Origin of the sequence: Pseudoalteromonas sp. PPB1 (genome assembly GCF_015356275.1) — a bacterium.
Classification (GTDB): Bacteria; Pseudomonadota; Gammaproteobacteria; order Enterobacterales; family Alteromonadaceae; genus Pseudoalteromonas; species Pseudoalteromonas rubra_D.
Genome location: NZ_JACEQV010000009.1, coordinates 1 through 57671, shown reverse-complemented (window position 1 = coordinate 57671; position 57671 = coordinate 1). Strand labels below are relative to the sequence as shown.

Genomic DNA, 57671 nt, shown 5'->3' with positions numbered 1-57671 from the left:
TGCTTTGACTAGGTTGCACCGGTGCTTCTTCCAAAATGGCGTGGGCATTGGTGCCGCCAATACCGAATGAGCTGACTGCAGCCCGCCTTGGCAACAAAGGCGTTTCCCACAGGCGTGTGCTGTCAACAATGTAGAATGGTGAGCTGGCCAGGTCGAGGTGTGGATTCGGTTCGTTGTAGTGCAAGGTGCCGGGTAGCAGCTTGTGGTGCAGTGACAAGCTGGTTTTCACCAGTCCGGTAAGCCCTGCCAGGGTGTCTGTGTGGCCCAGATTCGATTTTACGGCACCCAGCCCACAGTATTGTTTTTCCTCGCTATGCTGCTGATAAACCTGTTGCAGCGCAGCAAATTCAATGGGGTCACCCAGTGCAGTGCCAGTGCCATGGGCTTCGACATAACTGATACTTGCCGGTGAGACATCGGCGCTTTGTAGTGCCTGGGTGATCACCTGCATCTGGCCTTCCGTGCCCGGGGCAAAGAAGCCGGCCTTGTTTTTGCCATCGTTGTTCACTTTTACCGCCTTAATCAGGCTGTAGATGTGGTCCCTATCCTGGGTTGCTTGATCGGCCCGTTTGAGCACCACCACAGAGACGCCATTGCCACCTATCATGCCATCGGCTTGGGCATCAAAGACCTTACAGCGCGCATCGGGGGCAAAGTTGAGGCCTTTTTCTATTTTGTATCCTGTGGTGCGCTGCGGGAATAAGCAGGCTGCGCCGACAATGGCGTAGTCAATGTCACCGGCTTTAAGCGCCGAACAGGCCAGTGCCAGTGCGCTCAGGGATGAGGAACAATTGGAATGCACAAACAGGCTCGGGCCGGTCAGACCGAGATGATAGGAAATACTGGTTGGTAGTGTACCTGGCTGATTCAGCGTCGATGCAACATAGTCTTCGGCGTTGAGGACAAATTCCCCGTTGCTGAACTTGTCATGCAGGTTAAGATCGGTCAGATCGCCGCCAGAGGCGGAAATATACACGCCGGTATTGGGGATCTGATCGTTGCGATAACCAGCATCTTCCACCGCTTTCCAGGCATGCAGCAATAGCTGTCGCTGTGCATAGCTCATGGTACGAGCTTGTTTTTCTGAGAGATTAAAAAAGCCGGGATCGAATGCATCCTGACCCTCTACCCAGGTATCGAGCCAGATCATAGCTGCGTCTGACTCGGCGCGTTGACTATGGCGAACAAAGTTTTTGCCTTCAATGAGGTTTTGCCAGAATGTCTGCGCGTCCTGAGAGTCCGGGTAATGACAGGATAAACCTATCATAGCAATGGCCTGATTGGCGGTTGTCGGCTTTGCAGGATGGACCGGCTCCGGCGCTCGTACAGGCGCTGCAATTGGAACGGTGACTTTGGTCGATAAATAATCGCGCTGGGCGTTAATGGTGCTGTACTGAAACACTTCCGTCAGCGGCAGATCGATATTGAACCTGGTGCTCAGTTTGGTGGCCAGTACATTGGCCAGCAGGGAATTGCCCCCGACCGTGAAAAAGGGCGCATCCAGCGCAACCTGATCCACTTCCAGCACATCACACCAGACGGCTGAGATCTCAGCCTGCAAATCTTGCCCTGATACGCCAGCTGTGGGGGCCGCTGCACTGAGGTTTACCTCCATGGCTGAGCGCCCGGCCTGTGCTGTGTGTGAGTTAAACGGCAACTGGCTGAGCAGCGCCCGTTTATCGACTTTGCCATTGTTGGTCAGAGGCAGCGCGGGCACTGAGACAAAGTACGCCGGCACCATGTACTCGGGCACAACCTTTAACAACTCGGCACGAATGGCTTCATCGGAAAGCGGCACCTGGGTAACCAGATAGCCACCAGCACCTCACCATGACGCTTGCTGGCAGCCAGCACACAGGCATCGTCAATAGCCGGGTTGCTCAGCACGGCATGCTGTACTTCGCCCAGCTCAATACGGTGTCCGCGGATCTGAACCTGATCGTCGCAGCGGCCCAGATATTCATACTGGCCCTGCGCATTAAGGCGCGCCAGATCGCCGGTACGATAGAGGCGCTCCTTGCTTTGCCCGGCGAGCGGATTAGGGATAAAGCGCTCTGCGGTCAGCACAGCTCTTTGATGATAACCCCGACTGACGCCACAGCCTCCAACATACAATTCGCCGGGCTGACCCGCAGCGACAGGGTTGTGTTGTTCATCTAGCAAGTAAAGGCGGTAACCCGGCAGTGGCTGGCCTATGATGCTTTTCCCCGGGTTTTGTTCGACCAAGTCGCGGGTGATAAGCATCTCGGTGACATGCACTGTGGTTTCCGTGATGCCATACATGTTAACCAGTCTGGGTAGCGGCTGTGCTGCCTCAAACCAGGGGGTGAGTTTACTCAGCTCCAGCGCTTCACCGCCAAAGATCACGGTACGCAGAGAATGTGTCAGCGCCGGTTGCGCCAGCAAATGTGTCATCAGCGGATAAAACGCCGATGGTGTCTGATTTAAGATGCTTACCTGGTTATCGTAAATAAAGCGCGCGAACGCAGCACTGTCTTTTTTGCAGGCGTCATTCACTATCACCAGTTTGCCGCCATGGGCCAGTGCGCCCCAGATCTCCCACACAGAGAAATCAAACGCAAACGAGTGGAACAGACACCAGGTATCCTGGGCATTAAACCCAAACCCTGGCTGGGTGTTGCTAAGCAATGCAGTAATGTTGTGATGTTCAACCAGCACGCCTTTGGGCTGACCTGTAGAGCCCGAGGTATAAATAATATAGGCCAGCGCCTGAGGTGCCAGAGGTATCCCCGGGGCAGTGACGGGCGCCATAGCGCTGCTTTGCAGGCAGTCACTGAGGCGGTACGCCTGAGTGTGCGCGACAGGCGGCGTCAGATCGTCGCTTATCAGTATCAGTGCCGGATCGGCATCGGCCAGAATAAAGCGTGCTCTGTCTTCTGGTGAGTTAGGGTCTACCGGCACGTAGGCGCTACCGGTTTTCAGCACCGCCAGCATGGCAACTATCATCTCCACACCCGGGCGCAATACCAGGGCAATCCGGCTGCCGGGCCGCGCACCTCTGGCAATTAAAGTATGGGCCAGCTGGTTGGCCTGCTGCTCCAGTGCCTGATAACTCAGCGTGGCACCGGCAAACGAGACCGCCGTCTGGGTCGGGTGCTGCGCGGCCTGTAAGGTGAAGCTGTCAACTAAAGTAGCGGATTTTGCGCTCAGTGTTTGTGGCTGACGCTGGCCGCCAGGTGGCAAGTCACCGCGCAGCAGTACGTCTTCCAGCAGCTGCAGATAGTTATCTGCTAGGGTTTGTACGGTATGGCGCTCATAAGCGCGGGTCGCAAATTTAAAGGCCAGCTGATGGGTACCACCCAGCGGGGTGACCTCCAGGCTCAGGTCCAGTTCGGCATCTTGCTGGAATTCCTGCCACAGTGCGCCCAGTAGCGCCTGATTGTCTTCTATCCAGTCGGCCTGAATAAAATTATGACAGGCATAGCCAATCTGAAACAGCGGGTGAACACCCGGTATACGCGGGGCATTGACGGCACTGAGTAGCTCAGACAAGGGCAGGGCGCTGTGACTGATCACGGCGTCCAGTTGTGTCTGATTAGCCCGGGCCTGACCGACAAAATCTGTGCTGCTATTGCGGGTCAGTGGCAGAGGTAATTGATTGACAAACAGACCCAGCGACTGCGCCATACTGGCTTTGGGTCGTTGCATCACCGGCGTACCCAGTATCAGCTCACTGCGACCAGTGAGACGGCTCAGTAATGCCTGAAACACGGTTAAGAAAAACACTGAGGTGCTAAGCTTGTGACGGGTTAAAAACTGCTCGAGTTGCTGCTCTGTGCTGGCTGGCAAGCTGAGCGTCAGGCGCGCACTGTTTGGCTCGCCCGGGTTTACTTGCGCTGTACGTTTTCCGGGTAAGGTCAGCGGTGCGTGCGTAGGGTTCAGAGACTGCTGCCAGAATTGTTTAAGCGTGTCTGCACTTGGGCTGGCCAGTAGCTGTTGCTCCCAGTCAAGGTAGTCGAAAAAGCCCTGGTCTGGCGCTGTCGCTGGGATGCCTTCATGATAGGCCTGCCACAGCTGAGACAACAGTTGGGTGGCGGAGACCCCGTCAATGATCAGATGGTGCAGCACAATCACCATCACATGCCGTGACTGAGCGCCTGACGCCACTTGCCAGGCAGTTGCGCGCAGCAAAGGACCTGACAGATCAAAAGGCACCGCAATGGTCTGTTGTATTGCGTCAGTCAGGGCTGCCTTAGAGGTCGGTGCCAGAGACGTTTGCTCAATCTGGATTGTGTCTGGCTGGATCTGTTGCCAGGGGCGACCGTCAGTTTCGTTAATTCGCAGGCGCAGCGCAGGGTGGCGCTGACAGAGGCTGTCCAGTGCTTGCTGCATACGGGCAATGTCCAGGCTGGCAAGCTCGAATACCAGCGGGATGTTGTAGCTGCTCAGCGCCGGATTTTGCTTGTGCAGCAGCCACAGACCCTGCTGGGCTTTTGATAGTGGCAGTTGCCCTAATGGCGTTTGTTGGGTGTTCGGTTCCGCTTTTGTTACCTGCACAGTGGCGATACTGGGTTGCTGTTTAACAAGATATGCATGCAACTGGTTGAGGGTTTTCACCTCAAATAACAATGCTGGTGGCAGGGCGTCCAGGCCAAGTTGGGGATCGGCCTCAAGCTGCTGTACCACGGACATTAGCATAATGGAATCAAAGCCCATATCCCGGAAGTCGAGGTCGCTGTCGAGCTCTTCCACCGGCAGTTTACTGACTTGCGCCACCACGGTTTTAAGGTGGTCCATTAAAGCGCTATCACTCAGCGTGGTTGCGCCCTGTGGCGCGGTGCTCGGAGTTTGAGTCCTGGCTTGTGGGGTTATCCAGCGTGTGAGCTTGTCCGGGTTACCGTATAAAAAGCACTGCTGTGTATGCGGCTCGCTAAACAACTGGTAGAAGGCCTTCAGGCCCAGCTCATCAGGCATGGCGGCAAGGCCCTGTGAGCGCAGCAAACTTTGCTTAACAGCGTCCATTTGCATGCCACCTTGTGCCCACAGCGGCCAGTTTACGGACAGGCTCAAACCATGGCGCTGACCTTGTTCACCCCATTGCTGGCGCTTGATCATATAGGCATCCATGAAGGCATTAGCGGTGGCATAATCGGCCTGACCCGGGTTACCAAAGCACGCAGCAATGGATGAAAAGCAGATAAAGAAATCCAGCGGTAATGCTTTGCTGGCCTCATCCAGTGCCATCACTCCGGATACTTTGGGTGCCAGCACGCGCTGGACTGCCTGTGGAGTTTTGCTCGCGATCAGTTGATCGTCAATCACACCGGCGCTGTGCAAAATCCCGGTCAGGGCACCGTGCTGCGCTGCAATACGGTTAAGCAGCTCAGTGCACTGGGTTTGAGTGCTGATATCAGTTTGGTAATAATGAATTCGACTTGTATCTCCCAGGTCGCTGAGCGACTCAGGTGCGGTGCGACGGCCCGTGATAATAACCTGAGCATGGCGAGTATGGGCCAGGATCTCTTTGACGAAGCTCTGGCCGAGCTGGCCAAGGCCACCCGTGATTAGATACAGGCCATTTTCTTTCCATGGCATCAAAGTGGGCACATCGCTGTGTTGTGGCGTCAGTGTTTGTATCTCGCACTGACCCTGAGTAAAACGCAGCACTTTGTGCTGGGTATACTGGCTTACCTGCGCAAGTTGCGCTGCATATTGTGCAGGCGTATCGCTTTGTACCAGCTGGACATTCAGTAAGTGATGCTCCAGTGCGGCGGTTTTCAGCACCCCAGTCAGCGCCATCAGCAGAGGTTCACTCGCAGGCACGAGCAGCTGGATAAGCAAAGGCTCGGTGGTGCTGGCAAGCTGTTTGATGTGCGCTATCAGGGCGAGGGTTAGTGCCTCAATACGCTGTGCTGTGTCACCCGATGCATCTTGCAGCACAATGGCATCTGGCATGTCGTTGTGTGGTGCCACAGCGATGACCTGGCGTTTACCAGACCAGCTTGCCTGTGAAGTCACATCCAGTGGTTGCCATTGTGGGATGAGGTGCAACAGCGAATCTTCTGTGACCACTGTTGGGGCCGGTTTTGGATTCACTTGTGTGAGTTTGGGTGCCCCGCTGAGCCAGTATGGAGTGCTGGCAAACGGATACGTCGGCAGGCGCAGTAAGGTCGGCTGAGCTGAGTAAAATGCAGACCAGTCGAGTTCGGCACCGACCACCCACAAAGCGAGCAACTTGTTAAGCTCACCGGCTTGCGTCCAGCGGTTAAAATCGTCTTTATCCAGCGCCGCTAAAATGGCTTTGCCTTGTTTACTGTTGCCCTGTTTATAGGTGCCTGTTTGTTGATTAGCAAAGTCACTTAGTTGGGTGTGCACCTGTGTCAGTGAGTGGGCAACAAAAGCCATACGACAGTCCATGGCTTCGCGCGCGATTTGCAGCGTATAAGCCAGCGCCTCCAGTGCGCTGTCATCCAGTTGCGCCTGCGCGAGCCAGTCCGTTAGTTTGCGGGCTTTGTCACGCAGCACTTCGGGAGATTTGGCTGATAGTGCAATGATCACCGGCTGTGCACTGGCGACTTGCACAGTGGTTTCTGCCGGCTGATATTCTTCGAGGATCAGGTGGGCATTGGTACCACTGAAACCAAATGAGCTGACACCAGCGCGACGTGGCTGGCCATCCGGCACAGTCCAGGGTTGTGTATCCTGGGCGACATAAAACGGCGTATCCTGCCAGTCGATATGGCTGTTGCCCTGCTGATAATGCAGCGAAGCAGGAATAGTTTTGTGTTGCATGGCCAGCACGGTTTTGATCACACCGGCGACGCCTGCGGCGGTCAGGCAGTGGCCGATGTTGGTTTTGACCGAGCCCAGTGCACAGAACTGGCTGCGCTGGGTCGCTGTACGAAATGCCCGGGTCAGGGCCTGAAATTCAATGGGGTCACCGAGCTTAGTCCCGGTGCCATGGGCCTCAATCAGGCTAAGAGAGTCCGGGGCGATATCAAATTGCTCATATATACGGCTATGTAACTGCTGCTGAGAAACCGAACTGGGTGCCGTGATCCCGCTGGTGGTGCCGTCCTGGTTGGTGGCTGAAGCTAAAATAACCCCCAGAATATGATCGCCATCACGCTCGGCATCGCTCAGGCGTTTTAATATCATCACACCGACACCTTCGCCTGGCACAAAGCCATTGGCTCTGTCATCAAAGGTATAGCAAGTGCCGTCGGCACTGAGCATGCCCGCCTTGCCGGCATGTTGTGAAAACTGCGACGTGCATAAGGTGGCAACGCCCCCGGCCAATGCTGCGTCTATTTCGCCGTTTTTCAGCGCCTGACAGGCACTGTGCATGGCTACCAGTGACGACGAGCAGGCTGTGTCTATGGCCAGCGCTGGCCCTTTCAGGTTCAGATAATAAGAAACCCGTGCCGGGATCACTGAACCAGCATTGCCCCAGAACAATTGCGCGGGGGCATCCTGGGGTGCCAGCGAGGCGTAGTCGCCCTGCGCACAGCCCAGATAAACGCCGGTATTGCTGCCCGCAGCCCGGGTGATCATATTAGCGTCTTCCAGCGCCCGGTAGGCTTCTTGCAAAAACAGTCGCTGCTGCGGATCCATCACCTCAGCTTCTTGCGGTGTGATGGAGAAAAACGGCGCGTCAAAGCTGGCGATGTCATCCAGAAAGCTGGCGTAGCGACACCAATTTTGTGCCTCGGGTGACAAGTTGCTCAGGTCCCAACGTTGCTGCGCACGTACCGAGGTGCGTTTGTTGCTCAGCATTTCCCAGAACTCGTCGACATTGCTGGCATCACCAAACTGACCACTCATGCCCACGATGGCAATTTTGTCTGTGTTGTTATGACTGGCTTTGTGAGCCGGTTTTACTTCATCTGTAGCGGGTTGAATCGACTTTGGCGCAGCCTGTTGCACAGTCGCCATGGCTGGCTGCACTTTGTGCATCAGGGCCATTGCCTTGTCGCTGTGCTCAGCCACTATGTGCGCGCTCAGCGTCGCGATGGACGGAAAATCGAACAATAAGGTTGGCGGCAGGCTCAGGGTAAAGCGAGCGTTGATCTCATCGAGGATCTGAATGGCCAGGATCGAATCCACGCCGTAATCGGCAAATGAGTCATCCGGGTCTAATTCATCCGCTGTCATGCTCAGCGCCTGGCTGGCGATCCCCGAGAGGGTTTGGGCAACGAAGTCACTCAAGGTTGCGCTGTCTGCTGCAGGCTGCGAGTCGGTCTGTGTTTGTTCGGGCTGTTGCATCGCTGTATTGTGGTTTGAAATTTGTGTTTCTTGCTGAACCGGTTTTGGACGTTGCTGTACTAAACGACCATTACTTTGCGCGCACAGCACTTGCTGCGGCGATTGCGCGTCTGTGGCAGAGGCTGCAAGAGTAAAGCCATTGCTGCTTAATAACTGCTGCCAGCGCGGCTGCGACAATAAAGGGGAGCCTGGCAAGCGCAGCGTGGTGTCTTTGCTCAGCCACCAGCCTTCGAGCAGGCCAAAGGTCAGCTGAGTAAATAACGATGGCTGAGTGACTTCGTTGATCAACAGCAGGCCACCGCGCTTCAGGCAGGCCTTGGCGTTATTCAGTGTACTCAGCATGTCGGCGGTGGCGTGCAGTACATTGGTGGCAATCACCACGTCATAGCTGGCTAAGTCAATTTGTTGTTCCGAAAGTGGCTTGCTGACGTCAAAATAGGCGGTCTGTACAAAAGGATAGTCTGGCTGAAATTGTGCTTTGGCATGGCTGAAAAAGGCCTGCGATAAGTCGGTGTAAGCGTATTCAGTGACATTAAAATTGCGTAATTTGGGCAGCACTGTGCGCGTGGTGCCGCCGGTACCTGCGCCAATCTCCAGGATCCGCACGGGTTGTTCACCCAGGCTGCTCAGGTAGTGGATAAGCTGAGTAACCAGTGCCTGGTTGGCGTGCATGGCCACCGGGTTATCCCGGTATACTGATTCAACCAGAGCCAGTGAGCCGCCGGGAAACAGCACATCAGTGGCTTTACGCTGGCCGGATAAAATTTCGGGCAGTGCCGCCAGTGCGGCGTTGAGCAGTGCATAATCTTCCTGAGCCAGCACAGTCTGCTCGGCTGGAGGCCCCGGCAGAGTGAGCTCGTCGTCTTGTAGTAAACCGGCCTCGCTCAGGTAGCGTGCGGTTTCCTGCCACCATAATGCAAAATAGTCTGGCAAGTCTGATAGCGCCTCGGTGCGCTCAGCCGGATGTTGCCAGCCTGCACTAATCAGCGCCTGACACAGCGTATAAAGTATCTCGGTGTCAGCGGATTGAGTACCGAGCGCCAGCGCCGGCGTGGCCAGTTCAGGCTGGAATGCGTTATAGCGACATTCTGAAGAATAACTGCTGCGCACCAGCGCCGCTTGTGCTCGCTCTGGTGTCATTTTCACCACGCCCACCTGCGTCAGCGAAGAGGACATGAACTTTGCCAGCGCCGTCATGCCTGCTTGCGCGTCGATAGAGCCAATCCCGGCCTGGCGCATCTTACGCTGATAAAACGGGTCACTGACCCGGCCAACGTCGCCCCAGTAACCCCAGTTAACCACCTTAATGGGCAGTTCAGCACTGGCCGAGCGGGCCAGACTATCCAGATACTGACAGCCCGCAGCGTAATTACTTTGGCCAGGAGCAGGCGAGAAAGATTGCATTGAAGAGAACAGCAGTACAAAGTCGAGCGACTGATCTTTACACACGCTAAGCAGGGTTTCACCACTGGTCTGTTTGGCCTGATAAGCTCTCAGGAACTGAGCGTCGTCCATGTTGGCCAGGCTCTGATCTTCCAGGTGTAAGACGGAATGCACCACGCCATGGAGTTGCCCATAGTCTTGCTTAATGGTGTACATTACGTCTCTCATGGCCGCTTCATCGCAGGCATCGGCCTGAATATAATGCGGTGCAGGGCCTAATTCCCCCAGTCGGTTGATGGCCTGCTCAATGTCTTCATTCAGCGCGCGGCGACCAACCCAGACAATTTGTGCCTGATGCTGGCGGATCATCCATTCACTCCAGACCTGACCCAGACCCCCTGCGCCGCCCAGCACCAGGTAGACGCCATCCTGGCGATAGGCTGACTTACCTGAATCCAGGTAGGTGTGTTCGCAGGCGCTGAAGCGATGCCAAATATCGTCGCGGTGAGCATAGAAGCCCGCTGGCAAGCGCGTCGCCTGTTGCCAGTGGTTTGTCTCTTCTTTGCATTCAGCACTCAAATCGACAATGCGAACTTGCCAGCGCGGGTATTCCTGGGCCACGCTTTGCAGCAACCCAATCAGCCCGGCGCCGCGTGCATCGACGGTTTCGTCATGCACTTGCTGTGTCTGGAAGGTGAGCAAAGTGATGGCCAGCGGCTCTGTGCCTTGACCTTGTTCGATCAGGGTTTTGAGGTGAGTAAACAGTGTAAGTGGATCTGCGTACTCGTCTTTGGCGACCCACAACAGGTGATCAGCAGGTTGCGCCGAGTCCGTACACCAGGCTGGCTTAAGTGACGCAGGCCCCTGATAATCAAAGTTGCTTTGAGTCGTTTCAGCTGACGGTGGTGCTGTCAGGTGCTGCCAGCCAGGGAGTACCGTAAACAGCTGGGTCGCATCGGCATCGTGCGCCATTGAGCGGGTCGAAAAGCCACGCAGATGCACATACACCACACCTTGTTCATCGCACAGAACCACATCAAATCTCTGGCTGCTGGCATCTGCATGGGCATGTTGGGTCGCACAGACTATCAAGGTTTTATCAGACGGGAGTGGCGCGAGTAATTCAGCCTGCTCCAGTGCAAAGGGTAGTCCCGGCTGGGCTTTCTCTGCAAAGCCCAACAATGTATGCAGGGCACTGTCGAGTGCTCTGGCGCAAAGGCAAAATCCGGGGCGTTTATCGGGGCCAGTGTGCCTTGTGCCTTTTGACCCGCAACACATAATGTCGTCAGGCGCTGAAACGCCGGGCCATAGTTCACGCCTGCTGCGCTAAATTGTTGATATAACTCAGTGGTCGCGACTGTGTGGGAGTCAGACAGCGCGGTAATGTCTTGTGTTGTGACGCTGTGCTCAGTGACCTCTGCCTGACCGCTGGCATATGCCTGACGAACATCGTTTGCTTCACGCCATAACTCAAATGTCACCCGGTCACCGGTTTGTTTTAGCGACAAATAAACGGGGCTGCTCTGCGCGTCGATGGTCACAGGTCTGAGCCAGCTCACCTGGCTCAGTCGCAGTGACTGACTATCCGTTAGCTGGCCAGACAAGGTCATGGCCGCATGCACCATTTCAAGTGTACAGACACCGGGCAGCACGGCCTGCCCCTGTACCTGATGGTCACGTAAAAAGGGCTCATTTCCCGTAAAGTCACTGGCAAAGAGCAGCTCGCCCAGTGCCGGCAAACTGCGATGCAGCAGTGGGTGTAAATGTGAGGGCTGTGCTTCGTCTTCTGCAGCGAGCCAGTAAGGTTTATGCTCAAATGGATAGGCAGGCAAACTGATTCGTTGCGGGCAGAGGTCGCTATAGCTGGTTTGCCAGTCGATGACATCGCCCTGTACCCAGCCGGTTATGCGTGCATCGAGTGTATCGTGTGTGACTTCGACCTGCTCTGTAGTGGCGGCAACTTTGCTATAGTGCCAGTCGCCAGCCTCACCTGAAACAAACTTGCTCAGTTGCGCTTTGAGGGAGGCCAGCGAGTCCGCTGCAAATCCCATTCGATGTTTCATCGACTCCCGGCCCACTGTGAGCGTATAACTTAAATCCTGCAGCTCAACCGAGTTATCCGACTCAAGGTAGGCAAGCAAATCTGCGGCACGCTGCGTGAGGGCGGTTTGGGTCCTGGCCGACAGCACGATCGGCAGGGCGGTGTCTAACGCTGGGCGCTCTGGGTTGAGGCGTTTTGGTGATTCTAAGATCACATGGGCATTTACCCCGGCAAAGCCAAATGAAGATATCCCGGCAAGGCGCTGCTCGCCCGGCCAGGGCATACATTCGGTCGCTAACTTAAACGGCGATTTCTCCAGAGAGATTTTCGGATTCAGCGTCGCAAAGTTTTGCAGCGGCGGCACCTGTTCATGCTCAAAGGCCAGCAAGGTTTTGATCACTCCGGCAATACCTGCAGCCGACTCTAAATGGCCGATATTGGTTTTCACGGTGCTGAGATAGCAAGGTGCACCGGGCGTTTTTTGTTTACTGGCGCGAAAGGCGCGTTTCAAGCCCTGGATCTCTAGTGGGTCGCCCAGTACGGTGCCGGTGCCATGTAATTCGACAAAGCCAATCTGATCAGAGCCAAGCTGGGCATTGTCGATGGCCTGCTGGATCACCCGCGACTGCGAAAATGGGCTCGGTGAGGTCAGGGTATTGGTTTTACCTGAGTGTCCCACAGCGCTGCCTTTGATGATGCCATAGATGGTCGCATTTAGCTTTTTGGCAGTCTCGACCGGCAGTAACAGCACCATGCCCACGCCTTCACCACGAACATAGCCATCGGCCTCGGCATCCAGGGTTTTGCAGCGCCCCTGAGGCGACAGCACGCCCAGTTTACTAAAGCTGACATAGCGGTTTTTGGTGATCAGTAAGTTGACGCCACCAACCAGCGCCGCACTGATCTCGCCGGAGCGAAAGTCATTCATGGCTTTGTGAATGGCCACCAAAGACGAAGAGCAGGCAGTATCGACGGTTTCACTCGGCCCCTGGAAATTAAAATAGTGCGAGATGCGGTTGGCAAACACACCGGTCGACATACCGGTCAGAAAGTGCGGGTCGATATTACCGGTCGAAAACTCCTGATAGTCGGTATTGCTGCACCCCAGATAGACACCTGTAGCGGTATTTTTAAACTGCGATGGCCTGAGGCCCGCATCTTCAAAGCAGGCCCAGGCCAGCTCCATACTCAGGCGCTGCTGGGGATCCATACTCTGCGCTTCTTTGGGTGAGATAGCAAAAAAACCGGCATCAAACCCGGCGATATCGCCAATAAATCCCCCCCATTTGCTGATGCTCTTTTGTGCGTTTTTACCAGGCCTTGGGTCGTAGTATTTTTTCCAGTCCCAACGCTCAACGGGCACTTCGCTGATACTGCTGATTTTATGACTGAGGTTGTGCCAGAACTGATGTTTGTTATCGGCGCCCGGAAAACGCAGAGACAGGCCGACGATGGCAATATCCGGTGTCTTGTCTGGCTGAGTGGGAGTCTGCGGGTTGTGTTTGCTTGTCATGGTCTGTCTCGATAAACGTCTAGTCGGGCTGCGCGGACACTGTTGCTTGAGCGTCGCGCGGGTCTTTCTCAATCGAGCAGCCACCTTAATACCGTGGCTGCCACTGGGTTACTTCTCGTAAATGGTGTTGTTGATCACCAGCACATCAATGCCGGACATCAGGAACACCGCCAGCATGTCCTCAACAGAATGGACAATGGGCTTACCCATGATGTTAAAGCTGGTGTTTAGTAGCACCGGCACGCCAGTGATTTCACGGAAACTGTCGATTAGTTTGTAGTATGGCGCGTTCCATTCCTTTTTCACGCTTTGCAGGCGACCTGTGTTGTCGACATGCACTACGCCCGGGACTTTATCGCGCACCGCTTCTTTAAACACCAAAGTACGCTCCATGTATGGAGATTCCTGGTAATCCTCAAAGTACTCGTCGCCATATTCATGCAGGATAGACGGTGCAAAGGGGCGGAATTCTTCGCGGAACTTAACCCGGGCGTTCACGGTGTCTTTAATGTCCACCAGACATGGGTTGGCGAGGATTGAGCGGTTGCCCAAAGAGCGTGGACCAAACTCAGCACGACCTTGCGCCCAGCCGATGATCTTCCCCTGAGCCAGGAATTCTGCGGTTTTCTTATATACGTCTTCGCCGTAGTCGGTGGCCTTAAGGTGGCTGTAACGGTGCAGTTTATCCAGTGACTTTTGTTTCACTTCTGAGCCGGTGTAAGGGCTCTGAATTTGCGTAGAAGGCTGCCAGCTTGGGTTATCCTGCTGGTAGCACAACAAGGCGGCACCAATGGCATTGCCATCATCTGCCGGGGCGGATGGCACAAATATATTGTCAAATTTGGATTTCGCCAGCGCGGTGCCCATAAAGGAGGAGTTCAGTGCGCAGCCGCCGGAAATTGCGAGGTTTTTCGACGGAGCATGCTCGTAGATGGCATCGATCAGATCCATAAAGATTTCGCTGAATACCAGTTGTCCGGTGTAGGCAAAATCTTTGTAGGCTTCGATGGATTCGCCCGGCTCGCGCGCCATGGCTTTGATCTCTTTCATGATGGCATTAAGGTTTTTCGGTACCACGAAGTTGCCGTTTTTCACCTGCAAAGAGGCGCGCAGTAGATCATAAATCTTCTGATCTTTTTTACCATAAGGCGCCAGGCCCATCACCTTCCATTCTTCGCCCTTGAGTGGATCAAAGCCCAGGTTTTCACAAATAATGGTGTAAAACAGGCCCAGACTTTTGAACGAGCGCTTTACCTTGATGGGTGCAGGTGTGATCTTGCCATCTTTGTAGGTGAAGTAGTCGATGCTGCTTTTCTCACCCATGCCGTCTACCACCAGGCACGACGCTTCGCTGAATGGGCTGTTAAAACAGGCATTGGCGGCATGTGTGAGGTGGTGATCGAAATAGCGTACTTCAGTGGGCTTTTTATTGCGGTAGTTACCCACGATGAAGTTGCGGCATGAGGCTTCAAAAAAGCGTGACAAGGTGCGTCCCGCAGCTGCCTGTGAGGCTCTGGCAAAGTAGAACTGATCCTTGATATCGCGGGTGTTCACGTCGATATTAAACGAGAAAGTCTCGAGTATGCTCAGCACCACATTTTCAAGAATGTTGGTACTTTTCTCGCGGCCTTTGCTCCAGGTTTTTGCGATCACCAGCTCGGTGCAGTCACTGCAATAGGTTTTAAGCACTTCCTCGATGTAATAGGGGTTATCCGGCAGGCAGTACAGACCACGTTTGTAGCCCAGAAAACGCTCGGCGTCTTCGGCAAAAATCACGTCACCATGCTGATTGACAATCGCAATGGCAGGATCATGAAAGGAGGTGGCAAGGCCAATATAGTATTTCATCGTTTCAGTCCAAAAGTTGGGTCGTTATTCTGTGTCCGGCCTGTGCCGGGGCATAATCTTGTCTTTAGTTACAGCGGTGTGGCTTCGTCGAGTGCGATATAGCCCTGAACACCTTCGACATACACCGCGGGGCGGTGACCGAACAACAGCATAGCTGGGGTCCGTGTGCGCAAGGGCTCGCCAAGATGAGCGACTCTGATCTGAGTGCCAACACCATGGGACTGGTTCCAGCGTTCTATTTGTTGTGCTGTAGGGTCCGTCAATGTCGTGGTCTTAGCTGCATTAGATGCAGGCAAGCTGGTTGCTTGCTGCTTAATCTCAGCTACCAATTTGGTGAGGATTTTCTTTGGTCCCAGTTCGACAAAAGTCATGTCACCCTGAGCCAGCAGATAGGCAATGCTGTCAGTCCAGCGCACGGAACCGGTAAGCTGGGCGATTAGCTGCGATTGGATAGTGTGGTCCTGGTAGGGCCGTGCACTGACATTGGCAACCACCGGCACGCTGGGCGCTTTGAATTCAACCTCTGCCACGCAGCGTGCAAAGTCAGCCTGTACACCGGCCATGTAGCGAGAGTGAAATGCGCCGCTGGTGTTGAGCCGAATAAACCGTCCTCCGGCCTGCTCAATGGCCTGTTGTGCGCGACTGATGTCGTCATTTAGGCCTGACAGTACGCTTTGCTGTGGGCTGTTCAGGTTGGCAATGTCCAGTGTTTCCAGTTGATGTTCTGTCAGACAGGCTCTGATAGCGGCTTCGTCTAACGCCAGCACCGCGGCCATCGCGCCACCGTTTACCTGACTCATTAGGGCACCTCGTTGTTGTACCAGTCGCAGGGCATCTTCAAAAGACACTGCGCCGGCAGCAAATAGCGCTGTGTATTCGCCCAAACTGTGCCCGGCCATAAAATCTGCAGGGATCGGGTCGCGCTGCTGATGGGCCAAAAACGCCAGGGCACTCACCACATACAGGGCAGGCTGAGTGTACTCGGTCTGGTTCAGCTGGTTATGTGGGTCGTCAAGACATAAGGTTTTAATGCAGTAACCCAGCATCTCACTGGCTGTCTGGGTTTGCTCGGGAAACAACTCAAACCAGGCTTTACCCATGCCAACGTATTGTGCGCCTTGTCCGGGAAATAAATAACTTTTCATTTTTGCCTCGTCTGTATGGTTAATCGACGTGTTCAGGGGCCAGCCAGAGGCGGGTCTGGGTCGTGAGCAGGGCGGCGGTAGCCGTCATGAGCTGCTGGGCAATGTCGGCAACATAGCGCTGCTGCCAGGACTCAAGTGCTGTGCCTTTGACCCACTGATTAAATGCCCCCAGTGCAGGTCCGGTATGAACCTGAAAATTGACCCGCTCCTGCGTCTCTCCTGCAAATGCTAGCTTCATTGAGTGGGCAAAATACCAGCGAAATACACGCGCCATCTTGTATTTAGGTTCCTGCTCTGCGCGCGTTACTTCCGCACTGCGCCCTTGCTGATGTAAGTACTGACTGGTCTCTTGCCAGATTTGACTAAAGGTCTTTTTAAACACCTTGTTTTCAAGTTGACTACGCTGCGCTGCGGGGATGGCATCCAGAGAGGGATAGTGCTGATAAAGCTGATACAGCTTTTGTGCCCGGGCTGGAAAAAATACGCCTTTTTTCAGTACCTGTACTTTGGCACCCAGTTCAAACATATCTCCGGCAGGGGCATAGTCGGTGTCCTGAACATTAATGTCTTGCAACAGGGTTTTTACTGCCGCAGAGGTGTCGGCTTCGACCGTGCATTGGTTAATTGAACCGGTCAGGATAAAGTCCGCCCCCATCATAAACGCGGCTGCGGCGGAGGTCGGCGTACCAATGCCACCGGCCAGCCCAACCCGGGGCGCAGTGTTGAATTGATACTGCGCACTGAGTGTGTCGCGCAACTGTTGCATGGCAGGCAGCAGCACCGCTGGCATTCCTTGATCGGTATGACCGCCGGAGTCTGCCTCTACACACAGGTCGTCACACATGGCAATGTGTTTACTCAACTCGGCCTGCTCTAAAGTGATGTGTTTCTCTGCCAGCAATTGGGCAACGATATTGTCCGGGGCCGGGCTTAAAAACACACTGGCGACTTCGGGGCGTGACACTTTGGCCATCAGCTTATTGGCCGACACTATCTGGCCCTGCTCATTTCGCGTCAGACCACGCAGGCGATACAGTACCAATGCCGGGGTAATGCGAATAAAGGCTGCGGCTTCCAGACAACGAACCTGGCGTTTCAGACACAGTTCTACCAGGGCCAGTTCTTGCTCTGGGCGAGTCAGGTTGCAGACTAGGTTGAGACCAAAGCTCTGTTCCTCTGTGAGCGTGTTTTGTATTTCATTTAGCGCATGCTCAACGACATCAACAGACAAGCCACCTGAGCCAAAAAAGCTTAATAAGCCCGCTTGTGCCATGGCAATTACCAGTCTTGATGAGGCGATGCCCCGATACATACCGCCGCTGACATACGCATATTTAACGCCATAGTCAGCTCTGAACGAGGTGGCGCCCAGCTGCTGAGGGGTAATGGCTGGAAACGGGTCCGGGCTGGTGTCGCCTGAGAGTGTGTGTATCAAGAGTCAATGCCTAGTCATGATAATTACATCGAACCGTAATACATAATTATGAAAACATAATGGAGAAGCCGGAGAGGTTGGAGGAGTCTAAATTATCACCTAAGGAATAGGGTATTTATCATTGCCTATTTGTATTGAATAGTGAAACAAATGACATTAAAGTACATTTTCTTTATAAGTTAAGGATTTAACTATGAGCTCTTATCGGACTTTACTATCACTCGCTGTACTTAGCGGCAGCGCTTTTGCGGATCAGGCATCGACACAATTCGATGGCACCTACTTACTCAATATGGATAACCATCACAATGGTGTACTGGTCAATGAGCTGACCTTTGATTTTACGATGCAGGGATTTAGCAGACACTTTATCGCCGCGACAGAGAACAAAATTCTGTCTGGCTCCACTAGCTCGAATGGCACCAGTATTCGTTTTGAAGTGAGCGATCTAGTATCAGGTCAGAGTCAGTATTTTTCTGGCCACCGGGGTACATCAGGACATTATCAGGGCAGCTGGCACAGTGACGATGGCGGTGCGGGGGACTGGGGTATGGCGAATGCGGCTGATGAAGCATTCAGAACCTGCCAGCAAATTTTGGATGCCGGTGTCAGCACTGGTGATGGCGTGTATCAGATTGTCGATGATAACGACGAACCACTCTCAGTGTACTGTGATATGACCACCCACGGTGGCGGCTGGACATTGGTTGGAAGTTACCCAAATACGGAGCCGGGGGGCAAAGCCCGCATTTCAGATTACGGTACAGTCCCTGAAACTAATCCTCTTGCACCGACTAAGTTGTGGTTGTATCAGGGCGATTTAAGCCGTTTTGCGGATGCACGAGAGCAAATAGCTTGTCCAGTGGAAGCCGGTTGTAATAACAATAAAAATGCCTTTGCTGACAACCTGACAATGCAAGAGCTAGATCTGATCCGGTTTTCATGGGGCTTCCTTGACCGAGGTGATTACATGAAAGAGCTGAGAGAGATCCCAAGCTGTCGCACCGATTATGATGACGCCAGTACGGCTAAAGTCGGCTGTGTGAATCCAGACTATCTTGCCTGGGATGATGATGTGTATCGCAGCAGCTATCAGGTGGGCTGGCAGATTGACCTCTATGGTACGACGCATTGTTGGGTTGCCCGCGGCAGTTACAACTCGGATAAGTTGGGTTCAACCTCCTGTCTTTCGCGCGTTGAGCCGAATAAATCTACCTTTGCATTACTTTGGATGCGGTAGAAGCAAGTAAAGTGGGGTGAAGTAATTTGCCTCATTCTTACCGTTAGACATGACTTTATGGATAAACGAGCCTATTGGCTGCGCCGTCAGACTCTTTCTTTTTAAAGAGTCTGTTACCCTGCCGAGACTTCCGCAAGACGACAATCATCTCATCATCTGTCCCCCCCCCCCAGATTTGCACAGGCAGCAACAGCGCGTTATGAGCTTCATGGTTTGGGTTGTTAAAATTGGTGGTAAAATGTTAATTTATTGGTGTGTGGTGTGTGCTGTTAAATTTCAGCTCGGTAGTAACGCAGTGCTGCATTATCGGGAGCAGTGTATGGCTGCTGAAAAACATTTAATCACTTCAAGGACTAGATCATGACAGTATTATCACGTTTTTTCTTTTTGACAACTTTAGTATTCAGTCACGCGAGTCTGGCCAGTATTCATCTGGTGGAAAACGAATGTAGCGTGGCACTGAACACCCACAGTGGTGCACAGAGCGAGTATTTACTCAGTCAATCCGCTTTGGCCCCAGACCCCTCGTTACGATTTCTCGGTTTTGATGTTATAGAGAAGCAAGGGGAGCCGCATCTTAGGGCGCGTTTCGCGGCAAGCGATCTGGAGTTTGTGTTTTTTGATATCTACTCAGGTGAGCGCTCTTTACACTGTGGTGTTTTTTTCCCTGAGCGCGGTCAGAGCCAGCGACAAGCCTGGGCGGCAGACTTGCCCGTGCGTGAGGCACTGGCTCGGTTGCAAGATAGTAACCCCCTGAATATATGGGTAAATAGCGATCGACTGATTGGGGGGAAGTTGCAGAGGTTTTTAACCCAATTATCTTATAGTCGAACTGAACTGTTGAACTTATTGCAGCACAATGATGCAAACCACCTTCCTTATGAGCTGAAGATGCAGCACCCCAGCGATCTCAATCAGGTTTCAGCTGACAATGAGATTGTGTATTGCCTCAACTCTCGGTTTGGGGATTGTGACTACAGTCATGGCGATCACCCTGGCTATGGTGGACCCTGGGCGGATATTGAACATCTGATCTTGCCTATCAAGGGAGAGCTAATACTAGATGGTTATATCACCCGTTTGTTGTTTAAAGAGGACGTTGTACAAGACGGTTTGAATGTTACGGCAACCGACTTCGGTGTCTGGAACTGGGCAAATCCGGTTTACGAGCTGGGGTCGCTGCGTGAAAATGCCAAAGCTTTTTTGGCACCCTTTTTCACGCTAAGTTACCAAAGTGCGCCAGGTTCGGAGCAGATACAGACAAAAATTGCCTGGGACATTCCATTGCAGCATGGGGCATTTCTTAACCGTAATACCTATTACCGTGACGGTGAGACGTATTGGTTGATGAACTTTGCTTTTGAACACAGCCTTCTTGGTAGTCCCGAACAGGCAAAACAGCTTGGCTATGCTGAGCATGAATATCAGCGCCAAACTCAAGCCAGCTTTATTGCTTTGACGGGCCTTAACGAGGCAAAGCAGGGGGCGTTTAAACTGACACCACTGAGAGTTACTTTCCCTTAAACCCTTTAAAACTGCTGGGTCTGTGGATATTAGGCCCAGCTGAACATTGCAAATTAGCGATTAACGGTACATTTTTAGCAAGAAAAGCATCTGCTTTTGTCAGTAATTATTCAGCTTAAGGCAGCTATGTTGGCGTGATGAAATATCACTATTTATTGCTATTAATGATGCTTAAACCTGTGCTGGCGCACGCTAAAACCAGCACTTGCTATGGCACAACGGCACGGGGCTCGTTGAGCGGCGGGGTTGAACTGCCATACACCGGGAACAACTTCGAAGGTTACAGTCAGCTTGCACGCCTGGCAGGGCGCACCTATGTGCATTCAGAGGTGTATGAAATTGTGACAGCCTCTTATCAGGCGCTGGAAACTACACACCCAGATAAAGTCTATAAGTACGCAGAGACAGGCTTTGCCGAAGGGGGGCGGTTCAGGCCACACAAAACCCATCGCAATGGTTTATCAGTAGATTTTATGACGCCAGTCATTGATGAAGCTGGTCAGTCAGTGCATTTACCCACGCATCCGTTCAACAAGTTTGGTTATCTCATTGAGTTTGATGAGCATGATCAGTTTGACGGCCTGGAGATAGATTATGCAGCGATGGCGGCGCATATTGTTGCATTGCACAAACAGGCCAAGCGTCGTGGCCACGATCTGTGGCGCGTTATTTTTGATCCTAAACTACAGCCAAACTTGTTCAGTACACAATATGGGGAATATCTGAAAACCCATATTCAGTTTTCTAAAAAACCGTCCTGGGTTCGTCATGATGAACACTATCATGTTGATTTTGATATACCCTGCGAGCCCATGGCTGAAACCGGATAACGCGGTTTCAGTCATGGTGTTAATCGCAAATAAATTTAATCAGAAATCTATAAGCGGCATAAAGGTGGCGTAGGCCTGCACAAATGCGGCTGGATCAGATTGCTTTAACTGCATAATGTCGACCTCTGACATGATCTCAGGCTGGCCATCAAAGGCATCTGGAGTACCGAACAGTACATGGCTTGCCATCGCGGAAGCGGTAAAGTTGAGGCCCTGCAAATGCGCGATACAGCCGGTATCCGGTTGGCTCCAGATATCTTCAATAAAATTTTTCATGATCTCTGCGCCACAGGTGCTGGTACTGGCGTCATGGGTGTGGCTGACAAAAAGTACCCCATGATGGGTTTGAGGAAGCTCAACATAACGCTGATTAATGTTAGTAAAGGCGTCTTGGATCAGCGATATATAGGTATGTGGCGTTTGCGGGTCTAAATCACCATTGAGCGCGAGTGTGGGCATGTAATGGTGCATGGGTTGATACACATAGGGATCAGTGTAACGATTACCCCAAACCTGCTTGTCCAGGTGAATCCGGTAGTTCATAAAATCCGGGTAGCAGGCAATGGCGTCCTGGCAATAAGCCTGCTTGCGATGCAAATCGCGTTGCACATGATTAATTTCATTGTGTGTAATGAGCTTTGAGACCACCTGTGAAAAACCGAGCGGGTCTTTTGCCGGGAGTTGCATGATCTGCCTGCCCAGGCCTTTAAAGATAAAATTATGCAGGTTATTCAGTGCTATTACGTCGTTGCTGTTGCAACGATTAAGACGATGTAGTGTGGGTATGAGTATTTGTTCTACTGAGCGTGACAAGCCGAGGATCGAGAGCATTTGCAGTGTCTGGCGGTCAAAATCCAGTCCCGCGCAACTCTGGGCGGTAAAAATGTCATTAAGACGCGCTTTGAGCTGCGGCAGTGAGCTGAAATTTAATCGCGACTGGCACCTTGTATCAAGCTGGCAGTAGGCTAACAAATCGTCCAGTGTCGCGTTAAAGTTTTCATCCCAAAGGTCACTACCAAATTCGGCAGGTGGCAACACGGAGTCGAGAATAATGGCCTGAGCACCGGTTGGGGCAATTTGACTGAATCTTTGTGCCCACAGCGTGCCATAAGAGACACCATACACATAGCTGGGTTGCCAGTCTCGCACTTTACTTTTGCCGATCACATACTCCAGATCTCGCGCCGCTGCTGTGGTATTAAACTCAAACAGGTCATCGCCCCATTGCTGATGGAGATCATCAAAACAAGTTTGGGCATACTGAGCATAATCGCTGACAACCGGGTTACTGCAGGCCAGGTGAGTCGACCAGCCAACACCGCGATGTTCCAGTACGAATAAATCATAGTGTTCGGTAAAAGGCGCCAAGGTGGTGTTTAACTGTTGCACAAAAAAGCTCCCTGATCCTCCAGGACCTCCCTGTAACAGCCAAATTTGCCCTTTACTGTTTGCCGATTTTGCAGGGTATCTTGAGACCAGTACGGAGATTTTTTTGCCTTCGGGTGCCTGCCAGTTGAGAGGCACGTCGGCCAGCGTACAGGTGTTTTTGCCATCTGAGGATTGAAACTGCGCCGGGCATTCGCCCCAGTTAAAATCCAGGTAGCGGTTAAAGTCAGATTGGGTCAGCTCAGCGCCCTGACTGGTACTGGCCAGGGTGAGCATGGTGAGTGCGACAAATGAGGTTTTCATGCTATTCCTTTACCTTTTTGTTAACTTTTTGTGTTGAAGATTCACATTAGCGCATCTCTACTTTGTTGTGTATCGTTTTTACCTGAAAAAGGTTCATGTTGATATGTTAAGTAAATATACTGAGCGCCATCGTCACAATTGCATCCGCTGTTTAATAGGGTTACAAAGGAGTAGCATTTACTGGCTCATAAAATAAGGAAGTTAAATTGCTCTGTACAGAAATCACTGCTTCACAAGTCCCCCTGGCTTTGTTACTCGAGGCGGATCCTTCGGAGCATAACATTCGTCAGTATATGCAGGATGCCTGGTGCTATGTTGTCAAAGCACAAAGACAGATTGTTGCTGCCTGTGTGGTTGGGCCAAAAAACGCGTCGTGTGTTGAGATTTTTAATGTGTCTGTACTTCCTGCTTTCCAACAGCTGGGGATTGGCACTGAACTGCTGAAATATGTGCTGGCAGAGCTAGTTGAGAAACAGGTCATTCGGGCAGAGCTGAGCACGGGGACGTTTGGTTATCAGTTAACCTACTATCAGCGTTTGGGGTTTAGAGTAGGCAGTGTGGTTAAGGGCCATTTTGTGCGTCATTACGCCGAGCCTATCATTGAAGACGGCATTCAACATAAGGACGCGCTGAGACTCTATATCAATCTGGGCGACAGTGATGGGGCGTAAAAAACCCCATCAGCTTGGTTTTAATATACCCAGATGCTGTGAATTCTTGGGTGTCTGTTATTTTGACCTGAACAACCGCTAACCCAAAAACGAACCTTCTTTCCCGCAAATTTGGCAGCCAGTAAGGTGGCATGCATCGCATTGTAGTTAGGATGAGAAGGAACGATTGCATAGTACTCTGGGTTTGAGCAGCCGTCCGGGTTGCCAGTGATGCTGCTGCCGTGAACCATAGTCCAGCTGTTGTTTACATAGATTGTTTGAATCTGGCCAAGGCTGGTTTGCGCACCAGCATACACCTGACCAGAAAGAAGTAGCGTACATGCTGCTGTTATTAGCTTTTTCATTGTATTTCCTTTGTTATTAGCTTCGGGACGGACTTTAACATACACAGAAGTAAACGTGTATTGCTTTGTGCCTGCTTTTGGAGGTGGTGCTTTACGCTACCTAAAACATCAAGTTTTTGATATGTATATGGTTTTGTTTTGTTTTTTGTGTTTTTTGTTGATCTAATAGGCACGGATAAGTATAGTGCGCGGTGCACATAATAACGCGGTGCACATAATAACAAACAAGGAAATCTAATAATGAAAAATATAGTTTTAGTACTCGCACTTCTCATCTTATCTGTGACTGGTTTTAAAGCACAGGCAAATAGCTACGTAGATACCTACCCCAAAGTGACCAAAGTGTATGTTAACTCAGGCGGTTTGGCTTTGATCCGTATTGAATCTCATGATAACTGGCTTGAACTGGGTAAAGTGGGCGATGCGAAGACCGACGCATGGGTTGCGATTGCTTTGGCTGCCGCCCTGTCTGGGAAAAAAACATGGATCCGTTATTACCCAAGTACGTCCGGTTATCCCAGAGTGTCCATTCTGAGCGTTAGTGCCTAACTAAATAATGCACTGGCTGCCTAATATCTCCGGTTGCCAGTGCGTTGCCTTCCTTAAGCTTTGAAATTTTACGTCTTCTCCATGCAGGCCCAACTCGCAGCCTAATAACCATACTGCTATTTTCACAGCCTCACAGATGTGTCACCTGGACAAGTATGACGTAACCCTATAGTTGGTTTTTCTATCTGGTCTGACCATTTTATTTTCCTTTTTTAAATCATTTAACTTGTATAAAGTTTAGTCACTTTGCGCGGGCTTTTCTGTATTACTTTTAGCCGCAAAGCGCCGAATTTTGACAGTTGCGCTTGATTTTGATAACGTAGTGCACAAATTTGGTATGACCAATTTACCTTTAGGGTTGGGCTTACCGGATCTGTTTAAGTAAAGAGTGAGCTGGATCAGCGCCTTGCCTGTGTTTTGACAGGCAGTGCATGTACAGCTGGCTTGGGGGTTCACCAATAAACTCGGCGTTTAATCAATGTCTTTAAAGATAAAAGCAGCGAAACTATCAGATGTGATTCTGGAACAACTGGAAAACATGATCCTCGAAGGGTCATTGATGCCAGGTGAAAAGCTGCCGCCGGAGCGTGAGCTGGCCAAGCAATTTGAAGTGTCGCGACCTTCACTGCGTGAGGCAATTCAAAAGCTTGAAGCTAAAGGGCTGGTTACCCGACGTCAGGGTGGCGGCACTTATGTGAAAAATCAGCTTGAGGAAGGTCTGACTGATCCCTTATTTGAGTTGATCAGTAAACACCCCGAGTCACAGTTTGATTTGCTGGAGTTTCGTCATGCCCTGGAGGGCATCGCAGCTTATTATGCAGCCATGCGTGGTACGCAAACCGATCTCGATAAAGTGGAACAGAGCTTTGATGACATTGCCAGTGTTGGTGATGACCTGGTGCAAAAAGCCAGAGCCATCAACACTTTCCATTTTACCGTCGCAGAAGCATCACATAACGTGGTGTTGCTGCACCTGATGCGGGGTATGCAGTCTTTACTGGAACAAAATGTATTGCAGAACTTAACGGTGCTGGTGCAAAAGCCGGATGCCAGTGAACAGCTTGCTCACCATCGCGAAGTGTTAAAAAACGCGGTGATCGAAGGCAAGCCTGAGCAGGCACGACTGGCCAGTAACGCACACTTAGCCTTTATTGAGGAGGCGTTGCTGGAAGCTGGACGAGAGCGCTCGCGTATTGAGCGCAGCTTGCGTCGTACCAAAGCGCAGTAATATATAAAACAGAGCCGTAAGCTAACGCTATAGAATAAATTCGTATTTTAAACATAAGGAACACTCCATATGTCTGAAGTCAATAAATTTGACGTAGACGCGCTAGAAACCAAAGAGTGGTTGCAGGCGCTTGAGTCGGTTGTAAAAGAAGAAGGCGTAGAGCGCGCACAATACCTGCTTGAGCAGGTACTTGAGCAGGCGCGTCTGGATGGCGTTGATATGCCAACGGGCATTACGACCAACTATGTCAACACTATCCCGGCAGATCAGGAACCTGCCTATCCGGGGGATGTGAATCTTGAGCGTCGTATTCGCTCAATCATCCGCTGGAATGCGATCATGATCGTACTGCGCGCTTCCAAGAAAGATCTGGAGCTGGGCGGACATATGGCGTCGTATCAGTCGTCAGCAGCGTTTTATGAAATGTGTTTCAACCATTTCTTCCGCGCACCGAATGAAAAAGACGGCGGCGACCTGGTTTACTATCAGGGTCACATTTCACCAGGTATTTATGCCCGTGCATTCGTTGAAGGCCGTCTGACTGCAGAGCAGCTGGATAACTTCCGTCAGGAAGTAGACGGTAAAGGTCTGTCTTCTTACCCGCACCCTAAACTGATGCCTGAATTCTGGCAGTTCCCGACCGTATCTATGGGTCTGGGTCCAATCGCTTCTATCTATCAGGCGCGTTTCCTGAAATACCTTGACGGTCGTGGCCTGAAAGACACTGCCGAGCAGCGTGTTTACGCCTTTCTGGGCGACGGTGAAATGGATGAGCCGGAATCTCGTGGTGCGATTTCTTTTGCGGCCCGTGAGAAGCTGGATAACCTGTGTTATCTGATCAACTGTAACCTCCAGCGTTTGGATGGTCCGGTAATGGGTAATGGTAAGATCATCCAGGAACTGGAAGGTCTGTTCAAAGGTGCTGGCTGGAATGTGATTAAAGTCGTGTGGGGTTCAGGCTGGGATAAGCTTCTGGCGAAAGACACCACAGGTAAACTGTTGCAGCTGATGAATGAAACCATCGATGGCGACTACCAAACGTATAAAGCCAAAGATGGCGCGTATGTACGTGAGCACTTCTTCGGTCGTTACCCGGAGACTGCTGCACTGGTTGCTGACATGACAGACGAAGAGATCTTTGCGCTTAAGCGTGGTGGTCATGAGCCTTCTAAACTGTTTGCTGCATTTAAAGCGGCACAAGACACCAAAGGTCGTCCGACTGTGATCCTGGCTAAGACTGTAAAAGGTTACGGCATGGGTGAAGCGGCGGAAGGTAAAAACATCGCCCACCAGGTGAAGAAAATGGACATGACGCACGTTGAGCACCTGCGTTCACGTCTGGGCCTGGAAGATTTGGTATCTGACGAGCAAATCAAAGACCTGCCTTACCTGACACTGGAAGAAGGCTCTGCAGAGTATGAATACCTGCATGCCCGTCGTAAATCACTGCATGGTTACACGCCTCAGCGTCTGCCTAACTTCACAGAAGCACTAACGCTGCCAGAGCTGGATGCATTCAAGCCGCTGCTGGAAGAGCAAAAGCGTGATATCTCAACCACTATGGCCTATGTGCGTGCGTTGAACATCCTGCTGAAAGACAAAGGCGTAGGTAAAAACATCGTGCCTATCATTGCCGATGAAGCGCGTACTTTCGGTATGGAAGGCCTGTTCCGTCAGATTGGTATTTATAACCCACATGGTCAGAACTACACACCTCAGGATCGCGACATTGTTTCTTACTATAAAGAAGCGACGTCTGGTCAGGTACTGCAAGAAGGTATCAACGAGCTGGGTGCAATGTCTTCATGGGTGGCTGCGGCAACGTCTTACAGCACTAATGATCTGCCAATGATCCCGTTCTACATCTACTACTCTATGTTCGGATTCCAACGTGTTGGCGACATGGCGTGGATGGCGGGCGACCAGCAGGCACGTGGCTTCTTGCTAGGTGCAACAGCAGGTCGTACAACGCTCAACGGTGAAGGGTTGCAGCACGAAGATGGTCACTCGCACATTCAGGCGGGCACGATCCCGAACTGTATTTCTTACGACCCAACGTTCGCGTTTGAAGTAGCGGTTATTCTGCAAGACGGTATTCGTCGTATGTACGGCCCGGAGCAGGAAAATATCTTCTACTACCTGACACTGATGAACGAAAACTACCATCAGCCAGCGATGCCTGAAGGTGCAGAAGACGGTATCCGTAAAGGTATCTACAAGCTCGAAAGCTATACAGGCGATAAGGCCCAAGTACAGCTGATGGGCTCAGGCACTATCCTGAACGAAGTACGTAAAGCCGCGCAGATCCTGAGCGACGATTACGGCATTGCATCAGACGTATTCTCTGTGACTTCATTCAACGAGCTGGCACGTGACGGTCAGGACGCTGAGCGTTTCAACATGCTGAACCCGGATGCAGAGCAAAAAGTGCCTTACATCACAACGGTATTGAGCGGAGCGCCTGCAATTGCTGCCACTGACTATATGAAGAGCTATGCCGATCAGGTTCGTGCCTTCATGCCAAGCGTTTCTTACAAAGTGCTGGGCACTGACGGTTACGGTCGTTCAGACAGCCGTGAAAACCTGCGTCGTCACTTTGAAGTGAATGCAGGCTATGTCGTGGTTGCTGCACTGAGCGAGCTGGTTAAGCAAGGCAAAGTTGAAAAATCAGTAGTAACAGACGCTATCAAGAAATTTGATATCGACACAACCAAAACCAACCCACTTTACGCATAAGAGGCTAAGTGATGGCAATCGAAATTCATGTACCAGATATTGGCGCCGATGAGGTTGAAGTAACCGAGATTTTGGTCAGCGTTGGCGACACGGTAGAAGAAGAGCAGTCGCTGATCACCGTTGAAGGCGACAAAGCGTCAATGGAAGTGCCTGCTGCGCAAGCGGGTACGGTTAAAGAAATCAAAATCAGCGAAGGCGATAAAGTATCGACTGGCTCATTGATCATGGTTTTTGAAGCAGCTGGCGAAGCGCCTGCTGCTGAAGCGGCACCAGTAGCAGCTCCGGCTGCTGCTGCGCCTGCACCGGCAACTGCTGAAGTGAAAGAGGTTCACGTGCCAGACATTGGTGGCGACGAAGTTGAAGTCACTGAAATCCTGGTTGCGGTTGGCGACAGTGTTGAAGCTGAGCAATCTTTGATCACTGTTGAAGGCGACAAGGCGTCAATGGAAGTACCAGCGCCATTTGCTGGCACAGTCAAAGAAATCAAAGTTGAAATTGGCGGCAAAGTCGCAACGGGCAGTTTAGTCTTTGTATTTGAAACAGCGGGTGCAGCAGCCCCCGTTGCAGCTGAAACCGCACCAGCGGCAGCTCCTGTTGAAGCGACGCCTTCACTGCAGGAAGTACAGGTACCGGATATTGGTGGCGACGAAGTTGAAGTCACTGAAATCATGGTTGCTGTGGGCGACAGCGTTGAAGAAGAGCAGTCGCTGATCACCGTAGAGGGCGACAAAGCCTCAATGGAAGTGCCAGCGCCATTTGCCGGTACAGTCAAAGAAATCAAAGTGGCGGCTGGCGATAAAGTCTCAACCGGTTCATTGATCTTTGTTTTTGAAACGGTTTCGGCAACGGCACCAGCACCGGTAGCATCAGCGCCTGCTGCGCCTGCAGCAGCACCGGCTCCTGCGGCAAAAGCGGCACCTGCAGCAGCGCCTGCACCAAGTGCAGCGAAAGACGAGTTTGTGGCCAATGATGATTATGCGCATGCATCGCCTGTAGTACGTCGTCTGGCGCGCGAGTTTGGTGTTAACCTGGCACGCGTTAAAGGCACAGGTCGTAAGAACCGTGTTCTGAAAGAAGACGTTCAGAACTATGTGAAAGAACTGGTTCGTAAGGTTGAGTCTGGCGAGATCAGCAAAGGCGGTAACTCAGGTGGTGGTGAACTGGGTCTGATCCCTTGGCCAAAAGTCGACTTCAGTAAGTTTGGTGAAGTCGAAGAGAAGAAACTGTCTCGCATCCAGAAGATCTCTGGCGCTAACTTACACCGTAACTGGGTTCAGATCCCGCACGTGACTCAGTTCGATGAAGCTGATATCACCACGCTGGAAGCATTCCGTAAAGAACAGAATGTGTTGGCTGAGAAGAAGAAAATGGGCGTGAAGATCACCCCATTGGTATTCGTGATGAAAGCCGCAGCGAAAGCGTTGGAAGAGTTCCCAACCTTTAACTCATCACTTTCAGAAGACGGTGAAAGCCTGATCCTGAAGAAGTATGTGAACATCGGTGTGGCGGTAGATACGCCAAATGGCCTGGTTGTGCCTGTCTTTAAAGACGTCAACAAGAAAGGCATCATCGAGCTGTCTCGCGAGCTGATGGACGTATCTAAGAAGGCCCGCGAAGGTAAGCTGACTGCGGCTGACATGCAGGGTGGTTGCTTCACTATCTCGAGCCTGGGTGGTATCGGTGGTACGGCATTTACGCCAATCGTAAATGCGCCAGAAGTGGCTATCTTAGGGGTGTCTAAGTCTGAGATGAAGCCGAAGTGGAATGGTAAAGAGTTTGAGCCGCGCCTGATGGTGCCGCTGAGCTGTTCATACGACCACCGTGTTATTGACGGTGCGTTGGCAGCCCGCTTTACTGTGACCCTGGCCAATTACCTGAGCGACATTCGTCAGCTGGTAATGTAAGCCAAAGCAAAACCGCATGACTCAGGTTATGCGGTTTTGTCATATTTTTACTGTCCTGTCTGATATTTGGGCGGGACATCTGTGGGTGCGAATGATACACTTTCGCGCAACAAAAAACTCTCTCTGATTGTTGGTGGCAGCGCTTGCCGATGATCAGGCACAATTGGGTGCGGATACTCACTCGAGTAGAGTCCCGTTCGAATAATAGTTAAGGTAATAACATGAGCAACGAAATCAAAACTCAAGTTGTTGTACTAGGCGGTGGTCCTGGTGGTTACTCTGCAGCATTCCGTGCAGCAGACCTAGGTTTAGAAGTTACATTGATCGAATCTCGCGATACCCTGGGTGGTGTGTGCTTGAACGTAGGTTGTATTCCTTCAAAAGCACTTTTACACGTTGCTAAGGTAATCGACGACGCGGCTGAAATGGCTTCACACGGTGTGACTTTCGGTGCTCCTCAAATCGACCTGGACAAAATCCGTAGCTGGAAAGAGTCTGTAATTGGTCAGCTGACAGGCGGTCTGTCTGGCATGGCGAAAATGCGTAAAGTTAAAGTAGTTAGCGGCTACGGTAAATTCACCGGCTCTAACTCTATCGCGGTTGAAGGTGCAGACGGCACAACAACAGTAAACTTCGACAACGCCATCATCGCTGCGGGCTCTCAGCCTGTAAACCTGCCTTTCATCCCACAAGATGAGCGTATCATTGACTCAACTGGCGCGCTTGAGCTAAAAGACGTACCAGAAAAGCTACTTGTTCTGGGTGGTGGTATCATTGGTCTTGAAATGGGTACAGTGTACCGTGCACTGGGCTCGCAAATCGACGTAGTTGAATTTGCAGACCAGCTGGTACCTGCGGCTGACAAAGACGTTATCAAGATTTACCAGAAGTACGTGAAAGACAAGTTCAACGTGATGCTGTCTACTAAGGTTGTTGCGGTTGAAGCGAAAGAAGACGGAATCTACGTTTCTTTCGAAGGCAAGCAAGCACCAGAAGGCCAGGTACGCTATGACAAAGTATTGGTTGCGGTTGGTCGTACGCCTAACGGTAAGCTGCTTGACGCAGACAAAGCGGGCGTTGCGGTTGACGAGCGTGGCTTCATCAATACTGACAAGCAAATGAAGACTAACGTAAACCACATCTACGCGATTGGTGACATCGTAGGTCAGCCTATGCTTGCGCACAAAGCGGTTCACGAAGCACACGTTGCTGCTGAAGTGATCTCTGGTAAGAAACACTACTTCGATCCTAAGTGCATTCCTTCAATCGCCTACACAGACCCAGAAATCGCATGGGTTGGTGTGACTGAGAAAGAAGCGAAAGAGCAAGGTCTGAGCATCGAAACTGCGGTATTCCCGTGGGCTGCATCTGGTCGTGCGATTGCTTCTGCACGTACTGAAGGTCAGACTAAGATGATCTTCGACAAAGAGACTGGTCGCGTGATCGGTGGTGCTATGGTTGGTATCAACGCTGGTGAAATGCTGGGCGAGATCGGCCTGGCAGTTGAGATGGGTGCAGACGCAGAAGACGTGGCACTGACTATCCACGCTCACCCAACGCTGAACGAGTCAATCGGCCTGGCGGCTGAGATCTTTGAAGGTTCAATCACTGACCTGCCTAACAAAAAGGCAGTGAAGAAGAAGTAATCGCTACTTCTGAATGAACTGAAAAACCCGGCTTATATAAGCCGGGTTTTTTGTAACTAATTCACTGTACTGGTCAAATCCAAGCGAATACTTCTTTTTGTCATTTTCATGCTCGATTGGACTCATATCATTCAGCGAGCTGTGCAGCCTGCTCTTGTTCAATATGTTCCTTCCACGTGTAAAGAAAACGGGTACTGACGCCTTCTGCTTCTGCGGTTTGAGCTACTGCATAACCTTGTTCACTGACTAAGGTGGCTGCCACTTATTTAATTTCTTTAGGGTATGAATTGTATTGTCGTTTTTGCGTTGCCAAGGAGCGCGCGATGTTTGACATTATTGTCTCTTGTCAATGTGTCCGGATCTATTAGACCACTACAAGTGGCTACATTGAGAGCCTCCGAATATTCCAGCGCAATCAGCACATAAGGTTTTAAATACACCGTATTTCTCAATGACTGAACTCATCAATTGCAAGCATCTGGTGGTGGTTTCGATGGAAATTTATCACGACATCGAAATTTTTATCACTTATTTGTCTCAAATCAATACCTTTCTTTATATATTGACGCAGCATACCACTTGTATTTGCTCTACGCTTCTGGAAAGAGAAAAGATGCACAAAGTAAAGTTCAACTTCAAAAGTGGCCGAGATGAACGCGTTGGCTATAAGTTAACCTCTATTGTCTACTGTGATTGTATACATATATCCAGCGTACCCCATAAGACGCGAGGTGAACTATGATTGTCATTACCACACTTTCTTCTGGCTTTTAAGCTGCACTTTTGACAAGCAAAAAACGTGTTTTTCGTTCAAAATGTGGTGACTTATGCACCTGTTCAGCGAGATTTCTCTCCTGAAACTTACTTTTAGTAAAAATTTCATAATTTTTTTTGTTGCGATTTTTACGCTAATTGATTTCTTTGTATGGTTTTTGTTCGAATCAGTTTAGTTATTAACTCTGATTAGTATTGTTGCAATTAATGGTACGTTGGCGCGAGCTGTTTGAGGCTGCGCCAATATGAAAGCTGATATGACAATAAGGTGGTGTATTCGAACAAAATGCAAGGGAAACACTCATAGTGTTCTGTAATTTGATGAATTAAAACGTTATGAATAAATCTAAGTTTTTGAATTTTAAAACTATTTAATTATGATTTTGCGTGCTCTCCCTCTTGACCCTGACCCTGTACAGAGCAAACATGCTCTTTCCTGTCATTTATTTTCGTCTGTATTGCTAGCAATGTACTTTTATCCCCTAGGCTCTCAATCGTGAGTCTAAAACCTTCGAAAATCATACATAGCCACCGGAAAACGATAGTAAGTGTAAAGGTCTGTTTTCAGTCATGCTGGCCTGGTGCGTGAATGTACATTGGTATTTATTCGCTTGAGTCGCTTTGTTATCACACAAATGCATTCTGCCATTTTGTGAAATGCAGTCGTGCAGGTACACGTATAGTGCAGAAAACCCGGCGTGCCAGCATTGTTAGTAAGAGCTGTATGATGACGCGAACTATCAATACAGCAGCCCCAAGCGCCTTCGGAAGGATTTCTGAAAATACTTAAGCTGACTTTCCTTTTGATTGCGGATCCGTAATTGTCACGGATGCTTATTTCAGGCTTCTGTGGTTTTAAACTTATGTGCGCTAGGGTTTGCGCTATATCGATTGGGTTTAAGATGCAGCTCACCTAAGAGCTGAGTCTAGTAAAGAGTCTTATTAGATATGTTTGATGTCATACATTCAATCCTTCTTTTTGGCCCCGCTACAAGGTCAGACAGTCTTACTGTCAGTGTTGATTGCAAGACTATCTGGCTCAGCAGGGCAAAGCAAACCACAAAACACGCTATAACGCGCCTACTTCATGTTTAAAACAGCCTCTGAATAAGATGTATAGATGCATACGCCAGAAAGTACCAAGGCAGATGTATCATTTGTCGACAGCCCATTGATGGTGAGGTTTTCTAATCTGCTCTTTCATATTAAGACGACGACTTAATAGTTATCAAAATAAGTCATTATCCCTTTATTTGCAATTGAGTAAGGGAGGCAATATGCAATTTTATTTTTTTGATAAAATGTTAATTTTCACCCGTTGTTTTATCTTAATTGTTTCTTTTGGTGTTGCGTGATGTTTTTATTGTTGCTGAGCCTCCCCATTTGGGTAATTGAATTTCAACATTTAATACTGCATGATGAATTTGCTGAATTTTTAGTTTGATGCATGATGAACCTTATGGTTTTGAGTGTTTAAAGTGAAATGCAAGGCTGCAATTAGGAACTTACTTAATAAAAAAGGATTTATTGGCTTATTCACTGTCACTTCTTTTCTATTTTTTAAGGTTCGCTATCACATCTTTAAATGAGTGAGCTTTACTTGTCTTTTTAAGTCATTTTTTTAATGACTTTTCTTGGTTTTTGTAAAGTCTTATAAAAATTATAACTTATATGCTTGCTAGGTTTATAAGGTGATTTTCTTAGTTTTAGTGTCATTTTTGTGATTGTTTTTTGTGGTTTTTTCAGCGTTTTAAGCAGGATTAAAAACAAATAATAAAAATTCCATATATTCGAGACTGAAGTTTTTCTTGCCTTTATGGAATGAGTAATATCATACTTTAGAGTGAGCAATAGAATGACCTCCACGTTTAAGCCACATAAAACACTGGTTCAATTAACGCAGCAATATGCTGTAGAGCGGAATACAGACCTTGCCTATACATTGCTGAAATATTATTCAAGATCTGAAAACAGAGATGAAACATCAATTTCCTTTGCAGAGCTTGATCAGCAAGCTCGATGTATTGCGGTATATTTACAGAAGCATACGAGTAAAGGCGATCGAGTCGTATTGCTTTATCGAGCGGGATTGGAGTTTGTTAGTGCATTTTTAGGCTGTCTATATGCTGGGGTGGTAGCAGTTCCTTCAAGTGTGCCTAAATCAGGATTTGGACATGAGCGCTTAAATCGTATATTAGATGATTCTGGCGCTTCGGTTATTTTAACCGTAAAAACGATCTCTCAGAATTTATCAGCCCATGCTATCGACGTTGAAAAAAACACGCTATTAAATTTTGAAGATGTAGATTTTTCTATTGAAAAGCAGTGGGTTGAACCTGAATTAGATGAAAATGATTTAGCTTTTATCCAATATAGTTCAGGTTCTACAGGGACTCCCAAAGGTGTAATGGTAAGTCACAAGAACTTGATGCACCACTCTAATATTCTTGATAGCGAATTTCAGCTAAACAGTTTTGTCAGTTGGATCCCGAACTTCCATGATATGGGTCTCATTTTTGGTATCTTAAAATCTTTATTTGGTGGCTATCATGGAATTCTTATGTCACCAGATTCTTTTGTGCAAAAACCACTTCGCTGGTTGCAAGCGATCAGTGATTTTAAAGCTGAGGGCACAATTGCTCCTAATTTTGCATATGATCTTTGTGTAAGAAACATATCTGACGAAGAGTTAGATTCTCTTGATTTATCTCACCTTCGCTATGCAGGTAATGCTGCCGAGCCTGTTAGAGCATCCACGATCCGAGAATTTAGTGAGAAATTTGCGAGTTGCCAATTCAATAGTGTGGCATTTCAACCTGCTTACGGACTTGCTGAAGCGACATTAATGGTTACATGTAGCGAAATGTCAAAGCCGACGATTGCCCATTATTTCGATATTGATGCTTTGAAAGATAATCGTGCTGTAATTTGCGAATCACAAAATGAAAACTCGAGAGCGATAGCATCTTCCGGCAAAGTAATTGGTGATTATAAAGTTAAAATTGTTGACGCTGACACCCATAAACAAAAGCCAGACTTAGAGGTTGGGGAAATTTGGGTCGGTGGTGAAAGCGTTGCACAAGGATATTGGAATAATGAAGAGCAGAGTCACGAGATTTTCTCAGCAAGCATTGCCAATGAAGATAGCCCACTTGAATATTTGAGAACGGGTGATCTAGGCTTTCTTTATCAAGGAGAGCTTTTTGTTTGTGGTCGATTAAAAGATGTTATTTTGATCCGAGGCGGTAATTTCCACGCTTGTGACATTGAAGACACAGTAGAATGTGCTCATGAATACATTTCTAAAAATAATACAGCTGCATTTTCGATAGATGTAGAAGATGAAGAGCGCTTAGTTGTTGTATCTAAGCTTGAAAAGAAGAAAGGGACATATTCAGAATCTGAATATGAAGCCATTGTTAATGCAATACGCGATCGTATTGTTGCTGAGCATGAAATTCTACCATACAGCATTTCATTGATGCACAGAGGTATACCTAAAACGACAAGTGGAAAAATTCAGCGTAGTATTTGCCGAGAAAAATTCCTCACCAACCAATTCAAAGTCATACATGCTTGGCAAGCTAATACTATACATAACAGCGTTGAACAAGCTGTTGATCAATCTTCTAATGCTGAGTCTGCTGAAGAAACGATTAGTAACATGGAAGCGTGGCTGATTGAACAGATAGCAATGCTAAGTGGCAAGAAGGTCGAAGAAATAAGTCACAGTCAGTCCTTTTCTGAATGTGCGTTAAATACTGAGGAAGTAAAAAAATTAATTCGCAGTATTGAAGTAACTTATGCATACACTCCCCCTCCTACATTACTCAGCGAAAAGCTAACGATTAGAGAACTTTCTGCAAAAATTGAGAAAATGAGTGGAGGTGACTCTGCTGTTCAAGGTCTTGCCGCTGAAAACCTTGAATTCTCATTGGATAAAATTAACCAATACAATCAAAACGAGCCGATTGCAATCATAGGTATGAGCTGTCGCTTCCCTGATGCTAATACGCCAGCAGAGTATTGGGAAAATTTATGTAATGGTCTTGAGTCAGTTGCTACTGTCCCGTTGGAGCGTTGGGATGTTGAAGCGTTATATCATGAAAACCCACTCGCAGTAGGCAAGCTGGCAACAAAAAGAGGCGGGTTCTTAAAAGGCATTGACCAACTTGATCGAAACTTCTTCAACCTCTCGGTGAGAGAAGCTAAACGCATGGACCCTGCGCATAGGTTGATGATGGAGCTTGGTTGGGAAACTTTTGAAGACGCTGGCATTGTACCTGAAAGCATTGCCGAATCTAAAACAGGTGTCTTTGTTGGTATCTCAGGTAGTGACTATGCACATATGCAGTTCAGCGAACAAAATTCAGTTGATGCTTATGCTGGTTTAGGTAGTGCTTTGACAAATGCCGCAAGTAGGATTTCACATTTCATGGACTTACGCGGTCCAGCATTGGCAATAGATACGGCATGTTCATCATCGTTAAGTGCAGTACACATGGCATGTAATAGCATGCGCCTTGGTGAATGTGAGATGGCATTGGCTGGCGGGGTGAATATTTTATTGTCACCAATCGTTACTATGTCGTTGTCAAAGGCGGGCATGATGGCGCTAGATGGTCGCTGTAAAGCCTTTGATAGTAGTGCTAATGGGTATGTTCGTTCCGAAGGTGCTGGATTAGTTTTATTAAAACCCCTATCTAAAGCAAAAGCTGATAATGATCCGATCTATGCGGTAATTAAAGGCACTGCATCCAACCAGGATGGTAAAAGTAGTGGTATTTCTGCTCCTAATGGCGAGGCACAACAACGAGTCGTCTTGAGTGCATGTGAAGATGCTGGAATTGCACCTGGTCAGTTAAACTATGTTGAAGCACACGGTACAGGCACTGCATTGGGCGACCCCATAGAGGTCAATGCCTTAGGTGAAGTTTTGAAGATTGGTGCAGTTGAAGGCACTGAATGTGCAATTGGCTCAGTAAAAACAAATATAGGCCACGCTGAATCAGCTGCGGGGATCGCAAGCTTGATAAAAACAGCGCTCATCTTGAAGAATCGGGTAATTCCTGCAAGCCTGAATTTCAACAACCCAAACCCGTTAATCCCGTTCGATGAATTACGTGTAAATGTTCAAACTGAGATTGGGGAATTACCTGAGTATGCGAGACCTGCTCTTGCTGGGGTTAATAGCTTCGGTGTCGGTGGTACAAATGTTCACCTGGTATTAGAAGAAAATAATTATACAAGTCATGAACTACCTCATGCAGAGCTAGATACCACTGACGACCACAAGCGTATTCATGTTTTACCTTTAAGTGGTAACAGTTTGGCTTCTTTGAAAGCAAATGCTCAAGCAATGGCTGATTATTTGCTGGACAGTTCCGCTGAGAACTCATTGGATGACGTTTACCATACGCTCACTGAAAATCGTACTCACTTTGAGCATAGGCTTGCAGTGGTTGGGTTTGATAAGAACGAGATTGCAGAGGCTTTAGAGTCTTATAGTAGCGTAAACCATCATGCTGACATTGTTTATGGGTACATGAATAAAGAAAGTTCTGCTTCTAAATTGGCCTATGTTTTTTCTGGTCAAGGCTCACAGTGGTGGGCGATGGGTAGAACATTATTCAATAAAGAGCCTGCTTATCGTAGCTTTATTGAACAGTGCGATAAAGAGCTGTCAAAGCATACATCCTGGTCACTGATTGAAGTATTAATGGCTGATGAGTCAGATTCTAAGCTAAATGATACTGAATATGCTCAACCGGCAATATTTGCTGTGCAAGTGGCGTTAGCAAAGTTATTTGAGTCATACGGAATTACGCCAGATGCCGTTGTAGGTCATAGTGTGGGTGAGATAGCGGCAGCATACGTTTCTGAGTCCCTTAGCTTTGAAGACGCTTGCTTCTTGATTGCCAATCGTGCGCGCATTATGCAAAAAGCAACTGGTCACGGTCGTATGGTGAGCGTGGAGGCTTCAGTTGCAGAGATTGAAAAAGCCTTGCTGCCTTATGAAAATCGGGTATCTATTGCTGCTGTCAATGCGCCAGGCACTGTTGTTATTTCAGGTGATACAGAAGGCGTAGATAATTTAATTGATATGCTGCAAAGCGATGGGATTACAGTGATCCCGTTACCGGTTAACTACGCATTCCATAGCCCTCAGATGGAACCACTCAAAAAAGAACTCGTTGATCAGCTAGCTAATATTAAGCCTCGTCAGGGGAAAGTGCCAATGGTGTCTACGGTCACTGGTGATTGGGTTAGTGAGGGCATGCTGCTGGATGCAAATTATTGGGGAGATAATTTACGTGACAAGGTTTCCTTTTCAGCTGCAATAGAAACCCTTGCCAAAGCAGACTTTGATCTGTTTATGGAAGTTGGAGCTCACCCGGTAGTGAGTGGTGCCACAACTCGTACACTCAAAAATGTCGATCAAGAAGGTACTGTTCTTAATACATTAAATAAAGAAAACGACGATCAAAAATCTATCTATTTGACACTGTCAGCACTATACACCAAGCGTAAGTTCAATAACTGGTCTGTCTTAAATAGTAAAGGGAAGTTCTTAAGAACGATACCTAATTATCAATGGGATAGAAAAGCATATTGGATAGACGGGCCATTTCAAAAAGGCCTATTCCAAGCAAGTTATCACCCATTACTTACGAACAAGATGCCTGTTGCGAGCCCAACATGGGAAGTGTTACTTGATGAGCAAGTTGTCCCATTTGTAAAAGGCCCACAAGTCAACGGTCAAAGCAAATTATCAAGTGGTATCTTACTCGAAATTGCTCTAGCAGCCGCATACGAAGAGGCTGGCAAAGTGAAAATGAGTGGGTTAAGTGGAATTAATTTCCATAGTCTAGCTTCATTGGAAGTTGGTGAAAGCACTCACGCATACCAAGTATCAATACTGGAAGATGAAAAAGGCTTGAAAAAGGCGTTGTTTTCCTATCAATCTGAAGCAAGTGAGGGCAAATCGGAAAACTGGATCAGTTCAATTTCTGCTGATGTAACAAGTGCAGATAAGCGAAACGAGCAACCTGAGCCGCTTAATATACTGGCACTACAAGAGACTCCAGATGACTTACTTGATGGCAGTGTTTTCTATAACAAAATACAAGAAGTGGGCATTGAATATAGTTCGGCTTTGCAAGTTTTAGATACTATTTGGATTAAAAATCATAGTGCACTGGCAAAAATAGACACGTCAGCGTCAATAGATGATATGGAACAGTATTTATTCCATCCCTTAATATTTGAGGCTGTGGAGCAGACTGGTTTGACGTGCCTGGGAGGCAGAGCAAATCAATTTGAAATTTCATCTATTGGGGACATTAAGCTTTTCAAATCACTAGAGCATGCAGAGTATGTTTACTCAAAAATGCGTGAAAGTAAGCAAGATAAAGCTGTGACAGTTGATTCATGGATATTGAATGCAGCGGGTGAAGTGCTTGCTATTGCCGAAGGGATTGCTTTAAAACAAAACTCATTGGCGTCTGATAGCACTAGTAATATACCAACTGAGCCGAAGAATTGGCTTTTTGATGTCGAGTGGCAATTAAAAGAGCGTGAATCAACGTATCAGAGTAATGAGAAAGAGTCTGGTGCGTGGCTTGTTTTTGCTGATGAAGGCAGTACTGGGGATTTGGTTCGAAGCTGGATGCAGGATAATAATCAGCAAGTATGTATGGTTAAGTCTGGATCAGACTTCGGTGTGCAATCTGAAAATGAATTTACTATCCGCTCTTCTTCGACAGCAGATTTTGAAAAGGTAATCAATGATTTCTTTACAGCACCAAATAAAAACTGCAAGGGCATCATTCATCTATGGAGTTTAAATGCGGCTCCGAGTGAAGATACGAATATAGATACTATTACCGAAGATCTTACATGTGGCGTACTGAGCGTTGCATATGCAATTCAAGCTATTTCGAAAGTGGGTATTCCAGGTAGGCCTAGATTGTGGTTAGTAACCGCAGGTGCGCAAGCCGCTGGCGAACTGGAGCATTTGTCAGTCGCACAATCTCCGTTACTAGGATTTGCTAAAGGAATTGCAATTGAGCACCCTGAGTTCCGTTGCTGCCGTATTGATCTTAGTGAAAGTAGTTCACCGTTGGAGGTGTCACTGCTTTGTGAAGAGATTTACTCTGATAATGAAGAAGATCAAGTTGTGCTCAGGGGGGGAGACAGATACGTTGCGCGCTTAGAGCCTCACAAGCTAAGTCTTCAAGAAAGCAATAGCAATGCACAGGCGCTGCCATTTGATACCAAACAATCATTTAATGTGTTGGTTAGTCGACAAGAGGGCAGTGTTGTTACTCATTTATCTGAAAGCAAAAGGCGGACGCCAAGCGTTGGTGAAGTAGAAATTCGGGTAAATAAAGCAACTATACCTGCTTGGAAGGTATTGGATAACCTGAAATATACTTCTGAGCTTGAGTGTAACGGTGAACTTTGCTCTGGTGAAATTGTACACCTTGGTACTGGAGTAAAAGATTTCGCTGTAGGTGATAAGGTTGTTGCAGTAACAGATGGCAAGCTTGCATCGCATTCAAATGTTGATGTGTCTCGCTTAGCGCCTCTTCCTAACCATATCAATGATAAAGGGTTCTCTTCTTACAGACCTTTTGTACTTTCTATGTTTACTTTGAAAGAGTTAGTAAAACTTGAAAGTGGAGAAAGCGTTCTAATTCATGGTGCTGACTCTGTTTATGGTCATGCAGCAGTTCAAATAGCTAAGCACCTTGGTGCTGTTGTTTATGCGACTGCGAGTTCTAAAAAGATCGCTACGGTGAAAAGTCTAGGTGCAGATCATGTGTTTGATGCCACAAATCCAAGTGTATTTGAGGAAATCAAACATGGTACAGCTGGAGATGGCGTGCATGTTTTTGCGAACTGTGTGAGTGGATTTGATTTTGCTAAAGCGACTCAGGGAGTAAATAGCTTTGGTCGTTATATCGACTTGGCTGTTAATGAATCTGGTGTGGAAGCAAATTTAAATAACTTTAATCTCTCGGGTTATTCATCACTTTTCTCTTGTGATATACACCACCTGGAGAGAACTCATCCAGAAAAAGTCATTACAATTTTAAAAGACATTATTCAGTTACTCGCGGAAGAAAAATTAACGGCTAGTAATTCTTCGATAAGTGTAGAGCTCCCTGAGCTGGCTACTGGTTTGATGAAAGGGGCAGGGTCAAATATTACTGTTGAATTCCCAGTTGGAGATATAGCCCAAGATAAACAAGAAAACACCGCATTTAAAGCGGATGCTACTTACATAATAACCGGTGGACTTGGTGGATTAGGGCTAAGTATTGCTAAGTACATGGCCCAAAGAGGAGCGAAGAATATTGTATTACTTGGGCGGAGGCGTCCTAGTGAAACAGCAATGTCAGAAATTGCCTACATGGAAAATCTAGGAACTCGCTGTGAAGTGAGGGCAGTAGATGTCTCTAGCCAAGAGCAAGTAGCTGAATTATTGAAATTTATTCGTACAGATATGCCTCCATTGCGTGGGATTATGCATGCAGCTGGGATACTAGACAATGGTCTGCTTACTCAATTGGATGAAGCGCAGATCCGTAATGTCATGCCTGCGAAAATAGACGGTGCATGGCATCTGCACACGTTGACCGGTGAAGATGAGTTAGATTTTTTTGTGATGTTCTCATCGTTGGCTTCCGCTATTGGTTCAACTGGTCAATCAAATTATGCAGCGGCAAATGCATTTTTGGAATGTCTCGCTGCGCACAGAAACTATCAAGGAAAAGCCGCGCTAAGCATAGGGTGGGGGCCATGGGCTGAAGTTGGTATGGCTTCTGCGGCCCATAACCTTGAAAACCTTCTTGAGCATGGGATGGGTATGATCCCACTCATCGATGGTATGAACCTATTGGAGGATTTAATTTCAACACAGCAAAAAGGAATTATTGCTACGCTGCCTATGAATTGGTCATTATGGGGTAAATGTTTCCCTCATTTGGCAAGCTTACCTTACTTATCTGATTTAATGCCTGAGCAAGATGAAGGTGAAAGTGACAAGCATAATCGAGTCGTAGCTGGCCATCTTATAGAACTTGATAGTGAACGTCAGCTTGAGCTACTTCAAAAGACAATACACCGAGTTGTCTGTCAAACGATGATGATCAACCCTGAAACACTGGATATGAATATCTCTTTAACTGCTATAGGTCTCGACTCAATTGTAGCTCTTGAGTTAAAGCATCGCCTTGAAGTTAGTATTGATGCTGTTGTTCAGACGAATAACTTGCTTAAAGGATGCAGTATTAAAGAGTTATCGAAAGTAATCCGAGACCAAATTCTAAATCAGAGTTTTGATACTGATGAACAGGATAGTGGCGATGGTGCTGAAGGGATACTTGATAATATTGATGAACTTTCTGTTGATGAAGTGGAATCATTATTAGCTGAATTTGCTGATGCAGAAGCTGAAGCCTAATCCTAATAATAGTGAAGCTTATTTAATATATTAATAATGAGATTAATAAAATGAAAGTTCTACCATTTTTAATCAAGTTTTCACCGGGGTTACTTATATTCTCGGTTATTGCTGGCATAGTAAGTGGTACGGCAAGCACGTTAGTTATTGCGGTAATCAATGACACTATTTCGGAAATTTCTAACCCTCTAACACTATTCGTGTGGTTGTTTTTGGGAGGAACTTCTGTAGCGTTGCTAGCCGGGTTAGTGTCTCGCTTACTTTTACTAAAGCTGTCAGTAAAGGCGGTTAAAAAATGGAGACTAGAGCTGTGTAAACAGCTCTTAGCTTCTCCTTACAGTGAATTGGAAAAACATGGTTCATCGAAGTTAATGGCAACATTGACTGAGGATATTCATACGGTTGCCGAGGCACTAACCGAGTTCCCTGTACTGTGCACTAATCTCGCTGTCATTCTGGCTTGCTTCGGTTACTTATTTTGGCTTTCTTGGTCTCTGGCTCTTGCGTATCTTGCTGTATTTACTATCGGTGTAATTACTTATGAGGCTATTGCCAGAAAAACGAGACCATTGCTCCAAGATGGCCGGGTTAAGTGGGATGATCTAGTTGACCATTACAACTGTCTCATCAACGGTAACAAGGAATTAAAGTTACAGCGCAGCAGAAGAGATAATTTCTACGAGCAAGAGTTAACCACGACTGCTGATGAGATGATGAATGTAGCTTGGGGCTGGCATAAGGTGTTTGCGATTGCGGACTCTTATGGGCAGTTTATTTATTCAGCGCTCATAGGCTTAATTGTGTTTGTAGCGCCTTTAGTGACATTTTATGAAACAAGTGTTCTCACGGGGTTCGTATTAATGGCTCTTTATATGAGAGTGCCAATTACTACGAGTGTAGGCTCGATCCCCATGTTTCATCAGGCTGACGTGGCAATGGATAAAATAAATTCATTGAATTTGTCTTTATCTAGCCTCAAAGAGACAGATGTCAAATCAGCTGACAGTAAGCCCTATAAACCGACAGAGTTTAATAGCCTAGAGTTCAACGAAGTTGAATATAAATACCAAAAAGAAAATGACAGTGAAAAGGGATTTTCAATAGGTCCCCTATCATTGCGCATTGGTGCTGGAGAAGTCATTTTTGTAATCGGTGGAAATGGTTGTGGTAAAAGCAGTTTTGTTAAGCTTTTAACGGGACTTTACACTCCATCAAGTGGTGATGTTTTATTAAATAATAAGCCAATTGATAATAGTAATAGGGATGATTATCGTCAGAATATTTCTGCAATTTTCTCTGATTATTACTTATTTAAAAATCTTTACGGCCTGCTTAATAAGACCGGTGATAGTAAAGTGCAGGAGTATCTGATTAAGCTCGGCCTGACAGATAAAGTTTCTGTTGAAGATGGGAAGTTGTCCACTGTGGAATTGTCATCTGGTCAACGTAAGCGTCTGGCATTGCTCATCTCATTTATTGAAGATAGAAATATTTATGTCTTTGATGAGTGGGCGGCAGATCAAGATCCGGTATTTAAAGATATTTTCTACCATGACCTTCTCCCTGAACTAAAAGCAAAAGGGAAGACAGTGATTGTTATCAGTCATGACGATTACTACTTCAATGTTGCCGACCGAATTATCAGGTTTAATGACGGCCGTATTATTCAAGATGTAACCAATACGTCTCACTCTGTGCGAAGAAAGGCTTTTCAGTGGAATGAGTCGATAACTGATGAAGTGAACTAGTAATGGTGAATGACTTGATGAATGCGAGTACAAGTTACAAGTCCAAGTGGCTGAGAGTTTTTCAGCCAAGGCCGGACGCAAGCTGCCGTATTTTTTGTTTTCCTTATGCCGGCTCAGGGCCGGCTGTTTACAAAGATTGGGGCAACCTATTACCACCTGATATTGAGGTTGTAGCTATACACTACCCAGGCCGAGAATCTCGTTCAGATGAATTGTTATTAACTGATTTAATTGAACTTGTTGAACAGTTGCGAAAGCAAATTTTACCTTATCTTGATAAGCCATTTGTTTTTTTTGGCCACAGTATGGGTGCATATATTGCTTTCGAATTGACTAGGGCCCTGTGGAAGTGCGCGGGAGTTCGACCTGACTCTTTGTTTATCTCCGCTGCTGGTGCTCCTCATATACGAGAGCCTAATTGTATCAGTGACCTGAGTTATAAAGAGTTTCTAAGAGCGTTATTAAAGCTAAATGGCATACCTTCTGAGGTGCTAAAAAACCCTGAATTAATTACCTATGCACTTCCAATTTTACGTTCTGATATGCGTATTTGCGAGTCTTATACGTGTCAGACGATAGAACCATTGGAAGTTCCAATGACGGTTTTTGGTGGCACACAAGATAAGCGCATTTCTTTTGAACGCCTTGAGAAGTGGCAGCTTCATGCTGCGACCACTTACAAATTGGAAATGTATGACGGTGATCATTTTTTTATAAATACACAACGTCGAAAAATAATAGATGCAATTAATAAAGAATTGCTAGCTCTAATTTAAGAAGGTGTCATATGGATCATAATAATATTAATAATATGACGGCGCAGGAAAAGCGCGAAGCATTGGCAAAAATATTAAAGTCGAAAGTAGCTGCTAAATCAGTTTATCCACTATCAAGTGAACAGCTGTCTATGTGGTTTCAACAGAACCTGGATTTAACTAGCACTGCTTTTAATATTGCCTTGGCTTTTTGTCTTCATGGAAAGCTGAATAGACAAGCTGTTGTCAGCGCGGTCAATGAGATAGTGGCCAGGCATGATACCTTACGCTCAGTTATTTTAATGAAAAATGATCTTCCTGTTCAAAAGGTTCAGGATAAAAAAGATGTTGAAATCAAGATATCTAAGGCTGACTTTCGGGCTGAGGGTGATTGGCAGGAAAAGGTCTTAGCACTGAGTGCCAAACAGTCGCAACAACCATTTAATTTTGCCAAAGGCCCGCTTTACCGATTTGAGTTGGTTCAAATAGAAGAAGAGTTGAATGTCTTGCTTTTCACCGTTCACCATATCATTTTTGATGGTTGGTCCATTGGTGTCTTTCTTAAAGAGTTTTCAGATCTTTATGTTTCATATACGGAGGGAACTACTCCCAAGCTGGAGGTGCTACCAAAATCATTTGGTGACTTTGTGCGTCGTCAAAGAAAACGCTCTACGGATGCCGTTGTAGAAGAGCAGCTGAAATATTGGCAAAGCCGGTTGTCTGATATTGAACCGACATTAGAGCTACCGACTGATCATGCAAGGCCAAGCATCGTTTCGACACAAGGCGCTATCGTTGAGTTACCTATCGACAGAGAGTTGACCAGCAAATTAGACAGCCTCGGTAAACGGCACGAGGCTACATTTTTTATGACAATGCTCGCCACATTTTACGTATTGCTGGGTAAGCTGTCAGGGCAAAAAGATATTGTATTAGGTGTTGCTACAGCTAATCGAAATGAACAGGATTCTTGGGGATTACTGGGGCTTTTCTCTAATGTTCTACCGATGAGAGCTAGCTTTGGCGAAGACCCTAGCTTTTTGAGTTTCTTGAATAAAGTTAAGCATCACTGTTTATCTGATTATGATAAAGCTGATGTCGCGATAGCCTCGATAGTGGAAGCTGTCAACCCGGATAGAGATCCCAGTCGTAATATTCTCTTCCAGGCGGGTTTTGATTTTCAAAATACACCATGGCCGACAGGCAAGGTAACACAATATGTGACTTTGCTAAGTGGGGACAATGGTGCCTCTAAATTAGATTTAAACCTGAATGTCAGTAAGTTGGTTGATCGTTTAGTGGTTGCTTTTGAGTATAACTCGTCTTTGTTTTCACAGGACACAATGCAAAGCTTTGCCAGTTGTTATGAGCAATTATTGAAAAGTATTGTTGAAAACCCGAATAAGAAGCTATCTCAATTCGATATTATTTCTGATACTGGACGCGCTAAGGTGCTGGAAAGTGCGCGAGGAGAGTCTGCACTACCACGCTCACAAAACAGTGTATATGAACTTGTGTACGCCAGTATCAGTAGATTCCCAACTAAGACCGCAATCGTTAGTGGTGATGATAGCATCACTTATGCTCAGTTGGACCTGCGCATCAATCAACTTAGCCAACAATTGCAGGCTAATGGAGTGCGGCAACATGATCGAGTCGGCCTCTACTTTGAACGTTCTGTAGATTACATTGCAAGCTTGTTCGCAGTATGGAAATTGGGTGCATGTTATGTACCTTTAGACCCCAAATTACCTTTTACACGTATTGATTTTATTATTAAAGATGCGGGTATTTCACAAGTTCTGACAAATCATGAGCTTTCGCTAAAGTTGCAACAACAAGAGATGCCGTGTGCTTGGTTAGTGGCTGATGAGGGACAAGAGAGTGGGTTAAGTTCGCAAGAGCAAATTTTCAATACAAGACCAGAAGACTTAGCCTATATTATTTATACCTCAGGCACGACTGGCACCCCTAAAGGGGTAATGATCCCTCATAGCTGTCTGTGTCATTACGCCCACAATGCCACAGAGAAGTTTAGTCTTAACAGCGAAGACAAAGTTCTACAATTTTCTTCTATTAGCTTTGACACAAGCTGTGAAGAAATCTTTCCGAGTTTAATTAGCGGGGCAAGTTTATACCTTCGAAACGAAGAAATGATTGCAACAATGGATCGCTTTTTGGACGAAGTTGATAGGAATAAACTGACAGTAATTAACTTGCCAACGTCATTCTGGAACGAGTTGGTTGCCTATCTGAGCGATGAAAGTGTTGCTCGTAAATTACCAGCCGCAGTCAAGTTAGTCATTATTGGTGGCGAAGCTGCTCCCCTTCATTTGGTGAATAAGTGGTTAGAGATGTTTGGCAAATCTGTCCGGCTGCTAAATACCTATGGACCAACAGAGACCACGGTCAGTGCGACGACTGCCGAACTTTCGGAGTTAGCAGTTGCAGGACAAAGCCTGGACAGGGTTCCTATTGGGCTGCCGAATGCTGGTATGTATGTCTACATTTTAGATGAATCTAATCAAGTACTGCCTCATGGGCTGTACGGGGAGATTGTCATAGGGGGGCCAACTGTAGGTAAGGGCTACTGGAATAGAACCGAGCTTACCGCTGAAAAATTCATTGATAACCCCTTTAATAAAGACTGTTCGTTTAAGTTATATAAGACTGGTGACTATGGTCGCTATTTGAATAATGGGCAAATTGAATATCGTGGTCGAGTTGACAATCAAATTAAGTTTAGAGGTTATCGCATTGAAACCTCTGAAATTGAGGCTATTTTGCTTCAACACCCTGCGATTACTCATTGTGCAGTACTCTTGCTCGAGGGAGAGACGAGTCGATTGGTTGCCTATATTGCGCACAGGAGTAAAGAGGATAGTGAAAGCTTAAGAGCGTGGATGTCGGCACATTGTCCTGAATATATGATCCCTACTCAGTTTGTGTTTCTAGACAGTATGCCTCTCAATACGAGTAATAAGATTGATAGACAGAAGTTGATCCTTACCACTCCTGAAATGGGTCAAGAGTCAGAGCAACTAACACCACCCCGAAATTCACAAGAGTCAACATTATTGGGTATTTGGTGTGATGTATTAGGCCACAAGCAAATCGATATTAATGCAAACTTCTTTAAACTAGGCGGACATTCACTGCTTATCACAAAAATGTTGTCGCGTATAAAGCAGTTAATGTCAATACAATTACCTCTATCAAGTGTCTTTGTTGCCCCGACTGTAGCCCTATTGAGCGAATATATTACAGAGCATCGCCGCAAATCCGATAGTGATGAAGTTCAGCTACCTTTACAAAGAGTTGATAGGACCAAAGATGGCTATCAGTTGTCCTTTGCTCAAAGACGCCTTTGGTTCATTGATCAGTTAAATGGCAGCAGTTTACAGTATCAAATCCCCCAATTTATTAAAATTACTGGTGAATTTGATGAAGCGATTGCAGAAGTTGCATTTCAACGCATCATCGAACGTCATGAGTCTCTTCGTACCGTATACCAATTTGATGAAGAAACAAGGGAAGTTTATCAAAGCGTCCTAAAAGGAAGTGACTTCAAATTAACCAAAGTTAATTTACTCGATATGCCACAAGCGAACAGGCAGAAGGCGATTGATGAAGTCATAGCGCAAGACCTTAACAAGCCTTTTGCGCTTGATAGAGACCTTATGTTCAGGGCAACGGCTATTCGAACTGAAAAAGGTCAAGTTATCTTAGTTACCAATAGTCACCATATAGCTTCAGATGGCTGGTCTCTCGGGATAATCTATGCGGAATTTATTCAACAATATCAATCTGTCCTGGAAGGGAAAGTAGATGAAATACTACCTTTACCTATTCAATATATTGATTATGCTCATTGGCAAAACAAGTTACTGAGTGGCAAAGATACCAATAAGCAACTAGCGTATTGGCAAAATAAATTGAATAACATTCCAGTTGTTCATGAGCTGCCCCTGGACTATGAACGACCAGCACTGCAAACATTTAATGGTGATAGTGTAGAGTTTTTCATCAATAAAGCGACATTGGAACAACTCAAAAAGTTAGCAGTTGATAACCAAATGACACTATACATGGTGTTATATGCGGCTTTTTCAATTCTGATTTCTCGATATAGCAACAAGTCTGACGTTGTTATTGGCACACCTAATGCGAATAGAAGCCAAAAAGAGCTAGAAGCCATGGTTGGCCTCTTTGTAGACACTTTGGTTTTAAGAGTCGATTGTGACTCCAAGAAAAGTACGCAAGACTTTTTCCAAGAGGTAAAAAGTACAGTATTGGATGCTCATTTAAATAAAGATATTCCTTTTGAAATGATTGTTGAGCACTTAAATCCTGTAAGAAGTACCCAGTACTCCCCAGTTATTCAGATTATGTTTGGTTTGAATCTGGCTACAAATACTACTAGTAGTAATGAAGGTTTTTCATTTGAAAGGTATGAAGAAACGGATGTAAGTCATTCAACTGCGCAATTTGATCTTAGCCTTGACGCTAATGAAGTTCATGATGGGGTAAGTTTCAATTTTGAATACAATACGGATTTGTTTTCATGTGAAACAATAACAAGGATGAGCGAACACTATCAAAATATTTTGAATTGTTTGCTAGGTTCTGCTGAAAGTTTGCTAGATATTAAGATGTTAAGCGATACCGAAGAACAAAATTTGTCTAAGCGCTTGAAAGGCTCGCTGTTGACCACTGATAAAAATTCTAGTGTTTGTCAGTTATTCGAAAAAATTGCGATGGATAAACCTGATAGTAAAGCGGTTGTTTATCAGGGTGAAACAGTTTCTTATAAAGAAGTAAATGATAAGTCCAATCAGCTAGCTAGATATTTAATCTCGACCAATGAAACTGGTAACGAAGTATTGGTTGGAGTATGTTTAGAGCCCTCTATTGATTGGGTAATAACTGTGCTTGCGATTTTTAAAGCTGGTGGAGTTTATTTTCCGATTGAAGCAAACCAACCAGAGCAAAGAAAATCAAAGCTACTTCGTCGCGCAGCGCCTAATTTACTTGTCGTTCATGAAAAAACAGCTGATGACTTCACGAATAATGATACATGCCGAACTCTAAATTTAAATCTCATCGAAAAAGAGGTGGAAGCTGAGTCTGTCTCAAATCTTGAGAATAGTAAAAAGGATTTAGAACAACTGGCATATGTCATTTTTACTTCAGGAAGCACTGGCGAACCAAAAGGGGTAATGGTTGAGCATAAAGCACTTGCGATGCATATTACGGGGATGGTTGAACAGTACCAGATAACTAACAGTGATCGCATATTAAGTTTTTCCTCTATTGGGTTCGATCCTTCTTTGGAACAGCTGTTTATGGCGTTAGCAAGTGGTGCTTGCTGTCATATTTATGATAAATCGGGCATGGTTAAGAGTCAGATTGACCCTTTGAATTATATATTTGACGAAAGTATCACAGTTGCGGATCTGCCACCTGCACTATTGATGCAAACTCTGACCGAGGGTGAGTGGTCGAATATTATCAGACAGAGTCAACTAAGACTTATGTTTGTTGGCGGAGAGGCTGTACCAAAAGCTCTGGTAGAACAGTGGTATGCGCAGCAGTTTTCGTGTCTGCTTATTAATGCTTATGGGCCGACTGAGGGGGTGATCACGGCAATATCAGGTGCAATGTCTGATAGGGTTACACTTGGTGAGTTCGGTCCCAATCGCAATGGCTATATTTTTGATTCAGAGCTGCGCCCAGTGCCATTAGGGGTTGTCGGTGAGTTGTATATTGGTGGTGGGTGTTTAGCTCGTGGTTACTACCAAAATACCGAGTTAACATCGGCTAATTTTATTGATAATCCAAACAATACCCAAGTACAAGAGAGACTCTATCGCACCGGAGATTTGGTGAGACAAACTGCTGATGGAGCATTACATTACGTAGGGAGAGTTGACGATCAGGTGCAGCTCAATGGGATTCGAGTAGAGCTATCGGAAGTTGAGTACAATTTAACTCAACTGGAATGGATTACGTCAGCAGCCGTTATTTTGATGAGAACCGATAATGCGTCTACTGATGGAAAGGGCTTGATTGCTTACATTTGTTCCGAGGCATCGGATTTAAATTCTCATGAGCTCACTGAGCAAGTGAGAATGCAGCTCAAAGGCTCTATTCCTAATTATATGATACCTGCGATTGTCATCGCTGTTCCCTCCTTACCGATAAACTCCAATGGTAAAGTAGATAAAATGGCGCTGCCAGATCCTAGCGGCTTTAAGGTATCGATAAATGCAAACTTACCACTGAGTGACAGTGAACAGTCACTTGCTGAAATCTGGGCAAAGCTGCTAAATATTTCGGTTGAAGAAATTAAACAGGACTCTGATTTCTTCATGTTAGGGGGGCATTCATTATTATCATTAAGGTTAATAGGGGAAATCCGCTCAACCTTCAATGTGGAGATATCAATAATAGATATTTTTGAGTCATCATCATTGAAGGAGATGGCAGATAAAATTATAAATTCAGGGTGTAAACCTATTCGCTCTCAAATCACCCCAAGAGCTGAGGAGTATGAGCGTATTCCAACCTCTTTTTCTCAGCAACGCTTATGGTTTATTGATCGGTTTGAAGGTGGAAGCGCGCAATTTAACATGCCATCTGCATTTAAGCTAAAAGGGAGTTTTAATCATGAGGTTGCTGAAAAAGCTTTTCGTGAGTTAATCAATAGACATGAAATACTTCGGACAGTATATGTTGATAGTAACTATGGTGTTGAGCAAAAGGTAATTTCGAACCAGTGTTTTGAATTTTATCGGCAGGATCTTTCTTTTTTATCAGCCGAGAAGCAGCAAGAGTTAATCAAGTCTGCAATAGAAGATGATATTCAGTATGAGTTTAACCTTGCTGAAGACTTAATGATAAAAGTTACTATATTAACATGCTCAAGTGTTGATACCGTCATCTTGATCAATGTGCACCATATTGCAGCCGATGGTTGGTCTCTAGATCTTATTTTTAATGAGTTTGTCAGTAACTATAATGCTCTCTTGTCTAACGACTTTCATCAACTTCCACCTCTGGAAATTCAATATGCTGACTTTGCAATTTGGCAGCGTAGTTGGCTGGAAAGTGCAGAGTACTTTGAACAGCTGGATTATTGGAAGAAAGCGCTGATCGATTTACCTCCGGTACATTGTTTACCGCTTGATAGAGAGCGACCCGACAGCCAATCTTTTAATGGCGATAGTCATCGTTTTGTATTAGATGAAAAAATATCTAAGGATTTAATCGCGTTTGCTCAAAAGAATAATATAACCTTGTTTATGTTAGTTCATGGGCTATTGGCGATATTGCTTGCCAAGCATAGTGGGCAGAAAGATATTGTTATTGGCACGCCAGTTGCCAATCGTGCACAAAAAGAACTTGAACCAATGGTTGGTTGTTTCATTAATACATTGGTTTTACGTACGCAAATTGAGGAGCGGGCTAGCGTACGCGAATATTTTCAGAGTGTTAAGTCTGTAAACCTGAATGCGCTGAAGCACCAAGATATTTCATTTGAGCATTTGGTTGAACAAATAAACCCAGTGCGTGATGTGCGTTATTCACCCTTATTCCAAATTTTATTAAATTTAGAATCTAAAGTGCATAGTCACCAGGCGAGAATGACTGGGGTTGAAGTTGAGAACATCAATGATGCGAGTGTAAATGCAAAATATGATCTTAGTCTCAATGTGACACAAGAAGAGAAGCTTGTTTTCGATTTTGAATATAATACAGATTTGTTCGACCGGGACACGGTCATTAGGTTTGGGCTTCACCTTGATTCTCTGGCAAAAAGTGTCTTGAACTTCAGTGAGGGTAAGTTATCTGACTTAGTTATGCTGACATCAGCAGAGCAATATGATCTGATTAGCACACTCAACTCTGCAAAGAGCGAAATAGATACAAACCAATCAATTATTTCATTACTTTCCGCTCAGCTAGCGAAAACTCCTGACCATATAGCAGCAGAGTTTAATGACACAGTAGTGACTTACTCTGAGCTACATGAACGAGTTGAGCAAACCGCTATATTACTGCGAAGTAAAGGTGTACAAAAAGGTGATTTAGTTGGCTTATACATAGATCGTGGCATCAACATGCTAGTGGGATTGCTGGGGATTCTTAAAGCGGGCGCTGCCTATGTACCATTAGACCCTAAGTTTACCAAGAAACGCATAGAGTACATAATTCAAGATAGTGGGCTTCGGGTTACGTTGACCAGCTTATTAAGTGAAGATTATCAATGGTTAGCCGAAAGCAGTGAAGTTATACATATCGAAGATAGTATAAATTCAGAATATCAACCTAATGATATAAATCAAGCTAGAGCTGAGGAACCGTCTGCAAGTGATTTGGCTTACTTGATTTATACATCGGGCTCTACCGGAAAACCTAAAGCTGTAGCGATAGAGCATGGAAATGCTACTGCTATGATACATTGGGCTTCAAAATCTTATACTCAAGATGAATTGAAGTCGGTGCTGGCATCGACTGCGTTGAGCTTTGATTTATCTGTTTTCGAGCTACTGGTGCCTATATGTAATGGCGGCAGTGTTTGTATCGTATCCGATGCTCTGTCGTTAATTGACGCTCCATATGATCATATTACTCTTATAAACACCGTGCCGTCTGTTGGCAGAGCATTGTATGAACATAATGCGCTTCCGAAAAGTGTAAAAGTCATTAATTTGGCTGGTGAAGCGCTACCACCAGTATTGTTGCGAGATTTACTTGCACTTGAGGGGGAGAGGAGGGTGTGTAACCTGTATGGCCCCTCTGAAGCGACGACCTACTCAACTTGGGCTAGTTTTGATAAAGCAACAGAAAATACAGTCCCTGTCGGTAAGCCAATCAATGGCACTCAAGTTTATATTACGGACATTTTTGGTCAATTAGCTCCAAAAGGAAGCATTGGTGAATTATATATTAGCGGACTGGGTGTTGCCCGTGGATATTATAATCGACCAAATTTAACTCATCAGAGTTTTACTGTTGATCGATTTAATCGTAAGTATTCACAAGCAATGTATAAAACTGGTGATTTGGTTTGTTGGTCAAAAGATGGACAGTTGGAATTCAAAGGGAGAAATGATGACCAGATTAAGTTCAATGGTTTTAGGATTGAAGCTGGAGAAATAGTATTCCAGCTTGAAAAACATGCTCACGTTGTCTCTGCCGTGGTTGTTAAAAAGAACGTTTCTAAACTTGATGACAAGCAGCAGAGTTCCAATGTGCTCCTGGTTGCTTACATTCTCATTGCTGACCATGCGGCCGTTAGCAATGAACTTGTGATAGAAGAGTTGAGGACTCAGCTTAAAGATACCTTACCCTCTTACATGATTCCCAGTACGTTTGTTGTATTAGAAGAGCTTCCTCTTACGCTGAATGGAAAAGTAGATAAAGCAGCATTACCTGAACCTAATTTGACGCAATCAATAGATAAATTGATTGCGCCTTCTACGGTTACAGAAAAGTTTCTTGCTGACGCATGGAAAGCTGCATTAGGTGTTGATGCCATCGGCATTGACCAAGACTTTTTTGCACTCGGAGGGCATTCACTTCTAGCCGTGAATATGCTGTCTGAATTGGCAAATAAGTTACAGCTTGAAATTCCATTGAAGTCGTTTTTTGCTAAGCCGACCATCGAAGGGTTAAGTAGCGAATTGATTTTGTTATGTGGCGGTGCAGAAATAGCCGAAGCGCTAGTTGAAGCCTATCTACATATTGCAAATCTGTCTGATGCTGATGTGAATAGTTTAATTACTCATCATGGTGAGGAAGAGAACATATCACCGAACAGTGTTGTTAAATAGATATCATGTAGGGTAAGGAATACTATTATGGCTAACAGAACATCCGACGTTTCACCTTTATCACCTGAACATGAGCTGTTATTTACGAGAATTTTAGAAAGTAAAGGTATTTTTATAGGTGCAGGTACTCAGCTTCAATCTAGTCGGGGTACAAATAACTTAGCGCTGTCTTTTTCTCAACAGAGAATGTGGTTTATCGACCAGTTAAACCCTATGTCGAGTGCTTATAATATTTCTCAAGTTTTCTATATTAAAGGTGAGCTAGATATTGCTGCGTTGAACAAAAGTCTAAATTGCGTAGTTGAGCGACATCATATTTTAAGAACACATTATTCAGAATTTAATGGTGAACCATATCAAAAGGTTGCTGACTTTTCAGGGTTTAAACTAAAGCAAAAAAGTGTAGAGAATATCCCGCTTGAGTTGAGAGAAGAAGAGTTAAGGCGTCAGGTAGAGAAAGAAACAAATCAGCCTTTTGATATTAGTAGCGGGCCAGTTATTAGGGCAACGCTTACACAGTTTAAAGAGAATGAACATGTACTGCATATAGTAATTCATCATATTGCTGTTGATCAGTGGTCGCTTGACTTAATTGGTCGTGAGATCGGCACGCTGTATGACGCATTTATAGCTGGAAAGGAGAGTCCATTAGAAGACTTACGCTATCAATATGCAGATTACGCACAATGGGAACAAAAAACGGTGAATCAGCAATATTTAGCTGAGAGTCTCAATTATTGGAAACATAAGTTAAGCGACCCACCCGAGAAGTTATCACTGGGCCGTGACTTTGAGCCACCGACAAACAGAACTCGTAGAAGTGCGAACGTCTCTTGTGTACTTCCAATTGAAATAGACAATAGAGTTACAACGTTAAGCCAGCAGACAAATGCAACTCCATTTGTTGTCTACCTTGCATGTTTTAAAGCAATACTGTCTTTAATTAGTAAAAAACACGACATTATAGTTGGCACGCCAGTAAATAACCGAAGAGAAGAAGCCCTGGAAAATGTCGTAGGTTTTTTTGTTAATACACTGGTTTTACGCAGCTCTGTTGACTCTAGTGCAACGTTCCATGCGCTAATTGACAGTGTCAATGACTCTGTGCTTTCGGCTATTTCACATCAAGACTTACCTTTTGAACAATTGATCAATGAACTAGATATTCAACGTACTGACGACGAAATACCGTTGGTAAATGTAATGTTTATTTCTATTCCTTCTCAACAAGAAGCGTTCTCACTGCATGGGCTTGAAGTTGAAGAGGTTGATCATTCTTTATCGACAACAAAGTTTGATCTGGTTTTGCAAGTAGAGGCTAGAGATTTTGGAGTCGTTGTTAGTATTCAATATGATGCAGAGTTGTTTTGTGAAGCAACAGTGCAGTCTATATTGGCAAGGTACAGCTCACTGCTTTCGGAAGTATTATGGCAAGACGAGACTTCTTTGACCCAGTGTTGGAATAATGTGGAGGAAAAAGGAGCAGGATCACATTATGACAATGCTGAGAAAGTGGCAGAACTTCATAGCTCAACAACTGAGAAAATCAGTGAAATAAGGCAAAGTTTGGGGGGCGCTCACTTGCGTGGCGATGAAATCGCTGAAATAGAAAAATGTTTGGATGCGAGTGAGTTACTAAATGATGTTCAAGTTATTCCTGCAAGTATTGAGAGCCGTAAAAGCCTAGTTGCTTATTTTGTATTAAGCCATGGAACTGGCTATTCAGATCATGAAGCTATCCCGTTATTAAGAGAGCATCTAGAGCGAAGGATCCCTCATCATATGATACCGGCGGTGTTTGTAGGAGTGAGTCAACAGTGGCTCGATCAAAGCCGCAAAGACAAAGGGAAAACTGAAGCGACTTTGGACTTGTCGGGTTTAGCGACAGTTTGCACCTTTGCAGCCCCAAGGTGTGACGTGGAGCGTCAGATTCAAGCGTTGTGGCAAAGTAAGCTCCAGCTTGATCGGATCAGTATTTATGATGATTTCTTTGCACTGAAAGGTGACTCTTTGCTGGCGATGCAAATTGTCAGTGAGATAAGCCAGTGTTTTGATGCTGATTTGAATATGAGCCACTTTTTCATTGAGCCCACGATTGCCGGAGTCAGTGCGGCGGTTAAAAGTGCGGGCAG

23 protein-coding genes (1 of these 23 running past the window's edge) are annotated in these 57671 nt (G+C 46.7%); 14 read left to right on the top strand and 9 right to left on the bottom strand.

Annotated features, from left to right (window positions below; genetic code table 11):
* The 6 genes from IY568_RS10830 to IY568_RS10805 all read right to left on the bottom strand — a co-directional run.
* A protein-coding gene (locus tag IY568_RS10830) for a thioester reductase domain-containing protein (protein WP_194867547.1) crosses the window boundary here: on the bottom strand, nucleotides 1–1798 show its beginning. Its footprint begins 6626 nt before the window's first position; 1798 of the gene's 8424 nt are visible here — the first part of the coding sequence; the start codon lies at nucleotides 1796–1798; the stop codon falls past the left edge of the window.
* A complete protein-coding gene (locus tag IY568_RS25145) occupies nucleotides 1759–10788 on the bottom strand; it encodes a non-ribosomal peptide synthetase (protein WP_194867546.1) in 9030 nt (3009 codons plus the stop codon). Before IY568_RS25145 ends, IY568_RS10830 begins: the two co-directional genes overlap by 40 nt.
* On the bottom strand, nucleotides 10698–13163 hold the full coding sequence (locus tag IY568_RS25140) for a type I polyketide synthase (RefSeq protein WP_194867545.1): 2466 nt from the start codon (nucleotides 13161–13163) through the stop codon (nucleotides 10698–10700). The genes IY568_RS25145 and IY568_RS25140 overlap by 91 nt, the downstream gene beginning before the upstream one ends.
* A 108-nt stretch (nucleotides 13164–13271) precedes the next feature.
* A complete protein-coding gene (locus IY568_RS10815) occupies nucleotides 13272–15011 on the bottom strand; it encodes a carbamoyltransferase (protein ID WP_194867544.1) in 1740 nt (579 codons plus the stop codon).
* A gap of 68 nt (nucleotides 15012–15079) precedes the next feature.
* The gene (gene fabD / locus IY568_RS10810; RefSeq protein ID WP_194867543.1) at nucleotides 15080–16156 is read right to left on the bottom strand and encodes an ACP S-malonyltransferase; all 1077 of its coding nucleotides are present in this window, start codon (nucleotides 16154–16156) and stop codon (nucleotides 15080–15082) included.
* 19 nt (nucleotides 16157–16175) lie between these two features.
* Nucleotides 16176–17591, bottom strand: a complete 1416-nt coding sequence (locus IY568_RS10805; protein ID WP_194867542.1) for a PfaD family polyunsaturated fatty acid/polyketide biosynthesis protein — start codon at nucleotides 17589–17591, stop codon at nucleotides 16176–16178.
* 193 nt (nucleotides 17592–17784) lie between these two features.
* Between IY568_RS10805 and IY568_RS10800 the strand changes: the two genes are divergently transcribed.
* The 3 genes from IY568_RS10800 to IY568_RS10790 all read left to right on the top strand — a co-directional run bounded on the left by IY568_RS10800 (nucleotide 17785) and on the right by IY568_RS10790 (nucleotide 21185).
* Complete coding sequence (locus IY568_RS10800; RefSeq protein WP_194867541.1) at nucleotides 17785–18831, top strand: fibrinogen-like YCDxxxxGGGW domain-containing protein; 1047 nt, start codon at nucleotides 17785–17787, stop codon at nucleotides 18829–18831.
* Between the two features lie 360 nt (nucleotides 18832–19191).
* A complete protein-coding gene (locus IY568_RS10795) occupies nucleotides 19192–20355 on the top strand; it encodes a hypothetical protein (protein ID WP_194867540.1) in 1164 nt (387 codons plus the stop codon).
* Between the two features lie 137 nt (nucleotides 20356–20492).
* A complete protein-coding gene (locus IY568_RS10790) occupies nucleotides 20493–21185 on the top strand; it encodes a penicillin-insensitive murein endopeptidase (protein ID WP_194867539.1) in 693 nt (230 codons plus the stop codon).
* 39 nt (nucleotides 21186–21224) lie between these two features.
* Here IY568_RS10790 and IY568_RS10785 read toward each other — a convergent pair whose 3' ends face one another.
* Entirely contained in the window at nucleotides 21225–22874 is a 1650-nt protein-coding gene (locus tag IY568_RS10785) for an alpha/beta fold hydrolase (RefSeq protein WP_194867538.1), read from the bottom strand.
* Nucleotides 22875–23080: 206 nt separating this feature from the next.
* Here IY568_RS10785 and IY568_RS10780 point away from each other — a divergent pair, with 206 nt between their 5' ends.
* Nucleotides 23081–23545, top strand: coding sequence for a GNAT family N-acetyltransferase (locus tag IY568_RS10780; protein WP_194867537.1), 465 nt, complete (start codon nucleotides 23081–23083; stop codon nucleotides 23543–23545).
* A gap of 20 nt (nucleotides 23546–23565) precedes the next feature.
* On the opposite strand, the gene IY568_RS10775 is transcribed toward IY568_RS10780, so the two are convergent.
* Complete coding sequence (locus IY568_RS10775) at nucleotides 23566–23889, bottom strand: hypothetical protein (protein ID WP_125560670.1); 324 nt, start codon at nucleotides 23887–23889, stop codon at nucleotides 23566–23568.
* 240 nt (nucleotides 23890–24129) lie between these two features.
* On the opposite strand from IY568_RS10775, the gene IY568_RS10770 reads away from it, so the two are divergent.
* The 5 genes from IY568_RS10770 to lpdA all read left to right on the top strand — a co-directional run bounded on the left by IY568_RS10770 (nucleotide 24130) and on the right by lpdA (nucleotide 31952).
* Complete coding sequence (locus IY568_RS10770) at nucleotides 24130–24438, top strand: hypothetical protein (protein WP_194867536.1); 309 nt, start codon at nucleotides 24130–24132, stop codon at nucleotides 24436–24438.
* 478 nt (nucleotides 24439–24916) lie between these two features.
* A complete protein-coding gene (pdhR, locus tag IY568_RS10765; RefSeq protein ID WP_010384087.1) occupies nucleotides 24917–25666 on the top strand; it encodes a pyruvate dehydrogenase complex transcriptional repressor PdhR in 750 nt (249 codons plus the stop codon).
* 69 nt (nucleotides 25667–25735) lie between these two features.
* Nucleotides 25736–28402 (top strand): pyruvate dehydrogenase (acetyl-transferring), homodimeric type, encoded by a 2667-nt coding sequence (gene aceE, locus IY568_RS10760; protein WP_194867535.1) that lies wholly within the window; start codon nucleotides 25736–25738, stop codon nucleotides 28400–28402.
* Nucleotides 28403–28413: 11 nt separating this feature from the next.
* On the top strand, nucleotides 28414–30306 hold the full coding sequence (gene aceF / locus IY568_RS10755) for a pyruvate dehydrogenase complex dihydrolipoyllysine-residue acetyltransferase (RefSeq protein ID WP_194867534.1): 1893 nt from the start codon (nucleotides 28414–28416) through the stop codon (nucleotides 30304–30306).
* A 221-nt stretch (nucleotides 30307–30527) separates the two neighbouring features.
* On the top strand, nucleotides 30528–31952 hold the full coding sequence (lpdA, locus tag IY568_RS10750; protein ID WP_010384093.1) for a dihydrolipoyl dehydrogenase: 1425 nt from the start codon (nucleotides 30528–30530) through the stop codon (nucleotides 31950–31952).
* A gap of 127 nt (nucleotides 31953–32079) precedes the next feature.
* On the opposite strand, the gene IY568_RS24735 is transcribed toward lpdA, so the two are convergent.
* Nucleotides 32080–32214: a transposase gene (locus IY568_RS24735; protein WP_323744742.1), complete on the bottom strand. Its 135-nt coding sequence runs from the start codon at nucleotides 32212–32214 to the stop codon at nucleotides 32080–32082.
* 2367 nt (nucleotides 32215–34581) lie between these two features.
* Between IY568_RS24735 and IY568_RS10745 the strand changes: the two genes are divergently transcribed.
* The 5 genes from IY568_RS10745 to IY568_RS10725 form a co-directional block, all read left to right on the top strand.
* On the top strand, nucleotides 34582–43197 hold the full coding sequence (locus IY568_RS10745) for a type I polyketide synthase (RefSeq protein ID WP_194867533.1): 8616 nt from the start codon (nucleotides 34582–34584) through the stop codon (nucleotides 43195–43197).
* A gap of 50 nt (nucleotides 43198–43247) precedes the next feature.
* Entirely contained in the window at nucleotides 43248–44945 is a 1698-nt protein-coding gene (locus tag IY568_RS10740; protein ID WP_194867532.1) for a cyclic peptide export ABC transporter, read from the top strand.
* A 17-nt stretch (nucleotides 44946–44962) separates the two neighbouring features.
* The gene (locus tag IY568_RS10735; protein WP_164517546.1) at nucleotides 44963–45721 is read left to right on the top strand and encodes a thioesterase II family protein; all 759 of its coding nucleotides are present in this window, start codon (nucleotides 44963–44965) and stop codon (nucleotides 45719–45721) included.
* A gap of 11 nt (nucleotides 45722–45732) precedes the next feature.
* Complete coding sequence (locus IY568_RS10730; RefSeq protein WP_194867530.1) at nucleotides 45733–55539, top strand: non-ribosomal peptide synthetase; 9807 nt, start codon at nucleotides 45733–45735, stop codon at nucleotides 55537–55539.
* Between the two features lie 27 nt (nucleotides 55540–55566).
* A partial coding sequence (locus IY568_RS10725; protein WP_228553279.1) for a condensation domain-containing protein occupies nucleotides 55567–57671 on the top strand: 2105 nt, incomplete at its 3' end.

Coding starts and splice junctions, on each gene's coding strand:
- IY568_RS10790 (WP_194867539.1), top strand. CDS start 20,493: ATGAAATATCACTATTTATTGCTATTAATGATGCTTAAACCTGTGCTG.
- IY568_RS10745 (WP_194867533.1), top strand. CDS start 34,582: ATGACCTCCACGTTTAAGCCACATAAAACACTGGTTCAATTAACGCAG.
- pdhR (WP_010384087.1), top strand. CDS start 24,917: ATGTCTTTAAAGATAAAAGCAGCGAAACTATCAGATGTGATTCTGGAA.
- IY568_RS10795 (WP_194867540.1), top strand. CDS start 19,192: ATGACAGTATTATCACGTTTTTTCTTTTTGACAACTTTAGTATTCAGT.
- IY568_RS10800 (WP_194867541.1), top strand. CDS start 17,785: ATGAGCTCTTATCGGACTTTACTATCACTCGCTGTACTTAGCGGCAGC.
- lpdA (WP_010384093.1), top strand. CDS start 30,528: ATGAGCAACGAAATCAAAACTCAAGTTGTTGTACTAGGCGGTGGTCCT.
- IY568_RS10785 (WP_194867538.1), bottom strand. CDS start 22,874: ATGAAAACCTCATTTGTCGCACTCACCATGCTCACCCTGGCCAGTACC.
- fabD (WP_194867543.1), bottom strand. CDS start 16,156: ATGAAAAGTTATTTATTTCCCGGACAAGGCGCACAATACGTTGGCATG.
- aceE (WP_194867535.1), top strand. CDS start 25,736: ATGTCTGAAGTCAATAAATTTGACGTAGACGCGCTAGAAACCAAAGAG.
- IY568_RS10775 (WP_125560670.1), bottom strand. CDS start 23,889: ATGAAAAAGCTAATAACAGCAGCATGTACGCTACTTCTTTCTGGTCAG.
- aceF (WP_194867534.1), top strand. CDS start 28,414: ATGGCAATCGAAATTCATGTACCAGATATTGGCGCCGATGAGGTTGAA.
- IY568_RS25140 (WP_194867545.1), bottom strand. CDS start 13,163: ATGACAAGCAAACACAACCCGCAGACTCCCACTCAGCCAGACAAGACA.
- IY568_RS10735 (WP_164517546.1), top strand. CDS start 44,963: ATGAATGCGAGTACAAGTTACAAGTCCAAGTGGCTGAGAGTTTTTCAG.
- IY568_RS10770 (WP_194867536.1), top strand. CDS start 24,130: ATGAAAAATATAGTTTTAGTACTCGCACTTCTCATCTTATCTGTGACT.
- IY568_RS10815 (WP_194867544.1), bottom strand. CDS start 15,011: ATGAAATACTATATTGGCCTTGCCACCTCCTTTCATGATCCTGCCATT.
- IY568_RS10730 (WP_194867530.1), top strand. CDS start 45,733: ATGGATCATAATAATATTAATAATATGACGGCGCAGGAAAAGCGCGAA.
- IY568_RS10740 (WP_194867532.1), top strand. CDS start 43,248: ATGAAAGTTCTACCATTTTTAATCAAGTTTTCACCGGGGTTACTTATA.